The organism is Curtobacterium sp. PhB190 (assembly GCF_004365385.1).
Classification (GTDB): Bacteria; Actinomycetota; Actinomycetes; order Actinomycetales; family Microbacteriaceae; genus Curtobacterium.
The window spans coordinates 1-42,836 of the sequence record NZ_SODN01000016.1 but is presented as its reverse complement, the minus strand read 5'-3'; the positions used below and the strand labels follow the sequence as shown (position 1 = coordinate 42,836).

Annotated in this window: 38 protein-coding genes; 14 read left to right on the top strand and 24 right to left on the bottom strand. The window is 69.1% G+C overall.

The window, feature by feature from the left end; genetic code table 11:
- Positions 1 to 143: 143 nt before the first annotated feature.
- Positions 144 to 1,151: an iron-siderophore ABC transporter substrate-binding protein gene (locus EDF47_RS18790; protein ID WP_123293627.1), complete on the bottom strand. Its 1,008-nt coding sequence runs from the start codon at positions 1,149 to 1,151 to the stop codon at positions 144 to 146.
- 58 nt (positions 1,152 to 1,209) lie between these two features.
- Here EDF47_RS18790 and EDF47_RS18785 point away from each other — a divergent pair, with 58 nt between their 5' ends.
- Positions 1,210 to 2,076, top strand: a complete 867-nt coding sequence (locus EDF47_RS18785) for a shikimate dehydrogenase (protein ID WP_207913273.1) — start codon at positions 1,210 to 1,212, stop codon at positions 2,074 to 2,076.
- 26 nt (positions 2,077 to 2,102) lie between these two features.
- On the opposite strand, the gene EDF47_RS18780 is transcribed toward EDF47_RS18785, so the two are convergent.
- Genes EDF47_RS18780 through EDF47_RS18770 form a run of 3 tightly spaced genes read right to left on the bottom strand, consistent with a single transcriptional unit; the run spans position 2,103 to position 3,912 of the window.
- A complete protein-coding gene (locus EDF47_RS18780) occupies positions 2,103 to 3,056 on the bottom strand; it encodes an SDR family NAD(P)-dependent oxidoreductase (RefSeq protein ID WP_131880702.1) in 954 nt (317 codons plus the stop codon).
- A 34-nt stretch (positions 3,057 to 3,090) separates the two neighbouring features.
- Complete coding sequence (locus tag EDF47_RS18775; protein ID WP_123340113.1) at positions 3,091 to 3,477, bottom strand: YchJ family protein; 387 nt, start codon at positions 3,475 to 3,477, stop codon at positions 3,091 to 3,093.
- Between the two features lie 9 nt (positions 3,478 to 3,486).
- Positions 3,487 to 3,912, bottom strand: coding sequence for an organic hydroperoxide resistance protein (locus EDF47_RS18770; protein WP_123293624.1), 426 nt, complete (start codon positions 3,910 to 3,912; stop codon positions 3,487 to 3,489).
- A gap of 246 nt (positions 3,913 to 4,158) precedes the next feature.
- On the opposite strand from EDF47_RS18770, the gene EDF47_RS18765 reads away from it, so the two are divergent.
- The 3 genes from EDF47_RS18765 (at position 4,159) to EDF47_RS18755 (ending at position 6,364) form a co-directional block, all read left to right on the top strand.
- The gene (locus EDF47_RS18765; protein ID WP_133939122.1) at positions 4,159 to 4,851 is read left to right on the top strand and encodes a hypothetical protein; all 693 of its coding nucleotides are present in this window, start codon (positions 4,159 to 4,161) and stop codon (positions 4,849 to 4,851) included.
- A gap of 3 nt (positions 4,852 to 4,854) precedes the next feature.
- On the top strand, positions 4,855 to 5,481 hold the full coding sequence (locus EDF47_RS18760; protein WP_132100754.1) for a hypothetical protein: 627 nt from the start codon (positions 4,855 to 4,857) through the stop codon (positions 5,479 to 5,481).
- Between the two features lie 133 nt (positions 5,482 to 5,614).
- Complete coding sequence (locus EDF47_RS18755; protein ID WP_131880696.1) at positions 5,615 to 6,364, top strand: SOS response-associated peptidase; 750 nt, start codon at positions 5,615 to 5,617, stop codon at positions 6,362 to 6,364.
- A gap of 16 nt (positions 6,365 to 6,380) precedes the next feature.
- On the opposite strand, the gene EDF47_RS18750 is transcribed toward EDF47_RS18755, so the two are convergent.
- The 4 genes from EDF47_RS18750 to EDF47_RS18735 form a co-directional block, all read right to left on the bottom strand.
- Positions 6,381 to 7,082, bottom strand: a complete 702-nt coding sequence (locus EDF47_RS18750) for an SDR family NAD(P)-dependent oxidoreductase (protein ID WP_133939120.1) — start codon at positions 7,080 to 7,082, stop codon at positions 6,381 to 6,383.
- 142 nt (positions 7,083 to 7,224) lie between these two features.
- Entirely contained in the window at positions 7,225 to 12,750 is a 5,526-nt protein-coding gene (locus EDF47_RS18745) for an Ig-like domain-containing protein (RefSeq protein ID WP_166673273.1), read from the bottom strand.
- Between the two features lie 270 nt (positions 12,751 to 13,020).
- A complete protein-coding gene (locus EDF47_RS18740) occupies positions 13,021 to 13,350 on the bottom strand; it encodes a hypothetical protein (protein WP_207913272.1) in 330 nt (109 codons plus the stop codon).
- Between the two features lie 97 nt (positions 13,351 to 13,447).
- Entirely contained in the window at positions 13,448 to 13,777 is a 330-nt protein-coding gene (locus tag EDF47_RS18735; protein ID WP_111086112.1) for a hypothetical protein, read from the bottom strand.
- A 260-nt stretch (positions 13,778 to 14,037) separates the two neighbouring features.
- On the opposite strand from EDF47_RS18735, the gene EDF47_RS18730 reads away from it, so the two are divergent.
- Positions 14,038 to 14,508 carry a VanZ family protein gene (locus tag EDF47_RS18730; RefSeq protein WP_165932407.1) on the top strand — a complete coding sequence of 157 codons (471 nt, stop codon included), beginning with the start codon at positions 14,038 to 14,040 and terminating at the stop codon, positions 14,506 to 14,508.
- A gap of 64 nt (positions 14,509 to 14,572) precedes the next feature.
- Here the strand turns inward: EDF47_RS18730 and EDF47_RS18725 are convergent, their stop codons facing one another.
- From EDF47_RS18725 to EDF47_RS18705, 5 genes are all read right to left on the bottom strand, one after another.
- Positions 14,573 to 15,133: a sortase gene (locus tag EDF47_RS18725; RefSeq protein ID WP_111086114.1), complete on the bottom strand. Its 561-nt coding sequence runs from the start codon at positions 15,131 to 15,133 to the stop codon at positions 14,573 to 14,575.
- Positions 15,134 to 15,507: 374 nt separating this feature from the next.
- On the bottom strand, positions 15,508 to 17,328 hold the full coding sequence (locus EDF47_RS18720) for a DUF4012 domain-containing protein (RefSeq protein WP_133939116.1): 1,821 nt from the start codon (positions 17,326 to 17,328) through the stop codon (positions 15,508 to 15,510).
- A gap of 35 nt (positions 17,329 to 17,363) precedes the next feature.
- Positions 17,364 to 18,335, bottom strand: coding sequence for a GDP-L-fucose synthase (locus EDF47_RS18715; RefSeq protein ID WP_131880688.1), 972 nt, complete (start codon positions 18,333 to 18,335; stop codon positions 17,364 to 17,366).
- The gene (gmd, locus tag EDF47_RS18710) at positions 18,335 to 19,363 is read right to left on the bottom strand and encodes a GDP-mannose 4,6-dehydratase (protein ID WP_131880686.1); all 1,029 of its coding nucleotides are present in this window, start codon (positions 19,361 to 19,363) and stop codon (positions 18,335 to 18,337) included. Before gmd ends, EDF47_RS18715 begins: the two co-directional genes overlap by 1 nt.
- Positions 19,360 to 20,607: a glycosyltransferase family 4 protein gene (locus EDF47_RS18705; protein ID WP_131880823.1), complete on the bottom strand. Its 1,248-nt coding sequence runs from the start codon at positions 20,605 to 20,607 to the stop codon at positions 19,360 to 19,362. Before EDF47_RS18705 ends, gmd begins: the two co-directional genes overlap by 4 nt.
- A 227-nt stretch (positions 20,608 to 20,834) precedes the next feature.
- Here EDF47_RS18705 and EDF47_RS18700 point away from each other — a divergent pair, with 227 nt between their 5' ends.
- The 3 genes from EDF47_RS18700 to EDF47_RS18690 all read left to right on the top strand — a co-directional run bounded on the left by EDF47_RS18700 (position 20,835) and on the right by EDF47_RS18690 (position 23,549).
- The gene (locus EDF47_RS18700) at positions 20,835 to 21,323 is read left to right on the top strand and encodes an acetyltransferase (RefSeq protein ID WP_347812849.1); all 489 of its coding nucleotides are present in this window, start codon (positions 20,835 to 20,837) and stop codon (positions 21,321 to 21,323) included.
- A gap of 73 nt (positions 21,324 to 21,396) precedes the next feature.
- Positions 21,397 to 22,230 carry an alpha-1,2-fucosyltransferase gene (locus EDF47_RS18695; RefSeq protein WP_243698115.1) on the top strand — a complete coding sequence of 278 codons (834 nt, stop codon included), beginning with the start codon at positions 21,397 to 21,399 and terminating at the stop codon, positions 22,228 to 22,230.
- A gap of 11 nt (positions 22,231 to 22,241) precedes the next feature.
- Positions 22,242 to 23,549: an oligosaccharide flippase family protein gene (locus EDF47_RS18690; RefSeq protein ID WP_166673272.1), complete on the top strand. Its 1,308-nt coding sequence runs from the start codon at positions 22,242 to 22,244 to the stop codon at positions 23,547 to 23,549.
- Here EDF47_RS18690 and EDF47_RS18685 read toward each other — a convergent pair.
- The 8 genes from EDF47_RS18685 to EDF47_RS18650 form a co-directional block, all read right to left on the bottom strand.
- Positions 23,526 to 24,380, bottom strand: a complete 855-nt coding sequence (locus EDF47_RS18685; RefSeq protein ID WP_243698114.1) for a glycosyltransferase — start codon at positions 24,378 to 24,380, stop codon at positions 23,526 to 23,528. The two genes, EDF47_RS18690 and EDF47_RS18685, sit on opposite strands and share 24 nt — an antisense overlap.
- A 13-nt stretch (positions 24,381 to 24,393) precedes the next feature.
- Positions 24,394 to 24,915: a serine acetyltransferase gene (locus EDF47_RS18680; protein WP_131880676.1), complete on the bottom strand. Its 522-nt coding sequence runs from the start codon at positions 24,913 to 24,915 to the stop codon at positions 24,394 to 24,396.
- Positions 24,915 to 25,580 carry a glycosyltransferase gene (locus EDF47_RS18675; RefSeq protein WP_243834099.1) on the bottom strand — a complete coding sequence of 222 codons (666 nt, stop codon included), beginning with the start codon at positions 25,578 to 25,580 and terminating at the stop codon, positions 24,915 to 24,917. The genes EDF47_RS18680 and EDF47_RS18675 overlap by 1 nt, the downstream gene beginning before the upstream one ends.
- On the bottom strand, positions 25,552 to 26,829 hold the full coding sequence (locus EDF47_RS18670; protein WP_133939110.1) for a putative colanic acid polymerase WcaD: 1,278 nt from the start codon (positions 26,827 to 26,829) through the stop codon (positions 25,552 to 25,554). Before EDF47_RS18670 ends, EDF47_RS18675 begins: the two co-directional genes overlap by 29 nt.
- Positions 26,830 to 26,849: 20 nt before the next feature.
- Positions 26,850 to 28,034: a glycosyltransferase gene (locus tag EDF47_RS18665; protein ID WP_243698108.1), complete on the bottom strand. Its 1,185-nt coding sequence runs from the start codon at positions 28,032 to 28,034 to the stop codon at positions 26,850 to 26,852.
- Between the two features lie 94 nt (positions 28,035 to 28,128).
- The gene (locus tag EDF47_RS18660) at positions 28,129 to 29,616 is read right to left on the bottom strand and encodes a sugar transferase (protein WP_131880669.1); all 1,488 of its coding nucleotides are present in this window, start codon (positions 29,614 to 29,616) and stop codon (positions 28,129 to 28,131) included.
- Positions 29,603 to 30,487: a hypothetical protein gene (locus tag EDF47_RS20000; RefSeq protein WP_165932403.1), complete on the bottom strand. Its 885-nt coding sequence runs from the start codon at positions 30,485 to 30,487 to the stop codon at positions 29,603 to 29,605. The genes EDF47_RS18660 and EDF47_RS20000 overlap by 14 nt, the downstream gene beginning before the upstream one ends.
- A 76-nt stretch (positions 30,488 to 30,563) precedes the next feature.
- Positions 30,564 to 32,012 (bottom strand): polysaccharide biosynthesis tyrosine autokinase, encoded by a 1,449-nt coding sequence (locus tag EDF47_RS18650; RefSeq protein WP_131880665.1) that lies wholly within the window; start codon positions 32,010 to 32,012, stop codon positions 30,564 to 30,566.
- Between the two features lie 159 nt (positions 32,013 to 32,171).
- Here EDF47_RS18650 and EDF47_RS18645 point away from each other — a divergent pair, with 159 nt between their 5' ends.
- Both EDF47_RS18645 and EDF47_RS18640 read left to right on the top strand, forming a co-directional pair.
- Positions 32,172 to 32,894 (top strand): type II CAAX endopeptidase family protein, encoded by a 723-nt coding sequence (locus EDF47_RS18645; RefSeq protein ID WP_131847461.1) that lies wholly within the window; start codon positions 32,172 to 32,174, stop codon positions 32,892 to 32,894.
- A 46-nt stretch (positions 32,895 to 32,940) separates the two neighbouring features.
- Complete coding sequence (locus EDF47_RS18640; RefSeq protein ID WP_131880663.1) at positions 32,941 to 34,239, top strand: SpoIIE family protein phosphatase; 1,299 nt, start codon at positions 32,941 to 32,943, stop codon at positions 34,237 to 34,239.
- A gap of 25 nt (positions 34,240 to 34,264) precedes the next feature.
- Here the strand turns inward: EDF47_RS18640 and EDF47_RS18635 are convergent, their stop codons facing one another.
- The 3 genes from EDF47_RS18635 to glgX form a co-directional block, all read right to left on the bottom strand.
- Entirely contained in the window at positions 34,265 to 34,576 is a 312-nt protein-coding gene (locus EDF47_RS18635) for a hypothetical protein (protein WP_133985722.1), read from the bottom strand.
- 203 nt (positions 34,577 to 34,779) lie between these two features.
- Positions 34,780 to 35,229, bottom strand: a complete 450-nt coding sequence (locus EDF47_RS18630) for a hypothetical protein (protein WP_131880659.1) — start codon at positions 35,227 to 35,229, stop codon at positions 34,780 to 34,782.
- 64 nt (positions 35,230 to 35,293) lie between these two features.
- Positions 35,294 to 37,312, bottom strand: coding sequence for a glycogen debranching protein GlgX (gene glgX, locus EDF47_RS18625; RefSeq protein ID WP_131880657.1), 2,019 nt, complete (start codon positions 37,310 to 37,312; stop codon positions 35,294 to 35,296).
- A 651-nt stretch (positions 37,313 to 37,963) separates the two neighbouring features.
- On the opposite strand from glgX, the gene EDF47_RS18620 reads away from it, so the two are divergent.
- From EDF47_RS18620 to EDF47_RS18605, 4 genes are all read left to right on the top strand, one after another.
- Positions 37,964 to 39,133: a hypothetical protein gene (locus EDF47_RS18620; RefSeq protein ID WP_131880655.1), complete on the top strand. Its 1,170-nt coding sequence runs from the start codon at positions 37,964 to 37,966 to the stop codon at positions 39,131 to 39,133.
- Positions 39,130 to 40,854, top strand: coding sequence for a glycosyltransferase (locus tag EDF47_RS18615; protein WP_131880653.1), 1,725 nt, complete (start codon positions 39,130 to 39,132; stop codon positions 40,852 to 40,854). Before EDF47_RS18620 ends, EDF47_RS18615 begins: the two co-directional genes overlap by 4 nt.
- A 106-nt stretch (positions 40,855 to 40,960) precedes the next feature.
- A complete protein-coding gene (locus tag EDF47_RS18610; protein ID WP_131880651.1) occupies positions 40,961 to 42,013 on the top strand; it encodes a BLUF domain-containing protein in 1,053 nt (350 codons plus the stop codon).
- A gap of 79 nt (positions 42,014 to 42,092) precedes the next feature.
- Positions 42,093 to 42,704, top strand: a complete 612-nt coding sequence (locus tag EDF47_RS18605) for a hypothetical protein (protein WP_131880649.1) — start codon at positions 42,093 to 42,095, stop codon at positions 42,702 to 42,704.
- The last annotated feature ends 132 nt before the right edge of the window (positions 42,705 to 42,836 follow it).

Here is a 42,836-nt window from a genome sequence, read left to right as displayed (position 1 = left end):
ACGCCTCGACGCCATGACGCCGAGAGAAGCTCTCGACGAGCTACTCTCGGCGTCACTGACAGGCGGTGTTGCACCGACCACTTGAATCCACCCGCCGAACATCGGCGGCACCCTGTCGCTTTCGCGGGTGAAGACCGGCCAGGTCAGCCGAGCTTGTCCTCGAACTGGGCCGGCAGCTTGTCGAGCGCCCACTCGATCGCAGCGGTGGTGCCCATCGAGAACGCCGACGACACGTCCTTGTCGTCGAAGACGATGTAGTGGCCAGCCTCGACCGACGGCACCTTCTGGAACAGCGGGTCAGCCTCGGCCTTCGACGCGTCGACGTAGATCGGCAGGACCAGCGTCAGGTCGGCGTCGAGCAGGTCGAGGTTCTCGTCGGACAGCGTCACGGAGAACGCCTTGCCGGCTTCCTTGTCGATGGCCGACGGGATCGTGAACCCGAGGTTCTTCATGAACGACGAGCGGCTGTCCGTGGAGGCGTACGCCCCGAAGCCCTCGGAGCTGTACGCACCGACGACGGCGGTCTTGCCCTCGAAGTCCGGGTGGGCCTTGCGCGCCGTGGCGTAGGCGTCGTCGAGGTCGGAGAGCAGCTTCTTGCCCTCGGACTCCTTGCCGAGCGCCTTCGCGATCATCGTGGTCTGCTGCTCGGTCGAGGCGAGGTAGTTCTCGCCGCCCTTCGGGATCGCGACGGTCGGCGCGATCGCGGACAGCTTGTCGTAGCGGTCCTTGTCGCCAGACGACTTCACGTCGAGGATCAGGTCGGGGTTGAGCTTGAGGATGTCCTCGTAGCTCGGCTCGAGCGTCTGGATGATCTTCGGCGACTTCGTGTACGCGTCCTTCAGCCACGGTCCGACGCCGTCGCCACCGAAGGCGAGCCAGTCGCTCGCGCCGACCGGCTGCACGCCGAGCTCGAGCGCGGTCTCGGCGTCACCCCAGCCGAGGGCGACGACGCGCTTGGGCTGCGAGTCGATCGTCGTGGTGCCGAGGCCGGTCGTGATGGACACCGGGAAGGCGCCGTCGGACGAGCCGGACGAAGCCGTGTCGGTGGACGAGCCGGAGCCCGAGGCACAGCCGGCGAGGACGAGGGAGGCTGCGGCGACGGCACCCGCAGCGGCGAGGACACGTCGGAGACGAAGGGATGAGCGGATCACGAAGGGTAGCCTAACCTAACGGGGCGTACAGGAATTCAGCTGGATAGGCTGGGTGATCGTGGCCGTCCCAGATCCAGACCGCACGCGCCTCGCGGTGCTCGGCTCCCCCATCGCGCATTCGCTCTCCCCCACGCTCCACGAAGCGGCCTACGACGCGCTCGGGTTGGGGTGGTCGTACGGGAGGCACGAGGTCGCGTCCGGTGGGCTCGACGAGTTCGTCGCGGGGCTGGGTCCCGGATGGCGCGGGCTGAGTCTCACGATGCCGCTCAAGCGCGAGGTGCTGCCGCTCCTCGACCGCACGACCCCGTTGGTCGATGAGCTCGGGGTCGCCAACACGGTGGCGTTCCGCCACGAGGGCGACAGCATCGTCCGTGCGGGTGCCAACACCGATGTCCAGGGGCTCGTCCGTCCGGTCGAGGCCCTCGGGCACCTTCCCGGCGAGGCCACGATCCTCGGCGGCGGGGCGACCGCGGCGAGCGCCCTGTCCGCAACCGTGCGGCTCGGGGCGTCACTCGTGCGGGTGTTCCTGCGCGACACCGCGAAGGCCGGGTCGCTCGTGGAGCTGGCCGTGCGGCTCGGCGTCTCGCTCGAGGTCCTGCCGCTCACCGACCTGCCCGGCACCCGCCACGGGTTCGTCCTGTCGACGCTTCCCGGCGGTGCGGCCGACCCACTCGAGCTGGTGCCGTCGGGGTCGGACGCCGTGCTGTTCGACGTCGCTTACGAGCCGTGGCCGACCGCCGTCGCGTCGCGTTGGGCCGGTGCGGGCGGCCGGGTGCTGAACGGTCTCGACATGCTCACCGAGCAGGCCATCGGCCAGATCCGCTTCTTCCTGACCGGTGACGAGGACGAGCTGCTGCCCGACGAGGCCGCCGTCCGTCGTGCGATGCGCTCGGCTGTCGGCCTGCCCGCCGTCATCAGCAGCTAGCCGACGACGACACCGGCGACCCGCGGTCAGCCGCGGGACCGCGCCTCGGCGTCGAGCAGGGCGACGGACACGTCCCACAGCCGGTCGGCCTGGTCAGGGTCGAGCGCCCAGGGCAGCACGCCGTGCAGGCCGTCCTCGATCCGCTCGACCACCGCTGCTTCGTGGCAGTCCTCGAAGTAGCGGCCGGTGATCCCGTCGAGTTCCGGTGCGGTGGCGAGCAGGACCGAGGTCGCGGCTCCCTGCTCGGGGGTCTTCACGGCGTCGGCGGCGGCGATCTTCGTGGCGGCGAGGACCTCCGGGTCCCAGTGCTTCTGCAGCCCGGTCCAGATCCCGCCGGGCATCAGGGCGTTCGCGGTGATGCCGTCGGCGGCCCACCGCCGGCCGGCAGCGACGGCGAACAGCACGTTCGCGGTCTTCGACTGGCCGTAGGCGAGTCCGGGTTCGTAGGGGCGCCGGCGGAAGAACAGGTCGTCGAACACGACGGGCGAACCGCCGTGGCCGCTCGACGACACCGAGACGATGCGGGCCGAACCCGAGGCCGCCAGGGCGTCGTGCAGCCCGACCGCGAGGGCGAAGTGCCCGAGGTGGTTCGTGGCGAACTGCGCTTCCCACCCGGCGGGCGTGTACGACTCGGGCGCGTCCATGATGCCGGCGTTGGCGACGAGGACGTCGAGCGGCCCCGACCACGCTGCGGTGAACGCCTCGACGGAGCCCGGGCGGTCCAGGTGCAGTTCGACGACGGCCGGTGCGTCCGTCCCCGTCGACCGGGCGATGTCGTCCGCGACCCGTCGGCCGGCGTCGACGTCCCGCACGGCGAGCGTCACGCGCGCCCCGGCTCCGGCGAGTGCTCGGGCGGTCTCCACCCCGATGCCGGACGCGGCGCCGGTGACGATCGCCGTGCGTCCTGTCAGGTCGAGGCCGTCGACGACCTCGGCGGCCGTGGTCCGGCCGCCGAAGCGGGTGAGGTCGCGTGCGGGCATGTCGACTCCTGTCAGCTGGCGTGGTGCGGAGCCGTCAGGCGACGACACCGTCCACGTAGAACCATCGTCCCTGCTCGCGGACGAACTCGCTCGTCTCCTCGAGCGTCCCGCGGTCGTCGTCGGAACGCCACCACGCGCGGAACGCGACCGTGCCCTGGGAGTCGAACGGGCCTCCCGAGGTCGTCGTCAGGATGTCCAACCGGGTCCAGCGCTGGGACGCGTCCAACTCGAGGGCCGCCGGTCGGGTGCGCGGGTGCCAGGTGAGCAGCAGGTACTCCGGCAGTCCCAGCGCGAACGCGCTGAAGCGTGAGCGCATCAGGCGTTCCGCGGTCGGTGCGGCCGCTCCGCGGTGCAGGGGGCCGCAGCACTCGCCGTAGGGATTGCCGCTCAGGCAGGGGCAGCGCGTCTCGTCGGTGACCACGCCGGAACGCTAGTCGACGATCGACAGCGCGACGGTGATGTTGCCGCGGGTGGCGTTCGAGTACGGGCAGATCTCGTGCGCGCGCTCGGCCAGGCGCTGGCGCTGCTCCTGCGGGGCGGCCGGTGCGTAGACGTCGAGCTCGACCGCCAGGCCGAAGGTGCCGTTGCCGGCGCCGCCGATGCCGACCTCGGCGGAGACCTCGGCGCCGGTGGTGTCGAGGTCGAGTTCCTTGCCCGCGGCGTGCAGTGCACCGAGGAAGCACGCGGCGTACCCGGCGGCGAACAGCTGCTCGGGGTTGGTGCCCTCGCCGCTGCCGCCCATCTCCTTCGGCGGGCGGGTGTCCAGGTCGAGCCGGTCGTCCTCGCTGCGGACGTGCCCGTCGCGGCCGCCTCCGGTGGCGTGGGCGGCTGCGGTGTAGACGATGTCGAGACTCATGGAGCCGAGGCCATCGCGCCCACCTGGACGTGTGCTGCGCGTGCCCGGGGTGCCGGGGCCGGGCGCCAGCGCGTGCCCGCGCCGCCGGGCGTGTCCGCGGGCGTGCCGCGGGGTGCCCGCGGCGCACTTCGTTCGTGAACTTCGTGAGCAGAAATGGTCGGGCCCCACGAGCGCACTCGACCATTTCTGCTCACGAAGTACCGAGCGCCCGGCCCACGACACCCCGCGCCCGGGAAGACATGACACGTGTTCAAGATCGGGTGGCAGGTGTACCGGGAGCGACTGCCCGAGGTCATCGGTGAGCGCATCCGCCGACGCATGGTGCTCGTCGGCGCGATCGTCGCGGCGACCGCGTTCGTCGTGCTGCTGTTCGTCGGCGTGCTCCTGGACCGCTTGGACGACCCCGTTCCCGGTCCCGCCGGTGTCGTCATCGCGGTCGTGGTGGCCGCCGGCTTCGGGTGCTTCGGCGCATCGATGACGCCGGTCGGCCCGAAGGGATGGGCCGTCCCACCGATCCCGGGCATCGGCTGGCGCACGCAAGAGGCCATCGCCCGTTACTACGGCAGGAACCCTCCGGCGGTGGAGCCGCAGCACCGCGATGCCGTGCTCCACGGTCTGCTGGAGAGCCGCGACCAGATCGTCCGCTTCGCCACCCGTTCGTTCCTGCAGTTTGCCAGCTGGGTGGGTCTCGTCCTCGGCACGGTGGTCTTCGTCCTCACGTTCCCCGTCGACGGCGACCGGATGATCGTGCTCCTCGGTGTGTGGTTCATGTGGCTCGTCATCTCGAGCGGCACCGGCGTCATGGGCATCCGCACCCTCGGCCGTCAGGAGCAGCTGCGCGTCGAGGCCGAGGCGCTCCCGCCCGTCCCGCCGGCACCGCCCGCCCGCGGCCGGCCCGGCACCCCGAAGGGCAGCAAGCTCTCGCTGCCCGGAGACTGATCCGTGTTCGCACTCGGTTGGCGGATCTTCTTCCGGCACGTCGACGACGTGCTGGACCCGCGTCGTGTCCGCCGCGCGGCAGCGTGGTCCGGCGCAGCAGCCGTGGTCGCGTTGGTCGGCATGCTCGTCCTGGAGGCCCGGCTCGGCTGGACCGCACAGCCTCCGCTCCGCAGCGTGGCGGCCATCGTGCTGCTGGCGGCCGGCGTGGGCCTGCTCACGTTCGCGTGCTTCTCGACGCGGCGCCCGCCGGACCCCTCGGCGACGATCAACGGGCGGCAGGTGCGGGCCTCGTGGCAGAACTCGGTGCGGTGGTCGGTGCAGCCGTACCTGCTGCGACGGCCACGCCCCGTCCGTCCAGACGACCGCGAGGCGGTCCGCACCGACACGGTCCTGCTCCGCCGCGGCCTGATCGGCACGCTCGCCCGCGTCACCCCGCTGCTGGGGGCAGGGGTCGCCGCCGTCGGTGCTGGCCCGTTGCTCGACGTCGCGCCCTGGTGGCCCGTGGTGTCCGTCGCGCTCTACGTCCTCGTGCTGCCCGAGTACGTCGTCCGCCTCGGCCGCTCCGAACGCGCGCGGGTCGCCGCCGAGGCCGCCGAGCCGTTCGAGGTCCCCGCCGGCCCGACTTCGTGAGCAGAAATGGTCGGGTGGCGTGACGGGACCCGACCATTTCTGTTCACGAAGCGGAACGGGACAAGGGAACAGGCCGACACGACGCAACAGCCCCGCCCGCGCGACTGTCGGGGGCACGGGGCACACTGGGCGCATGTGTGGAAGGTTCGTCGTCTCCGACACCACGGCCGATCTGTTGCCCGAGCTCCTCGGTGAGCTCGCCGGCCGGACCGAGCACGTCGACCAGGACACCGGCGTCGTGGGGACCGGCCTGGTGCCGAGCTGGAACGTCGCCCCGACCGACCCCGTGTCCGCGGTGCGCCAGCGGCACGGCGAACGCGAGCTGCCGCAGATCAGCTGGGGCTTCGTGCCGAGTTGGGCGAAGGACTTCCAGAAGCAGCGCCCGAAGCCGATCAACGCCCGTATCGAGACGGTCGCGACGAGCGGCATGTTCAAGCGGGCCTTCGCGACGAACCGGTGCATCGTGCCGGCGCAGGGCTACTACGAGTGGGTGGTGCGCGAGGACGGCAAGGAGCCGCACTTCGTGCACGAGCCCGGCGGTGCCCTGGCGATGGCCGGGGTCGTGAGTGCCTGGCCGGACCCGACCAAGCCCGATGGCGACCCGGACAAGTGGCGGCTGTCGCTGGCGATCATCACGCGCGACGCCCACGTGGCCCCGGGCGAGGTGCACGACCGGATGCCGGCGTTCCTGACGCCCGACGGCTACGACGACTGGCTCGGCGGCGGCACCGGTGGCGCCGGGGGCCTCGGCACCGACGACCTGCTGGCCCTGCTCGACCACGAGTCACTGACGGTCGCGGCCGGCCTGGAGCAGTACGAGGTCGCCCGCACCGTGAACAGCGTGAAGAACGACGGCCCGCAGCTCATCGAACCGGTGGCGTAGCCAGCGAGACGCCGCCCTACTCGACGCTCGGACGCACCCACAGTTCGGCGATCTGAGAGTCCCGCGGGGCGTCGATCACGAACCGCACGGCCGAGGCGACGGTGGATGGTTCACTCCGCACCACGTCGGGGTCGGCCGGACCGTACCGATCGCCGGTGTGCGCGAGCGGGGTGTCGGTCGGTCCCGGCGCGACGGCGCTCACCCGGATCCCGTCGGCGCTGACCTGCTGGCGGAGTCCGTCGGTGACGGCCTGCAGCGCGTGCTTCGACGCGGAGTACACGGTGCTGTTCGGCACGGCCCGTCGAGCGGCGCCCGAGCTGATCACGACGACCGACCCGGCGGCCCGGCGCAGGTGTGGCAGGAACACCCGGCTGAGCTCGGCCGGCGCGATGACGTTGGTGGCGAAGGCGCGCTGCCAGTCCTCGGCGCGGGCGTCCTCGACACGCAGGCGTTCGACGATCGCTGCGTTGTGCACCAGGACGTCGAGCTCCGGTACCGAGTCGGCGAAGGCCGGGAACCCGGCGGCGTCGGTCAGGTCGAGCTGCACGGCGGTGACGTGGTCGAGCGCCCCGACCTCGTCGAGCCGCACGCGGTCACGCCCGACGGCGATCACTTCGTGGGTCCGGCGGAGCTCCTCGACGACGGCGCGTCCGATGCCGCTGGTCCCACCGGTCACGATCGCGGTGGGTCGGCCGGGTGCGGTGGGTCGGTCGCTCATCCTCCGAGGCTAGCGAGCGGCGGAGCCGCACCACCCCGCGTGACGGCGTGCGTCGGACGCGACCACGGCAGGAAGACGGGAGGCCCGGATCACGTGCGCCTGTCGGCTGACGTGATCCGGGCCTCCCGGTCGACCGCGGTGGTTACGGACGCGCGCCGCGTCGGATCCCCGGGGTGGCTGCGATGCCCGCCGCGATGCGGCGACGCGTCACGAGCAGCACGCCGGCCAGGAGCAGTGCGATCGCCGCGAGGCCGAGGCCGACGAGGCCGGTCGCACCGGTGAAGGCGAGCTCCGCGGTGTGGACCGCTGCCGCGATGCCGGTCGGGTAGGTGACCGTGATGGTCGCCGTCACCGTCTGGCCGTTGCTGTCCGTCACCGCGTACCCGATGAAGGTGGTGCCGGTGTGGCCCTTCGCCGGGGTGAAGACGACCTTGCCGTCGCGGACGGTCCAGGCGCCCTCGTGGCTGACGACGACGCGGTCGGACTGCTTGCCCGTCTCCGGGTCGATCAGGTGCAGGGTGCCCGTCTCGAAGGTGGCACCGCCCGAGGCGGAGTCGTTGTCGAGCGGGTCGATCGTGACCTGGTGCCCGACGGTCCCGGTGGCGGAGTCGTCCTTCGCGACCGCGGCGGCGACGACCGTCATCGTGGCGGTGGCGGTGGTGGTCTGCCCCGAGGCGTCCGTCACCGTGTAGGTGAAGGTGTCCGTGCCGGTGAAGCCGGCGGCCGGGGTGTAGACGTACGCGCCGGTGGGCTGGACCGTCACCGTGCCGTGGGCCGGCTTGCGGTCCAGCGCTGCGGTGAGGCGGGTGCCCTGGTCGTTGGTGAGCAGACCGTGGGCGGCGTCGCGGGAGATCGGGGTGCCGGCGATGGTGTGGCCGGCGTCCTTCGTCGCGTCGATGCCGACGGTGACGGTGACGGTGGCGTCGACCTGCTGACCCGAGCCGTCCTGTGCCCGGTAGGTCACGGTGTCGGTGCCGGAGAAGCCCTTCGCCGGGGTGTAGACGAACGTGCCGTCCGCGGCGATCGAGACCGTGCCGTGCCCCGCCGTGCCGGAGGTCACGACCGTCAGGTCACTGCCGTGGTCGTTGCCGAGCACGCCGGGGCCGGCGACGGTGATCGACTTGCCGGCCTTCGTGGCTGCCTTGTCGTTCGTCGCCGTCGGGGTGACGGTGATCGTCACGAGGCCGGTCGCGGTGTTGCCGTCGTGGTCGACCGCCGTGTAGGTGAAGGTGTCGATGCCGGACCAGTCGTGCTCCGGCGTGTAGACGTACGAGCCGTCCTTCGCCAGCGCCACGGAGCCGTGTGCCGGCTTGCGGTCGAGCTTCGCCCACAGGTCGGTGCCCTCGTCGTCGGCGAGGACGCCCGTGCCGACGGTCGCGGTCACGGTGCCGTTGGTGGCGGTGCGGCCGGTGTCGGGGGTCGCCATGGTGCCGACCAGGACGGTGACGGTCGCCGTCGTGGTCTGGCCGGAGCCGTCCGTGACGGTGTACGTGAACGTGTCCGTGCCGGAGAAGCCCTTCTTCGGCAGGTAGACGAGCGAGCCGGGCTCGGTGCCCTTCGTCACGGTGCCGTGCGCGGCGTCGCCGTGGCCGGTGACCGTGAGCGTCGTGCCGTGGTCGTTGGCGGTCAGCGTCGTGCCGGCGATGGCCAGCGCAGTGCCGGCGCTGGTGCGCACGGTGTCCGCGACGGCGACGGGCTTGACCGTCACCGTGACGGTCGCCTTCGCAGTGCCGCCGGTCGGGTCGGTCACCGTGTAGGTGAACGTGTCCGTGCCGGAGAAGCCGTCGGCTGGCGTGTACGTGACGGTGCCGGTGGTGCCGGTGCCGGTGTTCGCGGCCTCGCCGTGACCGGGCTTGGTGACCGCGGTGACGGCGAGCTTCGTGCCGGAGTCGTTGCCCGTGACCACGACGTCGACCGGGGTCGAGGCGGTGGTGGTCGCGGTGTCGGCGACGGCCTTCGGGGAGACGACGATCGTCACGGTGCCGGTCGTGGTGCCACCGGCGCCGTCGGTGACGGTGTAGTCGAACGAGTCCGGGCCGGAGTAGCCGGGCTTCGGCGTGTAGGTGTACCCGCCGTCCTTGTCGACGACGACGTCACCGTGCGACGGGTCGGTGTTGTCCGTGACGTGCAGGTCGGTGCCGGTGGCGCCGTCGAGCACGCCCTTGTCGGCCGGGACGGTGATGGAACCGTCGGCGTCGGTGGTCGTGGAGCCACCCGCCGTGACGGGTGTGACCCGGACGGAGACGGTACCGGTGTTCGTGAGGCCGTTGCGGTCCGTGACCGTGTACGTGAACTCGTCGGTGCCGGAGAAGCCGGGCTTCGGCGTGTAGGTGACGGTGCCGTCGTCGTTCCGGACCGCGGTGCCGTTCGTGCCGCTCTTGCCGACGGGGATGTCGAGCACGGACAGGCCGGTGCCGTGGTCGTTGCCGGTCAGGTCGGCGGAGGTGACCGTCTTGCTGCCGCCTGCCTTGACCGCGATCTCGTCAGACTCGGTGCCGGGCTTGACCGTGATGGTCACGACACCCGTGGCCGTCCCGCCGGAGGGGTCCTTCGCCGTGTAGGTGAAGGTGTCCGTGCCCGAGAAGCCGTCCTTCGGGGTGTACGTGAACGACCCGTCCTCCGCCAGCTCGAGGTCGCCGTTCGCGGGCTCGAGGTCGACCGTGGCGGTGAGCTTCGTGCCCTCGTCGTTCCCGAGCACGCCCGTGCGGTCGTCGCCGTCCCCGCCCACGGTCAGCGTGGTGCCGGCGGTGGCGGTCGCGGTGTCCGGGGTGACCATCGGGCCGACGACGACGGTGATCGTGCCGGTCGTGATCTGGCCGGAGTCGTCCCGCACCGTGTAGGTGACGGTGTCGGTGCCCGAGAAGCCGGGCTTCGGCGTGTACGTGATCACGCCGGTGGTCGGGTCGATCGCGACGTCGCCGTGCGTCGTGCCGTCGGCGTCCGGGACGGCGGCCGCGTCGGTGACGGTCAGCTTCGTTCCCTTGTCGTTGCCGGTGAGCGTCGTCGGCGCGATCGTCAGCGTCTCGCCGGACTTCGTCGCCACCGTGTCGCCGTTCGCAACCGGCTTGACGGTGACGGTGACCGTCGCCGGGCCGGTGGTGACCTTCGAGCCGTCGGTCACGGTGTAGGTGAACGAGTCGGTGCCGGAGAAGTCACCCGTCGGCGTGTACTCGACGGTGCCGTCCTCGGCGACCACGGCGGTGCCGTTCGCCGGGCCGGTGACGATCGTGGTGACCAGGTCCGTGCCGCGGTCGTTGTGCTGCACGTCGACGTTCACCGGGGTGCCGGCGCTCGTCGTCGTGGTGTCGTTCGCGATCGTCGGGTTGACCGTGATGGTCACCGTGGCGGTCGTCGGCGCACCGGCGGTGTCCGTCGCGGTGTACCGGAAGGAGTCCGTGCCCGAGAAGCCGTCGGCCGGCGTGTAGGTGATCGCACCGGTCGCCTTGTCGAGGGTGAGCTCGCCGTGCGCGGGCTTCGTGTTCGACGAGATCGTCAGGCCGGTGCCGAGGTCGTTGCCCAGGACGCCGGTGGCGCGGGTGTCGGCGGTGTACGTGGTGCCGGCGGCGACGCGGACGGTGTCGTCCCTCGCCAGCGGGGCGACGTTCACGGTCACGGTCACGGTGTCGGTCCCCCCGGTGCCGTCGGTGACGGTGTACGTGAAGGAGTCGGGGCCGGAGTAGCCGGTCGTGGGCGTGTAGGTGTAGCTGCCGTCCTTCGCGACGACGACGTCACCGTGAGCGGGCTTGGTGTTGCCGGTGACCGTCAGGTCCGAGCCGAGGTCGTTGGCGAGCAGGCCGGGGGCGGTGCCGGGGGTGGTGGCCCCCGCCGTCGCGGTGATCGTGTCGGCGACCGCTGTCGGCAGCACCGTGATGGTGACCGTGCCGGAGATCTTCGCGCCGTCGCCGTCCTTCGCCGTGTAGGTGAAGGAGTCCGGGCCGGAGTAACCGGCGGTCGGGGTGTACGAGTACGAGCCGTCCTTCTCGACGGTCAGGTCACCGTGGGCGGGCTTCGTGTTGCCCGTGACCGTCAGGCCGGTGCCGTGGTCGTTCGCGAGCAGACCCGTCTTGGCGTCCGCGGTGGCGGTCTGGCCGGCGTGCACGCTGAACGCGTCGTCGGTACCCGCCGGGGCGACGGTGATCGTCACGGTGCTGGTCGACGTCTGGCCGGACGAGTCCTTCGCCGTGTACTGGAAGGTGTCCGTGCCCGAGAAGCCGTCGGCCGGGGTGTACGTGTACGAGCCGTCGGGGTTCACCGTCGCCGTGCCGTGGGCCGGTGTGGTGTTCGACACGACGGACAGGCCGGTGCCGCTGTCGTTCGCCAGGACGCCCTTCGCGGGCACGGTGAGCTTCGTGCCGTTCGGCGTGTTGCCCGTGTCCGAGGTCGTGGTCACGTGGACGGCCTTGAGCGTGTTGGTGAAGGTGACCATGACGTCGGTGCCGTCGGCGGTCGTGGCGGCGGGGAACGTGAAGGTGCCGGTGTTCCCGGTGCCCTTCGCGATGACCGCGTTGGTCCCCCGGTCGACGGCCTTCCACGTGGTGTCGTAGTTCGCCATGTCCGTGGTGCCATCGGCGGTCTGCGTGACCGTGTAGTCCTTGTTCGGCGTGGTCAGGACCGCGCCCGCCTTCTGCGCCTGGATGCCCGTGGCGCTGCCGCTGCTGGTGCCGGTCGTCCCGGCGTTCGGGGTGATGCCGCCGCCGGTGATCGACACCGTGAACTGGTCACCGCTGTTCCAGCGGGTGTCGACGCTCGACTCACCCGTGACGGTGTCGGCGTAGTTGCAACTGGCGAGGTCGCTCGCGGCGTAATCACCGACGATGCGGAAGTTGCGGACTTCCTTTCCCGACGTCGGGTCCAGCTGGAAGATCGTGGTGGTGGGGGCCCGGTTGGTCGTCACCGTGTTCGAGACGTACAGGAAGCCGTCGGAGGAGAACGCAATGCCGGGGCTGTTGGTGGTGGACGGCAGGGTCGCGATCTCGGTCGTCGTCATCGCCGTGTTGCCCGACGTCGTCGGGACCTCGTTCGTGTTCACGCGGTACACGTGGTTCGCTGCGACGACGAAGAACAGTCCGCGGGAGCTGAACGCGAAGTCGCCGTTCGCGTTCGCGGTGTCGGCGGCGTTCCGCGTGGCAAGGCCGTTGATCTGCCCGACCTGACCCAGGTACTTCGCCGGCGTCGTGTCCGTCGCGGGGCGGTACGCGCCGAGCCAACCAGTGCCGTCACCGTAGTAGTAGATGCCCGTTGCCGGGTTCACGGCACCACGGATCACCGACCGTGTCGTGTCGGTCGCGACCGGGTCGCTGGCGACGCCCGTCTTCGGGTCGTACTGACGAAGCGTCGCGGTCCCACCGTTCGCTGCGGCGAACATCGAAACGCCCTCGCGCGAGATGCCGAGACCGTTGTTCGCGCCCGCACCGAGGTTCGTGACCTCCGCGGTCTGGCCGACCTTGGATTCGTCCGAACTGATGTCGACGGCGACGACCTTGCCGGTGCTGTCGATCGCGTACAGCGTGTTCTGCGGATAACAGACCAGCGCACCGTTCTGGGTCGCATCGACGGCCGACGCCGGCTCGGCGGCGAGGACCGCAGTGGTCGTCGAGAGCCCGACGCCGGCGAGCAGCGCGGCGCCGAACATGGCGACGGTTCGGACGCCGAGACGGCGTCGAGGCACAGCGGTGCCCTGGGAAGCAGGCAGCATGATCACTTTCGGGTCGAGACGATGCGGGCGCCTGATCCACGGCCGTCGGTTCAGGGAGAACGGTCAGTGGCGCCGGGTCGATACTGGCAGGTCTCGATACCGAAGTGGGGACGGGACGGGTCCCCAATAGGGGGGACCACTCGTTGTGGGGGTAGCCGCCCCGCAGGCCCGCGTCACCCGCTCGGAGCACGCGAAAACCCCACCGGATCCGGTGGGGTTTCGGGGTTCGCGGGGCTCAGCGCGTCAGACAGCCTGCCGGATCACGTCGGGCAGCAGCACGTGCAGCCGCTCGGCCAGACGCCCCTTGGCCTCGTCGAGGGAGCGGAAGTCCCCCACGTACTCGCCGAACGTGTCGGCGACGAAGAAGTGGGTGCCCTGCCGGTCGACGGTGCCGCCGTAGTACCCGCCGTAGTTGGCGACCCAGAGCCCGGTGTCGGGCTGCGCCCAGCTGATGCGGACGCGAGCCGGCGCGGTGTCGGCGACGACCTGCGCCTCGATCTCGGCGATGACCTCGATCGTCCGGGTGTCCAGCGTCACTTCGGTCTGCTGGTGGTGATCGGCGGTCATGCTCATGGTCGTGCTCCTTCGGGCTGTGCTGCGTGCTGGTGCTGCGGGCGTCGCGGACGCCGATGGTGCATGGTGGGACGGGCGCCGACGGCGCCGGTGACGCCTACTCGACCGGTCGGATGACAGACGGGAGCATGACGTGGAGCTGGTCCTCGAGCTTGGTCTGCGCTTCTTCCAGCGATGCGAACTCACCGACGACCAGGCCGAAGGTGTCCGAGGCGACGAAGCGGCCGTCGCGCTTGTCGACGCTGCCGCCGAAGTACCCGCCGTAGCCGGCGATCCACTCGCCCTGGTCTTCCTGCACCCAGGTGACCTTCGCGCGGGTCGGACGGGTCGAGGTCGCCGCGTCGGCTTCGAGGATCGCGATGGTGTCGACCGTGTCGGTGTCGAGGGTGACCTCGGCCTGCGTCGCGTTGTTGACGGTGATGCTCATGTCGCTCTCCTTCACGATCCGGGGTACATCTGCTGACACCAGAACGCTACGAGAACCACGGCCCGAACCGCCAGCGATGCCCGTTGATTCACGGGTTCCGTCAATGCGACCCATCGGCGTCCCCCGGGTTTCCGGGGCGGTGTGACGTCTTTCCGGGGTACAGGCTTCAGATCGGGGTACTCGTTTTCCGGACCTCCGAGATGCGTCACGGAATGACGGAGACGCCCATCCGGGAGGCCCGACTCACTACCGTCGGTCGGGTGACCTCCGACAGTCCCCGCGATCCAGGGCGCGCCCCGGCCACCGGCCGCAGCCGTCGGGTCGCGACGTGGCTCGCCGCCGCCTACGGCGTCGCGGTGGTGCTCGTCGGGTTCTGGGGTTCACCCGTCGACGCGGCAGCCGGTCCGACGCTCGACCGGGTGATCGCGATCGCCCATCGGCACGGGGCCCCCGACTGGTTCGGCTACGGCACGATCGAGTCGCTGTCGAACGTGGTCTTCTTCGTCCCGCTGGGTCTGCTCGTGGTCCTGCTCGCGGGCGCTCGGTGGTGGTGGGCCGGTGCGGCTGCGGGCCTGGTCGTCAGCGTCGGCATCGAGACCAGCCAGACGCTCTTCCTGCCCGCTCGCACCGCATCAGTGGCCGACGTGCTGGCGAACGGCCTGGGCGCGGTCCTCGGAGCCGTCCTGGGCATCCTGGCGCTCGCGTGGGCGGCACACCGCCGGCGTCACTGACGCGCGGACACGACGAAGCCCCCGGAGCGATGCGCTCCGGGGGCTTCGTTCAGTAGCTCGAGACTCAGACGGACTCGCGCTGGCGACGGACCGAGCCGCGGACCAGCAGCAGTCCACCACCGAGGACGACTGCGCCACCGGCGACCCAGAGGGCCAGGGCGGACACGGTCGAACCGGTGAAGGCGAGGGTGCCGTCGGTGCCGGAGCCAGCACCCGCAGCGGGGACAGCAGCAGCAGCGTCAGCCGGGGCGACGGTGAAGGCGGCGAAGCCGACGACACCCGAGGTCGCGCCGGTGGCGGTCAGGTTGTAGGTACCCGAAGCGCCCTTCGGGAAGGTGACCTTGACGGCGAGTGAACCGTCGGAGGCAGCGGTGTAGGTCTTCGAGACGGTCGTGGTCGGCAGCGCGCCGAGCGTGACCGCACCGGCACCGGTGACCTGGACGTTGACGGTCTCGTTGTCCTGGAACGCACCCTCGGTGAAGTTCACGGAGGCGGTACCACCGGCAACAGCGGTGCCGGAGACGGAGACGTCGGAGTCAGGCGTGTAACCGGCGGCATTGGCGACGGTCGGCGTGGCGAGCAGTGCGGCCCCAGCCAGCACCACCGCAGCGATGAGCTTCTTCATGTGGTTCCCCTAAAGATCTGAAGATCCAGACCCTGACACCCAGAGCCCGCTGATCCGCCCGTGGTTGTCCCCGGCCAAGAAACTGGCGGTTGTGATGGCGAAGTTGTCTCAATCTACCGGACTTTCACAGCTCGGTACCAGATGGCGTGGATTTCGGTCATTGGTCGTCATGTGTTCATTCCGGACGAGCGCGCGACCGAGTCGCCGTCATGATGCCATCGGGCTGAATCCGACGAGGAAATCCCAGGTCAGGCGAACGTTCAGTCGCACCCCACGAATCCTGACCGCCGCATCACCAGCCTGTGACGTCGGACAGCCGCGATCGATCACCCCCGGAGTGGGGTCACGCGATCCGCGTTAACGGGACGGCGGGCTCACCCGGCGGCGAGAGGCTGGTCACACTCGAACGCGATCGGCTTGGCCTCGGACTGCCGGACACCCGGGGTGGAGCTCGCCTGCACGGGGGCTTTCGCGTACTTGCTCGCGCCGAGGAAGGCAACGCGGTAGGTCAGGCTCTGGCCCGGTGCGAGCAGCGTCTGCAACTGCGCCACGGGGTGTCCGCCATCCGTCGCCGTCTGCACAGCGGTCGTCTTGCCGTCCTTGGTTGCGCCGAGGAAGATCGCGCCCTCGGGCGCGTAGGTCGCGATCAGGGTCTTGATCTTGCCCGGCTCCACACCGAAGTCGCCGCCACCCGTGACGTACTCGGGCAAGCTCGTCGCGGCGTCGGCGGGTGCAGTGTTCTTGATGGTGACCTCGACGACCGACGTGGGACGACCGTCTTTCCGGCACACTGAGCTGCCGACTGACACGGTCTTCTCGAGGTAGTAGTCCATCTTCGAGCCGGTGCCGTCGTTCAGGTACACCGCGAACTCTCGTGACAACGCCGACTCGGTCGGGAGTTCGCCGGCCACAGCGGTACCGCTGATGCGGCGCTGCTCGGCCCGGTCCGCGCTCCACAGGCGCAGTCGGTCCTCGCCGGTGCTCTGGCTCAGGGCGGAGACGAACTGCTGGGGGTCGAAGTCACCACTCGCGACCTTGTCGAACACCGCGCTGGCGGCGGAGGCGAAGAAGGCGTCCTGCACGACCGGGTCCGGGTACCTCGCGTACACGTCGCTCAGTAGGAGCTTGACCGCGTTGTCCGACGTCAAGGTGTCTCCAGTCGGCAGTTTCACCGGGCCGGTGGCCTCGAGGATGTAGCTCAGCGTCACCGGGTCCATCGCCAGCACGCCGTCGACCTGTTCGCCGAACTTCTGCTTCCACATGGCCCGAGCGAGCTTCGCCGAGACGTCGAAACGCGGGGTCAGGGTGACGTCCTGCATGTACTTCCCGGTGATGCTGCCGTACAGACCAGTCGTGTCCGGGGTCAGCGGCAGGATCGGCTGCGCGTACGGACCGAACGAGCCACCGGACGTCTGGTTCTGCAGGTGAATGGCACCGTCATCGGTCTGGAGGAGCGCCACGGCCCCCGGGATCCCGCCACCCGCGCGCAACTCGGCGTTGTTCTGGAACAACAGCAGGTAGTTCCGTTCACCGTCGTTGCCCAGCATCGCCGGCGCGAGCTGCACGACCCGGTTCGCGGTGGTCACCTGCGCAGAGGCGGACGACAACGCGTTCCGCAGCTCGGCAACCGCGGTCGTCACCGGGGACAACGTGTCACTCGTGTCGATCGCGTCCGCATCGCGGTCCGCCCGTGCCAGGGTCGTCGTCGCCGTCGCGACGGCCGGCTGCGCGTCCACGATCGGCTGCAGGTCGACCTTGCCGTTCTTCGGCGCGAACGAGTCGGTTCCGAGACCGCCGATGACGTCGGCGACCGGGGTCACCGCGTTCCGGGCAACATCGTCCACGACGACGGAGACTTGGCGGACTGCGCGCAGGTTGGCCCCGAAGAACGGGACGTTCTGCGAGGCCCCCCAGATCGGATCACCCGTCAACGAACGAGCTGCCCCCGCTTCACGCTCCAGGTGCTTCGCGGTCTTCTGCGCGGCGGCGGTGTCGCCACCGGTGAGTTGGGAGCGCAGTGTGTCGACGTCACCGACCGCTCGTTCGAGGTGTCCCTTCGCGAGCGCACCACGTACTCCCACCCAGGCGACGGTGAGGATGAGCAGCAGGACGAGGGCGAGGACGATCCACAAGACGATCCGGGCCCTGGATCCCCGGTGTGCTGCAGTGCGTCGCGACTCGGGCAGGTCGGACATGACGCGATCCTACGGTTCCCCGTGTCCAGCCCACGTCACTGACGCACGGTGTCCACGTGTTCGCGGTACCAGTCGATGGTGCTCCGCAGACCGTCCTCGAGGCCGATCTGCGCAGTCCAGCCGGCATCCGCGAGCTTGGATACGTCGAGCAGCTTCTGCGGCGTGCCATCCGGCTTGGTGGTGTCCCAGACCGTCTCACCGGTGAAGCCGACGATCCTGCCGATCGTCTCGGCGATCTCCTTGATGGTGACGTCGGACCCGGTCCCGACGTTGACCTGGTCCGGACCGTCGTAGTGCTCCATCAGGTGGAAGACCGCCGCCGCCATGTCGTCGACGTGCAGGAACTCCCGACGGGGCGAGCCCGTCCCCCAGTTCTCCACGCGCGCCGCACCCGTTCGTGCCGCTTCGTCGTACCGGCGGATGAGGGCCGGCAGGACGTGCGAACCGGTGGGCGAGAAGTTGTCGCCCGGGCCGTAGAGGTTCGTCGGCATGGCCGAGATCCACGGGCGCCCGAATTGCCGCCGGACGGCCTGCACCTGCAGGATGCCAGCGATCTTGGCGATCGCGTACGCGTCGTTGGTGGGCTCGAGGTGCCCGGTGAGGAGCGCGTCCTCGTGGATCGGCTGTTCGGCCATCTTCGGGTAGATGCACGACGACCCGAGGAAGACGAGCCGCTCGACGCCGTGCTCCACAGCCGCGTCCATCACGTTGACCTGGATCTGCAGGTTCTCGCTCAGGAAGTCGTGCGGGTAGGTGTTGTTCGCCATGATCCCGCCGACCTTGGCTGCCGCCAGCACGACGTGCTTCGGCTGCTGCTCGGCGAAGAAGGCGAACACGGCGCCGCGGTCCTTCAGGTCCAGCTCGGAGGAGCTCCGCCCGACCATGTCGGTGATGCCCTCCGACTCGAGCTTGCGCCAGACCGCCGAGCCCACCAAACCGCGGTGTCCCGCGACGTAGACGCGGTCCGCCCGGTTGATCGGACCGGGAGTGAAGTCGGTCGTGGTCATCAGGATCCCCAGCTCTCGAGTCGGACGGTGTCGATCCACGGGCTGCCCTCGTGCTCGAGGGCGGCGATGTCCGCGTCCACCATGATCCTCGCCAGTTCGGCGGTGTCGACCGTCGCCTCCCAGCCGAGCTTCTCCTTGGCCTTCGACGCGTCACCGACCAGCGCATCCACCTCGCTCGGTCGCAGGTACCGCTCGTCGAAGCGCACGTGGTCTTCCCAGTTCAGGCCTGCGTGGGAGAACGCGGTCGTCAGGAAGTCCTTGACCGTGAAGTCACCGCCGGTCGCCAGGACGAAGTCGTCCGGCTCGTCGACCTGCAGCATCCGCCACATGCCCTCGACGTACTCGGCGGCGTACCCCCAGTCGCGGACGGAGTCGAGGTTGCCGAGGTACACGTGGTCCTCGAAGCCGGCCTTGATCCGCGCGACTGCTCGGGTGATCTTCCGGGTGACGAACGTCTCACCACGTCGCGGCGACTCGTGGTTGAACAGGATGCCGTTCACCGCGAACATGCCGTACGCCTCGCGGTAGTTCCGGGTCACCCAGTAGCTGTAGACCTTCGCTGCACCGTACGGAGAACGCGGCCAGAACGGCGTCTCCTCGTTCTGCGGCGGCGGGGTCGCCCCGAACATCTCGGAGGAGGACGCCTGGTAGAAGCGCGTGTGGATGCCGGAGACCCGGACCGCTTCGAGCATGCGCATCGTGCCCACACCCGTCACGTCACCGGTGTGTTCCGGCTCGTCGAACGACACCCGCACGTGTGATTGCGCCGCGAGGTTGTAGACCTCGTCCGGCTTCAGTTCGCTGAGGAGGCTGACGAGTCGTGCACCGTCGCCGAGGTCCCCGTAGTGCAGGAACAGCTTCGCGCCCGACTCGTGCGGGTCGACGTAGAGGTGGTCGATCCGCGAGGTGTTGAACGTCGAGGCGCGACGGATCAGGCCATGCACCTCGTACCCCTTGCGGAGCAGCAGCTCAGCCAGGTACGAGCCGTCCTGTCCGGTGATGCCCGTGATGAGCGCGCGCTTCGTCAATTGGTCCCTGTCTTGTCGGCAGAACCGGATTCGAACCGGTCTGGGAGGAGCACATGAAGAATACTTTTGAATCGATCGATCGCAGCAGCCGCAGTGAGGTGAGCCGCTCGGTAATTCCGAGCGTCCCTTCCGTACCGCTCCCGCGCAGTCGGGTCTCGGATGAGCGAGAGCACGCCGTCCACGAGCCGAGTCGGCCTGCCCGCATCGACAACGATCCCTGCGTTCGCAGCGAGCACCTCGGCTCGAGTGACGCTCCCCTCGTCCGACGCGGCGAGCACCGGAACGCCGGTCGCGAAGTAGGTGGTCAGCTTGCTGGGGACAGCCATGCCGGAGATGCCGGGTGCCTCATTGACCAGGAGAACGTCTGCGGAGTTGAGTGCAGCGGCGAATTCGTCGTCAGGGAGCGGCGCAAGGAATTGCAGGCTGTCGATCCCAGCCGCCTGCTGCTGCAAGGACTCTCGTTGGTTTCCGTCACCGAGGAGGACGAAACGGATGGGAAGACCTCTGTCCTGAACGGAGCGAGCTGCTTCGACGACGTTGCCCAGGCCCTGCTTCACACCCATGTTCCCCGCGTGAAGGACGATCGTCTCGTCCGGTGCCCAGCCGAGCGACGCACGAGCCCCGACTCGGTCGACGAACTCGGGCGGCTCGACGTGGGTCCAGTTCCGCATGACGGTCACTCGCGACGCCGGCACACCGAACTCTTCGACGACCGTCTCCATGAACCGGTCGTGGATGACCACGACTGTCGATGACCGTTTGAGGACCCAGCGCTCGATCGCAGCGACGAAGCGCTCAGCCGGCCCGGTACCCGATCCTGTCTCGCGGAGGCCGAGCGAGTAGATGTCCTGGACCCAAGTCACGACGGGGGTTCCTCGCGAGAACAAGCGGGCACGCACTAGTGCGATTGCCGAACTGAACAGAGCGGGAGACACGAGAACGAGGACGTCGTGCCGCGCCCAGCGGCGGGAAACGGCGTGTAACCCGAAGCTCACCTCGGACAGCAGTCTGCTCACACCACCGGGCCGGGCCGGGAGCCGATGGCGGAGTCTGTGCACCGCACAGCCAATTTCGGTCGTCACTGCAGACGACGGTGGACGTGCGTCTCCGAAGCTCCAGGCCGGGTAGTGCGGAAAGGTCGTGATGACGCTGACGTCGACACCGGACGCCGTCAACCCGCTCGCGAGCCCTCCGCTGTAAGGAGCGATCCCGGCGGGCTCAGGGGGGAAGTTCAGGCCCACCATGAGAACTGCCCCGCGCCGCATGGGGCGACCATAACAGTTGCAAGGGATTCCGATCCGGCGTCGGCGCACCTGCGGCGCCGCCGGGCCGCCCGCCAGCCGGTAGCATCGGCGCAACGCGTACTCGGGCGCGCAGAGAGGCGGGGGCCATGATGTCGGACGCGAAAGTGCCCGTCATTCCGCTGAAGTCAGCTCCAGGTGAACGGACGTCGTGGAGCCGGGGCAAGGGGATGGTGTACCTGTGGGCCGTTGCCGAGCTGCTGTTCGTGACCAATCCCTGGCAGATCAGCTCCTCGCTCCGAGCGAAGGTCCTGCGGCTGTTCGGCGCGGAGATCGGGGTCCGCGTCATCATGCGACCGCGGATGCGTGTCCGTTTCCCGTGGAAGCTCCACATCGGCGACGACTGCTGGATCGGCGAAGGTGTGTGGTTCCACAATCAGGACCACATCCGGGTCGAGAACGACGTCGTCATCTCGCAGGAGGCGTTCCTCACGACCGGGAGCCATGCCCACCGCACCGACATGGCGTTGATCACGCGCCCGATCGAGATCGGAGCCGGCACCTGGATCACTTCGCGCTGCATGGTGCTCGGTGGCACGCGACTCGGCGAGTCGTGCCTCGTGAAGCCGATGTCATTGGTCTCCGGGACGAGTCCCGCGAACAGCGTCCTCGAAGGAAACCCCGCGCGGGTGACAGGCGTGCGCTTCGGAGATCGATGACTCCTGTCAACTCTGGCTGGGATGCGGTGCGAACGGAACCAGACCGATGCGATGATGAAGGAATGACCTCTTGGTGACTCGACTGAGGGACGCTTCCGTCCTGTGGGCGCAAGGGGGCCTCGGCAACCAGCTCTTCCAGTTGAACGCCGGCCTGACCCTGTCCGAACATCCCGCAACCCTCCTGGTCTCAGGGAGCAGTTTCGGTCGCGACCGTCTCCGGCAGTTCGAGCTCGGTGCTTTGCTCCCCTCTTCAGCGCTGACAAGCTCGAGAGAGGACTTCCGGCTCGGTCAGCCGTACGACTGGAGGGGCCGTCGCCGATCGAAGACCCGCGATCGATCGCTGACGACGGTATTCAGCGACCCCGAGACGCTACCCTCCGCCTTCCGGCCCGGAACGTTCAACATCGGGTTCTTCCAGGATGCGGCATCACTCGCTCTGCCGACGGACGCAACTACTGCCCTCCTCGCTGCGTACCGGAACGCTGTCTCGGCGGGATCTGCGTCAGCGAACCGACCCGTTCTGCACGTCCGCCGTGGCGACTACACGACTTCTCCTGCCGCGCAGCGCACCTTCGGCACGCTCTCCCGGCGCTACTACGACGACGCGTGCCGTGCGCTCGGGATCCCAATCGACGAGAGCATCATCTTCACCGATGACCCCGCCGCGGTCGAACGCGAGTTCGACGTCCCTCGCAGCAACATCATCGGACCCGAAGACATCGAATCGCCGCTCGACACGCTCGTGGCAATGTCGCGCGCCAGCGCCCTGGTCATACCGAACAGCACCTTCTCGTGGTGGGCCGCTGAGCTCGCCTCCCACGTTCCGGTCGCGGCCCCGAGCACGTGGTTCTTCGATCGCCCGGGAAACCTGCGGCGCACTGGATGGGTCTCCGTGCCGAACGCATGAGACGATTCGGCATGTCCCTGTCGCTCGGGTGGCTCCCGGCGAGCCAGGCGCTTTCCTTGGTCGCCTCGTTGGCGGCCTTCGCCGTGCTCTCGCGCGAGCTCGGGCCCGCGAGCTACGCGCAGTTCGCCGTCTTCGTGTTCGTCTACACGATGGCCGCGCTGGCCACGGACTTCTCAGCCATGGGTTTCCTGCTCGTACACGGGGTCTCCGGCCCGCTCCGACGAGCGGCGTGGTCCAGTTCGGCGGTGAGCGCGACCGCAGGTGGTGTTGCGCTGACCGCAGCGTTGTTCGTCCTTTCGTTCTTGAACCTCCCGACGGGGCCTCCCCGGGTCTTCGACGTGCTGATCTTGGTCGCGGGGCTCGTCACCCAGTCGCTCATTCAGCCGCTTCGCGGCGAACTCATGGTGCATCGCCGCTACCCGACTGTCGCTCTTACCGACGTGGGCGCAACAGTCGCCGGCTTCGCGGCCGCGATCCTCCTCGCGGCACAGATCCACTCCGTGACCGTGCTCTGCGTCCAACTCGCTCTCACCTCCGTGGTCCGTCTCCTGTTGACGCTCGCGCTCTCAGCTCGCGGTCGCCAACGGACCCTCCGAGGACGCGCAAGCAGCTCCTCGTCCGGAATGGCCGCCCCTGCGCCGAACCCGTTCCGGTACGGCCTCAAGGTGCTGCCGCTGAACGTTGCTTCGTACGCGAGCCGAGCGATCGATTCGGGCACGTTGCCGCTCATACTCCCGGTCGGAGCGGCAGCAGCGTATGCACGCTCGTACCAGTTGATCGTCACGCCGGTCACTCAGGTCCAGCTGTCCCTCGGAGGGGCGATCGTCGAGCGCATGGCCCGCCGTGCCGCGCTCCCCGGAGACAACGGCACGTTCGACAAACGAGTCTGGCAAGCACTCCACGTCGTCACCTTCGTCGCAGCCATCGTGTTGTCGGTGGGCGCACCGATCCTGGAGAAGGTCTTCTTCGGCCCTGGCTGGGTGCATGTCGCGCTCATGATCTCCTCGATGGCGCTGCTCCTGCCATCCCTTACCTTGAGTTCCTTCATGTCGTGGAAGCTCCAGATCAAAGCGGAACTCCGGCACTCGCTCCTCAACCTGGCCGTCCTCATGCTCGTGCCACTGCTCGCCATCGTTCTCGGACTGCTCTACAGCACCATTGGCGCGTTGATCGGCTTGGCAGTTGGTGCGCTCGTCCAGGGTCTTGCTCTGGCCACGCTCCATCGTTCGCTCCTGCCGATACCGCTCAGGTACGCCGTTGCACAGATCGTCGTGGAGTGGGCAGTCCTGGCAGCCCTATTGGCGGTCCGATTCCTGTGAGCTCGCTCCTCTGGTGGTCCTGAGCGGGAAACTCCACGGAGAACGCACCAGCCGCCGGAGGTGACGGCGGTCTCGCCTGCTCGTCACGTCGTCGATGCGGCGTTCGAGCCTCGCACGCAGCTGGTCGGTGCTCGTGTCGCTCACGTCGACGCCGAGCACCGACTCCGCAAGCGCGACGTACGACGCGGCGAGGTCTCTGTTGTCACGCACCTGCCCGCCGTAGCCCGGTTGCGAGGTTGCCTGCTCCGGGTGATGGCGGTACGCAACCGTCGGCACGGAGGAGAACGAGATGCGAACGCCGGATGCAGCCAGTCGCATCCAGAGCTCGTAGTCCTCGGCATGGCCAGGCCGGTACGTCGCGGCCCCGTCCAGCGAATCCCGTCGAGCAATCATCGTCGACTGCGGCACCGGGTTCAGGGCGAGGAGCGCCAGTGGCATCGCCGCCGGTGACAACGATGCAGGTCGAGGGAAGTGCACGCGCCACGTCTGACCGAATCGTGCGATCGGGGCGAACACGATGTCAGCGTCCGAGACCTGGCGGCGGTACCCGAGGAACCGGTTGGGCAGGCACACGTCATCAGCATCCATCGCGGCGACGAACTCGCTGTCGGATCGGTCGAGCAGCCGATTGCGAGCCTCTCCCGCACCGACGTTGGTCGTTCCTTCGATCAACGACACACGTCGCGAGCGCTCGGCGAAACGCTCGACGACGCGGCGGGTTCCGTCCGTGCTCGCATCGTCGTACACCAGGACCTCCGCGTCGCTCGGCATCGCGCTGAGCGTCGACCGGAGCGCTGTCGTGATCGTACGCTCCGCATTCCATGCGGGCATGATCACCGACACCCTAGGCATCTCGCATGCCCACAGGCCTCGCGGGGGCGCCGATGACTGTCACTCCAGGCTCCACGTCATCGACAACGACCGCCATCGCAGCGAGCGTCGCACCGGAACCGACCCGGATCGGCCCGAACACCTGGGTGTACGCGCCGAAGGTCACGCTGTCCCCGATGACCGGTACCCCGCCGCCCTCGCGGCGTTCTCCGATCGTGACTCCGTGCCGCAGCACACAGTCAGCCCCGATCCGCGCTTGCGGATGGACGATGATCCCGCCGAAGTGGTGGATCATCAATCGTGGACCGATCTCGACCGTCCGGGGGATGTCGATCCCGGTCACCAGTCGAACCACGCTGTAAAGCACGAAGGACAACGCGTGGAGGAACTTCCCTCGGATGCCCCTGACCTGCAGCGTGTACCTGCCGAACCGGTACACCCGAAGCGCCCAGTAGCCGGGCTGCAGGAGCCACGGGTGTCCGCCGAACAGGGCGGCTTCCTCCTGCTTGGCGGTGACGCTGTCGTAGAACGACATCAGTGTCCTCTCGAGAGCATGGACCGGTACCTGCGTGCCGCGCGATGACGGAGCCCGCTCACGACGGACACGGCGGGGTGCACGGACAATGTCTCGCGCTGGACCCGACGTGCTTCGGCGCCGATCAGTTTGCCGTGCTGCGTGGACGTCCCATCAAGGTGGAAACGAGCGACCACGATGTGCTCGACGACGAATGGGACTCCCGAGGCATACAGCCTCGCCGTGAAGTCGTAGTCGGCGGCTACCCGGAAGCTCTGGTCGTAGCGACCCGTGATCGCCGCTCGCGGGTAGAAGATAGCTTGATGCGAAGTCGGCAAGGCGTGCCACATCGAACGAGCGGGTCGAGACGCGCGGGTCTGGTCCCGAGTGGCCGCTGCTAGGACGAAGTCCCCGAGGATCACCGCAGCCTCGTGCGCGTCGAGGACCGCGGACAGTTGCGACCATCGGACGAGGCTCTCGTCGCCGCCGTTGAGGAACCAGAGGTGGTCGCCGCTTGCCGCGGCCATGCCCTTGTTCATCGCGTCGTAGATGCCGGTGTCGGGCTCAGAGATCAGCCGAACCGATCGTCCGAGATCCGACACGAGCCGAGCTGTACCGGGTGACATCCCGCCGTCGACGATGACGAGCTCACAACTATCACCCGATTCGTGGAGCAGGGTCTCCAACGAAGCGACCGTCCGCCGCAGGCCTTCGTCGTCCTGGAACGTCACGGTGATGATCGACAGCTTCGGGGGCAAGTGCAGAACCGCTCTCTCCTGGGATCACGAATCGGCGTTGGTGCCGGGTGGCGAAGACCAACCAAAGGGTGAATACGTACTCCGGCAACATGATGCCACCTGAGAAGAGAAGACTCCCGACCGCCCAGAACGGGAGCACCGCCTGCGCGACCGATCCGGTTCGCAGTCCAAGCGCCAAGCCGACGAGCGCCCACGACGCCAAGGCGATGGACGCGATGAGACCGAGCCAACCGAAGTAGAAGACGATCACGTAGAAGCCGTTGTCGAGGGAGTCGCCCGCAGCCACGCCGTTGAGGATGCCGTAGTCCGCGACGGTGTTCCGCAGTGAGCCGTACGGATGCCCGAGCGGGAAGTGCACGAGCGTGTCACCGAGGATCTGCAGCGGGCCGATCAATCGGTAGTAGGCACTCGAACCGGTGGTGAAGGTCGAGTCCAACCTCCCCGACAAGTACGGCAGCGCCAGTGACGTCAGCACCGCCAAGACGATCAGTGCAACGACCTTCAGGCGGCTCTTCCCGACGAAGATGACCATCAGGGCCACCACGCCGAAGAGGATCAACCCGGTTGCGGAGCGAACAGCGAGGAGACCTGCTCCGGCGAGCACCCAGACCGGGGCCTTCCGGTACCCCTGCGCCAGCAGCGCGACGGCAAGGGAGCCGATGACGAACGCGGCGTACGACGGCTCGAGGTAGAAGCCGGCGGCGCGCGGGATCGGATTGAACTCGAGGTGTGGGTCGTACTCGTAGAGGTACTGGTGTTCCCCGAATGGATTGAACCACTGGACTGATCCTCGTGCGCCCGTCGCGACCTGGAGCACGCAGAGCGCGACGACGATGACCAGAGCGAAGAATGCCCCGCGCAGCATGGCCGGGACTGCTGCCGGTCGGATGGTGCCCCGTCTGCACTGTCCGATGACGACGGCCGCGAACACGAACAGAGCCAAGGTCTGGAAGAAGGACGACGAACCTTCACGCGTCGAAGGAGCAGCGATCTGCACCAACGCGTTCGGGACCACCGCGATCCCCAGGGCGATGACGACGTTGCTCATCGCCAACGTGGTGCTGACGCTGATGACGAGCACTATCCCGAGGAACAGACCCATCGTGATCGGGTAGTCGCCGACCTTGCCGACCTGGAAGTGCTCGAGGAGCACGAACGCGGTGGTCAGGAGACTCACGAAGGCTCGGTAACCGTTGCTCATGCGGCGAGCACTCTCCGGTAGACGTCGACGTACTCGTCGATCATCCTGTCGGGAGAAAAGCCAGCGAGCTCGGTCGACGACACCGGGTTGCTGGGGACGGCCGACGCGATGGCGTCTGCCCATCGACGACGTTCATCCACAACCGTCACGTTCGACGACCACCCGAACTCGCGAGCGGCTCTGGACTCCGCCGCGATAACCGACATGCCAGCCGTGAGCGCTTCGACGATGGTCAACGGGTAGTAGTCGACGGTCGACGAGAACACGAGGTGAGAGTGGTCACGCATGAGGCGGTACATCTCACTGCGATCGGTGATCGCTCCGACCATGGTGGCGTTCGGGATGGGGGACGGCGCATTGTCGCCGACTACCGTCAGCCTTCCGGGGGCTATCCGCGCGATCTCCTCCAACAGGCTCCAGTCGACCTTCGCTGCGTCACGAAGGTCTCGGCATATGAAGAGGAACCGTGCCGGAGTGGAGCGGTGATCGACCGGACGCTGCGCCCAGGCCATGTTCCAGAACCGCGGATCAACCGAATTCGTGACGGTGGTCACATCTGAGAGACCGCCCGCTTCCATCTCCTCAGCCAGCCATGAGGCGCAGGCGACCATCTGCAAGGGCACGCTCGATCGAACGTCGTCGATCGCCCGGCGACGTGCAACGAACGTGGGTGCCGCTCGATCGATCTTCGCGGGCGGGTACGCGGTCAAGAAGGGACAAGGGTCACACCCGCCCTCCCACCCGGTGCACGTCCCGGGCTGTGCGCACCGCCCAGTCATCGCCCACTGGTCGTGCATGGTCCACACGATGGGCTTCCCTTCCTCAGCGATCATCGAGAGAAGGTCGGTCGGCGGCATCATGTAGCTGTGGATGGCATGGAGGTGGACGACGTCGCTCTGTCGCACCGCCCGTCGCAGGGACGCTCTCCTCGACCGTGATGGGCGGACCACCTCGGTCCCGACGATCTGGTGCGCAGCGAGATTGAGCGCGGCTCGCGGAGCCGATGTGAGTCGGAGAGCGCCGTACTCCGCTTCCAGCGGGGACGGGCTTCCGCCCTTCGCATAGCCGTACGCGATCTTCGCGCCGATCCCACGCGACGGCAGGCCGTCGTGCAGGATGCGCGCGACCCCGGCCGCGCCGCCCTCACTGAGGCGAACGTTGATCTGGAGCACCTCGGTCATCTCAGCGGCCCCTCCTCGGCCGAAGTGACCCCGTTCACTTCACGCCGTTCACTGACGGACGCATTCTGGAAGGGGGGAGCCTCGAGCGCGGCCATCAATATGCTCCTTGCGATCGCCAGACGGCCTTGGCAGTCCGCCAGAGCACCACGAGATCACCCGTGATGGACCAGTTCTCCACGTAGTACAGGTCCAACCGCACCGAATCCTCCCACGACAGGTCGGACCGACCGCTGACCTGCCACAGACCGGTCATGCCCGGCTTCACCAGGAACCGACGGTGGACGTGCGTGTCGTAGCGCGCGACCTCGCGGGCGAGCGGAGGACGTGGACCGACGAGCGACATGCTGCCGGCGAGGACGTTGAACAGCTGCGGCACCTCGTCGAGGCTGTATCGCCGCATGAAACCGCCGATCCGGGTGACACGGGGATCGTTCCGCATCTTGAACAGGACGTCGTTCCCCTCGGCCCGGTCCAGGGCGCTGAGCTCCTGCAGGCGATCTTCGGCATCGACGACCATCGATCGGAACTTGATCATCCGGAAGGTACCGCCGTTCAGGCCGACTCGCTCCTGGCGGAAGAAGACCGGACCCGGTGTGGTGGTCTTCACCAGCACCGTCAGCACGAGCAGCAGCGGCGACAGGACGATGACGAGCAGCGCTGCACCGACCAGGTCGAAGGCACGCTTCGTGTAGAGCTTGCGCCCAGAGTACGTCGGCGTCTCGACGTGGATGAGCGGGAGCCCCTGCACGGGCCGCGTGTGGATGCGCGGTCCTCCGATGTCGGTCAGGCTCGGTGCGACGACCAGGTGCTGCCGGCCGGGCTCGAGCGACCAGCTGAGTTCGCGGACCCGCTCCGGCGGCAGGTCGTCGGAGCTCGTGATCACGACGGTGTCGGCACCGGTCTCGCGCAAGGCGGAGCCGACGTCGTCGAACCCGCCGTGGCTGCGGATCGTCGAGCCCGCCAGCATCCCGCGGTGGTTGGAGGACACGACGGCACCCACCACGCGGTACCCGGCTTCGGGTGAACGAGCCAGTTCGCGGCCGATGTGCAGCACGCTGGCCGGCGAGCCGACCAGCAGCACCGTCGCCGAGTACGCACCCTGCTGACGCTGGGCGACCAACCACTGCCGCCACATCCACCGCGACAGCAGCAACACGAGGATCCCGATGGGGAAGGCGATGAGCACGTACCCGCGCGCGAGATCGACGTGCAGCAGGAACGCCGCGATCGCCAGCAGCCCGAACACCCGGACGCTGGAGTCCGCGACCAGGCGGTACTCCGTGCTCCCGACACCGATGACTCGCGCCCCGCGGGTGTCGTACAGGGCGAGCGCGCTCATCCACACCACGATCACGACGATCGAGATCGCCGAGTAGCTGAGCCGGAGGTCCGCGGTGTTGGTGGCGAGGTTCGACTCGATCCCCAGCCAGGCGATCTGCACGCCGAAGACCACCCAGATCAGCGCCAGCAGATCCGTGATGAGCACCCGGCGCGAGTACGAGCGGCTCCACTCGTCGCGGGCCCCGACCACGCTCGGTGCGCGGAGCGCGTCCGCCGTCACGGTCGCATCACCACGACGCACCGCCGTCACTCGAGACCCTGACCGTCTCGCCGTCCCACAGCCAGACGTCCTGTCCGGCACGGTCGATCGTGACGGTGCCGTCGGAGTCCGCACCGTCGGCGCAGCCCACCGGCGAGACCGCGGTGCTGGGGGTCACGTCCGCCGCGGGCATGGTCACGAGTTGCACGCCGGAGCAGGACGCCACGTCCACGCGGGCCAGGGTGTACTCGCCGCCGTCGACCGCGATCGAGCGCACACCGCCCATCGGCACGTCCACCCATGCATCCGTCCCGGCCCGCCACTCAAGCTGGCCGTCGCAGATCACGACCGAGGTCCGCTCCCCCTGGAACGCCTCGATCGGGTCCGCGCACGGGGCGTGGATCGTCCCGCTCGCGAGCACCACACCGTCGGTGCTGATCCCGGCGCCGGCGGCGCCTGGCGTCCCCGCGCTCCACGTCACGCCCGCATCGGTGCTGGTCCGCGCCGTCGTGGTGCAGTCGTCACCGACGCCCGCCAGGATCGAGAGCTCCGCACTGGAGGCCCGGATCGCCATGAGCGATCCGACATCCGTCCCGAGTCCCACCGGAACCCACGTCGACCCGCCGTCCACGGTGTGTTCCAGCACCGGCCGGGGGCCGCCGCACGACCCGCCGGACGCACGCCATGCCTCCCGGTCGTCCACGGCTGCCAACAGACGCCGCCCCCGCTGAGCGGTGGATGCGGAGTCTGCGTCAGCAGACGCGCTCGCGCGCGGCGTCTCGGTCGTGTCGGGTGTACTCGTGAACGTGGGGATCGGGCCCGCAGGTCCGTTCTGCTCCGGCGCGGTGCGCCCCAGGGCGAGGGAGACGAGCACGACGTCGATCGCGACCAGCACCACCACGACGGCCGCCACCACGATGAGTGTGGTTCGGGGCAGTGCGCGGCCGAGGCTTCGGGTCCCCCGGCGCGTCGTCATGTCGCGGCTCCGCTCAGCGTCCGGCTCGCCGGAGCACGCCGAGCTTCTTGCCGGGTTGCTTCGGCGGGGTCACCGATGCGGTGGCGCCGTCGTCCTGGCCGTAGCCGTACCCGTACCCGTACCCGTACCGGCCGTACCCGTACGCACCGGGACCCTTGACGGGCATCTTGGTGATGACGAAGCCGGAGATCGGGGCGCCGACGTTCTCGAGCGATGCGATGGCTGCCGCCAGTTGCCCCTTGTGGGTGTGGCCCGAGGCGACCGCGATGATCGCGCCCGATGCCTTCTTCGCCAGGATCGCCGCGTCGGTCACCGGGAGCAGCGGCGGCGCGTCGAACAGCACGTAGTCGAACTGCTGCTCGAGGCGCTCGATCAGGTCCTGCATCGCGCGCGAGCCGAGGAGTTCCGACGGGTTCGGCGGGATCGGTCCGGCGGGCAGGACGACGAGCTTGCCGCGCCCCCACGGGTGTGCGACGTCCTCGAGGTCGGCACGACCGATGAGCACGTCGGTGAGGCCGGCGTTGCCCTCGACGTCCATGTACTCGGCGACGCGGGGGCGGCGCAGATCGGCGTCGATCAGGATGACCCGGAAGCCGGCGCTGTCCAGGGCGATCGCGAGGTTCGCCACGGTCGTGCTCTTGCCTTCGGACTGCATCGACGACGTCATGACGAAGGTCCGAGCGCCCGTGCCGATGTCGAGGAACTGGAGGTTCGTGCGGAGCGTCCGGAAGGACTCGGCACGGGGGCTGCGGGGGTCGACCTGCACGATGAGCGGACGCTCGGCGGCCTTGGCGTCGTAGGCGATCCCGCCGATGACCGGCTTGTCGCTGATCTTCTCGACGTCGAGCTCCGTGCGGACACGGTTGTCCAGGGTCTCGCGCAGCACGGCGATCCCGATGCCGAGTGCCAGCCCGACGAGCAGACCGAGTGCGACGTTGACGGGCACGTTCGGACTGACCGGGGTGCTCGGGACGTCCGCCTGCTTGACGCGGGTCAGCTTGACCGTGCTCTTGCCGCTCGCGTCGGTGGCCTCGATGTCCTGCACGACGTTGGTCAGGCTCTGCGAGGTCGCGTTCGCGATGTTCGCGGCCTGCACCGGGTCGGTGCCCTCCACCGAGATGGAGATGAGGGTGGTGCTGGTCGGTGCCGTCGCCGACACCATGGTCGCGAGCTGGTCGGCATTCATGTCGAGCTTGAGCGACGAGATGACCGGCAACAGGACGATGGGCGTCGACACCAGGTTCGAGTACGTCAGCACGCGCTGCTGGGTGAACGTGTTGCCCTGCGCCAGGTCGCTCGCGCTGCCGGACGTCTCCGTGGAGACGAAGACCTGCGCGGATGCTGCGTAGACCGGCTTCTTCACCAGGGAGAAGCCGGCCGCGGCCGCGACCCCGACCAGTGCCAGCACCAGGATGAAGACCCATCCCTTGCGCAAGACCGCTATGTAGTCGCGTAGCTCCACGCGGCACCCTTCCCCGGAAGTCGCCGCGCCCTGCAGAGTCCCTGTCGCAGGTCGACCGGGATCGTCCCAGCGTTCGGCAGGGAAATACTGCCACACCGATGAGACGCGCTCGGGGTCGCGCGACGTCGAGTCTCGTTCTGCGTCCCGTACGGTGGCGACATGCAGCCCGAACCGGACGCGCCGACCGCCGCCCGCCCTTCCTCGGCGGTGCGGGACCTGCAGGTCATCGTGATCGCGCTCCTGGTCGCCGTGCTGCTGTCCCGGGTCGTCGGTGGCGTCGCCCGGACTGGGGGTCTGCCCTCCCCGATCACGCAGGTGCTGGTCGCCGACCTGGCCGTGTGGGTGCCGCTCGTGCTCGGCGTCGGGTGGGTGCTCCGGAGGTCCTCTCCGGCACTGCTGGTGCGCCGGCTCGGGCTCGGGTGGGCCGACGCCGTCGCGGCCATCGGCATCTTCATCGTGTGCCGCGGGCTCGACGCCGTGCTGTCCGTCGCGTTCTTCGGTGTGACCGGGCTGACGCCGCAGCCGACCCTCGGCACGCCGGACGTGCTGCTGCTCGTGGTCTCGGCGATCGGGGTGTGCCTGGTCAGTCCGGTGCTCGAGGAGATCGTGTTCCGTGGTCTCATGCAGCGCCGGCTGTCGGCCGAGCTGACGCCGCGCACGCGGTTCCTGGCCGTGCTGGTGACCGCGTTCGCGTTCGCGCTGATGCACCTGGCGATCAGCACGCCCGCATCGTCGGTCGCGGGGTTCGAGGTCTTCGTGACGACGTTCGTGCTCGGCCTGCTGACGGGGACGCTCGTCGCGATGACCGGACGCATCGGCGGGGCGGTCCTGGCGCACGTCCTGTTCAACACCGTGGCCGTCGTGCTCACCTGGCCGCGCTGACATCGATCGCACCAGCAGACGCACCGACCGGTAACGTCCTCCTCGAATGTCTCGCCCAACCAGCATCCTCGAGAGCCCCCTCGCGCGGCAGGCTCCCCTGAGTGCGCTGTTGGCGCTCAGCGCCGTCCTGAGCATCACGGTGCCGTCGCTCCAGGTGACGGACGGCGGCCTGTTCGTCGCGAGCCTCGCGGTCACCGGTCTCGCGACGGTCGTGGCTGCGGTGGCACTGGCGTTGCCGCACTCCGTCGGGCTCGTGCCGGCGCTGCTGGTGCTCGACTTCGTGGCGATCGCGCTGTTCCGGACGAGCACGGGCGCAGGTGCCTCGGTCTTCACCTCGCTCGCCGTCCTGCCGGTCGTCTGGTGCGGATCGCTCCGTGGCCGCCTGACCGTTGTGTACGCGGCGCTGGGCGTGACGCTCGTGATCATGGCGCCCTACGTCCTGACGCCGACGAACGTGCCCGGAGCGAGCGAGTTGGTCCGCCTTGGCGTCACCGTGATCGTGTTCGGGACGGTCGCGGCAGTCGTGCAGGAGCTCTCACGGCGAGCGCGGCGCAACGTCCGCGCTGCCCGACTGGGCGAGGAACGCGTCCGCGCGGAGATCGACCGTGCCGCCGCCGTTCAGCGCTCGCTGCTCCCCACGCCGACCGACCACCTGGGCGCCGACGTCGCGGTGGCGGGCGCCTGCCTGCCGGCGAAGTCGGTCGGTGGTGACTTCTTCGACTGGTACGAGACGAACAGCGGGATCGCCGTCAGCCTCGGTGACGTGATGGGCAAGGGCGTGGGGGCGGGGCTCATCGCAGCGGCCGTGCGGGCCACGGTCCGCAGTTCCCGTGCCGTCGACGACCCGTCCGAGGCGCTCCTGCGGGCGGCCGACGGGCTCGCCGCCGAGGGCAGCGCGACCGACGTGACGTTCACCACGCTGTTCCACGCGCGCATCTCGACCGACGGCACCTTCCGGTGGGCGGACGCGGGCCACGGGTTGAGCCTGGTGCTCCGGTCAGGCGGCGGCGTGGATCGGCTCCGGTCGAGCGATCTCCCGCTCGGGATGGGGCTCCGCGACGAGTGGGCGACGACCGAGGGGTTCCTCGACACCGGCGACCTGCTCATCTCGTTCAGTGACGGTGTGCTCGACCTGTTCGGCGGGCGCGAGGACACCGTCGACGCCGTGGCCGATCTCGCACGGGCCTGCGGCTCCGAACCCACGGCGTTGGTGGCGGCACTGTCCGCGCGGGCGGACGAGGTCGCGCACGACGACGATGTGACGGTGATCGCGATCCGACGAGCGCCGGTGGCGACCGTGGCCTCCGCGCTGCCCGCGCAACCGGCGCGCCGAGAGCGCACGTGACCTGGCGATCAGCACGACCACATCGTCAGTCGCGGGCTTCGAGCCGATGTTCGTGCTCGGCCTGCTGACGGGGACGCTCGTCACCATGACCGTGCGCATCGGCGGCGCGATCCTGGCGCACGTCCTGTGCAACACCGTGGCCTTCCTGCTCACCCGGCCCCACTGACACCGGTTCGGACACTCGTCGACGTCGACTGCGCAGCGGGACCAGGAACGCGCTGAGCACCAGGACGCCACCGATCACTACGCCGGTCACGCGGTCACCGTTTGCGTCGTCGTCGGGCCAGAGACCGCCGAACAGCAGTCCCATCCCAACGGTCTCGACGGTGTAGAACACCGCAAGGTTCCGTGCCCAGTGCGGACGCCGTTCCTTCCGCGGGGCATCTCGCCCGGTCTCGAACCACATGGCGGTGCCGAACGCACCCCACGCCACGAAGACGAGGCTCTCGACCGGGAACCAGCGCTGGAGGATCGTGAGTGTACAGATCCCCATTGCGAAGCCGAGCAGCAACCACCCGAGCGATGCGAGGCGACGCCGACTCACTGACGGTCCTCCGGCGCCGCTGCCTGTTCGCGCCGGAAGCGCTCGATCTCGGCATCGACCTGCCGCCGCGAGAACCGCTTCGCCACGAGCGCGGCCCAGATCGAGCCGACCGCGGTGATCGCGACGCCGAGGACGGTCCCCTCGACGCGGAGTTCACCGTCGCCCCGGTTCGGCACGATGGCACCGACCAGCAAGCCCACCCCGATGACCGTGATCGTCGACAGCACGAACGTGGCGACGGGGCTGCCCAGGCGCGGACGACCAGTCGGCAGTGACCAGGCCGAGGTCGCGAGCACGAACCAGCCGACGAGGACCCCGGCACTCACCGGGAACCACCGCCCCAGCACGAGCAGCAGCCCGAGCGACAGGACGAACCCGCCGGCGCACCAGAGCCACCACCGGTTCCGCTCCCGCCGCTGCTGTCCGGCCACGTCATCAGTCCCCATGGGTCGAACGTACAGGTCACCGGCGATCGGCCCGGACGAGCCGATCGCCGATGACCTGTCGGTGTCAGGACAGGGCGGAGAAGGACGCGTCGCGGATGAGCACAGTTGCGGCTCCGGCAGCGACCTGCTGCTGCGGGTCGCTGGACAACCCGAGCTGCCAGTCGCCGCCACCCGGCTTCGCGGGCAGCGTGAACTCGACGGTCGTGTCCGAGGCGTTGAGCAGGACCGCGACGGTGTCGTCGCCCTGTTCGAGGACGAGCATCACCGCCCGGTTGCCGCCGTCGGCCCAGTCCGCGTCCTCGAAGCCGGCGTTGTCGGCGCGGAGCACCGAGACGGTCGAGTCGGAGTCACCGGGTGCCGTGCGGTACCACTCCGGACGCAGGGAACGGTGCTGCGCCCGGAACGCGATGGCCGCGGTCGTGAACGCGAGCAGGTCCCGGTCGGCCGCTTCCCAGTCGAACCACGAGATCTCGTCGTCCTGGCAGTAGGCGTTGTTGTTGCCGCCCTGGGACCGAGCGATCTCGTCGCCGCCGAGGATCATCGGCACACCGGCCGACAGCAGCAGGGTGCCGAGGAAGTTCCGGCGCTGTCGATCGCGGTACGCGTTGACGCCGGCGTCGTCCGTAGGCCCCTCGACGCCGCCGTTGAACGAGGCGTTGTCGCTCTCGCCGTCGTTGTTGTCCTCGCCGTTCGCCTCGTTGTGCTTCTCGGCGTACGAGGTCAGGTCCGCCAGGGTGAAGCCGTCGTGTGCCGTGACGAAGTCGACCGAGCACAGCGGCGAGCGGCGGGACCCCTCGTACACGTCCGGGCTGCCGAGGACACGCTGGACGGCGTCACCGAGCGCCCCCTCGTCGCCGCGCCAGAAGGCACGGAGGTCGTCGCGGTACTTGCCGTTCCACTCGGACCAGTCGGCCGGGAACCCGCCGACCTGGTACCCCGCGGTGTCCCACGGCTCGGCGATCATCTTGACCCGACGGAGCACCGGGTCCTGGTGGACGATGTCGAGGAACGCTGAATGCTTCTCGGCCTCGCCGTCCTGTCGCGTCAGCGTCGTCGCCAGGTCGAAGCGGAAGCCGTCGACGTGCATCTCCTCGACCCAGTAGCGCAGCGAGTCCATGATGAGCCCGAGCGCCGCCGGATGGCCGACGTTGAGCGAGTTGCCGGTGCCGGTGGTGTCGAAGTAGTTGGCCTCGTCACCCTCGACGAGGCGGTAGTACGACTCGTTGTCGATGCCCTTGAACGACAACGTCGGGCCCATGTGGTTGCCCTCGGCGGTGTGGTTGTAGACGACGTCCATGATGACCTCGAGCCCCGCGGCGTGCAGGGCCTTGACCATCTCCTTGAACTCGGCGACCTGCTCGCCGGCGGTGCCGCTGGACGAGTACTCGTCGTGCGGTGCGAAGAACCCGATGGAGTTGTAACCCCAGTAGTTGCGGAGCCCCTTGTCGGCAAGGGTCGAGTCCTGGACGAACTGGTGCGTGGGGAGCAGCTCGACGGCCGTGACGCCGAGATCGACCAGGTGCTGGATCGCCGCCGGGTGCGCCATGCCGGCGTAGGTGCCGCGGATCGCCTCGGGGACGTCCGGGTGCTGCTTCGTGAAGCCCTTGACGTGGACCTCGTAGAAGACGGTGTCGGCCAGACTGGTCGAGGGACGGACGTCGTCGCCCCAGTCGAACGAGCGGTCGGCGACGACCGACTTCGGCATCGCGGCGGCGGAGTCGGTGTCGTCGCGGGTCTCGGGGTCGTTCATGTCGTGGCCGAACAGAGCCTGGCCCCACTCGTACGAGCCGTCGACCGCCGTGGCGTACGGGTCGAGCAGGAGCTTGGCGCCGTTGTGGCGCAGGCCCTTGGCCGGGTCCCACGCGCCGTGCACGCGGAAGCCGTAGCGGGTGCCGACGGCGACGCCGGGGACGATGTCGTGGAAGGTGTAGCCGGTGCGGTGCTGCAGCTCGGTGCGGTGTTCGTTCCCGTCGTCGTCGAACGTGCAGAACTCGACGCGCTCCGCGGTGCTGGAGAAGAGTGCGACGTTGGCGCCGCCGTCGACGAGCGTGACGCCGAGCGGGGTGCGGGCAGAAGTGGTCATCGTGTCGTTGTACCGGGCGGCCGCTGTGGTCCCGGCTCGCGCACGTACCCCGCCAGGCATGGATGCGCAGACCGGACAGCTGCGACCGCCTCGTCGGACACCGGACGGTGACCGAGGGCGTCTGCTCCTCGTTCGGGTCGAGGAGCAGGCGCCCTCGCGCTACGACGACGTCGGGTTCGGCGCGGCGGTCCGCGACGATGCCAGCCCGGAACAGGGATCGGGCCCCCGCAGCTGAGCGGCGCGGGGTAGCTCACGAGACGGTACGGACGTGCCGCTCTCCGGGCGCACAGGTACGCGGAAATCCACGGGAGCGGCCCCGCTGCCATCCAGAGAACGCGCGTTCCCCGTTTGGGGGATACCAACGAGGGGCGTCGCCTGATTGGGTCATCGAGTCAGCAACTCCGTTGCGGACGAGATCCGCGCGGAGCTTTGGCACCAAGCGAAGGTGACCTCCCTCGGGTGGGGCGGTCACGGTGGGTGCCGGCGTGTCGATTCGGGTTCGACGCGGCGGCACCCCCATTCACGAGACGCGCAGGGGTCCTCACTTTAGGGGACTCGCCTGTACCCCGTTCTGGGTGTACCGATTCGTCTGTCCTCCGACTGTGATGGGTGCCTGGGCTCCACTGTCCGCATCCACCCGAAGGAGCGCGCATGACCGTCACCGTCCCGCGTCTGAGCGCCGTCCTGTCGTCGGCCGAGCCGCCGCACCGATCGGCGCTCCGGCCGCTCCCCCGCGCGTGGACGCGGTGGCTCCTCCGGCTCGCGTTCGCCGTGCCCTACGTCGTGGTCGCCGTGCTCTCGATCGAGATCCCGACCACACCGATCCTGGAGCTCACCGGCAACCAGGCGACCCTCGACCGGGCGACGGCGGCACTCGACGGCGGCGTCGTGCAGGCCGTCGGTCAGCTCTACCCGCTGCTCTCCGGCGTCCTGCTCCGGTTCCTGCCGTTCGGCGTGCACGGTGCAGCGGTCCTCGGCGGCCTCGCAGCCGGCGTGCTGCTGCAACTCCTGGCGCAGGCCATGCTCCGGCGCGGTCTCCGGATGCGGAAGGTGGTCGTCTTCACGATCGCGCTCGGCGCGAACCCGCTCTACGCCTTCGTCGCCCTCAACGACCTGCAGGCCTTCCTCGGCATCGCGCTGTTCGCGCTCGCGATCGCCGACATGGTGCGGTTCTTCTCGTACGGCGACACCCAGGCGGGGTTCCGTGCCGGCCTGTCGTTGATGGTGTCGACGCTCGTCGACCCGATGGGCCTCGTCTACGTCGTCATCGCAGCTCTGACCGCCCCGCTGCTGGAGCTCGCCCGGCACGGACAGCCGGGCATCCGCCGAGCGAACACGCTCGTCCTCGTGTTCCCGAGCATCGCCGTCATCGGCTCGATGTCCGTGCTCGACCTGCTCGTCCTCCGCGACCCGTTCGCGGCACTGCGGAACACCGTGCACACCGACAGCACCCGGCTGAGCGGCCTCGAGCACCTGGTGGGTTCGTTCGACGGGCTGTTGCTCCTCGCGATGGTCGTCGCGGGGTGCCTCCTGGCCCTGCTCGTGCACCGACCCGGTGCGATCGTCATCGTGGTCGCGCTGTTCGCCGGGATCCTCGCCGGCTACGCGATCGGGCTCATCCCGGTCGCCACCGCCGGCAACACGTTCGTCACGATGCTCGCCGTCGCGATCGCGATCCTCCCGCGTGTCAGCAGCCGGGTCACGAGCGCTCTCGTCATGGTGCTCGCCGCCCTCCAGATCCCGCTCGCGTGGACCGCGGCGTTCGAACGCGAGGTCGTCGCCGAGTGGATGCACGCCCTGGTCTCGGCGGTGGGCGCATGACCGCCGTCGTGTCCGGTGCGTCCGCCGTCTCCAGCGAGACCGACGCCCCGTCGATCGACGAGACGACCGCCCGGCACCGCGGCGGCGAGTCCGACTGGCGCCCACCGCACCGGTGCTCGGTCCGCCGGCACGTCGACGAGGGCTGGGTCGCCTCCGCACGGATCCGCGAGGGTGTCCTCGTCCTGACCAGCGGCCGGTCGGACCCGGATGTGCTCCGGGCCGCCTTGACCGAGGAGTTCGGCGAGCCGGTCGTGCTCCGGACGGTCGATGAGGCCGAGGTCCGCCAGCGCATCATGTGGGAGCTGGACGACGAGGTCGCCGACCTCGCCGCACACGACCTCGCCCGCACGATCCCGGCCATGTCCGCCCGCACGGTGCTGTCCCGCGGTCAACAGGTCGGCGGCGGCATCGCCCTGCTCGCGTTCGCCGGCTGCCTGGTGATCGCTCCGGGTACGACCGCCGCCATCGTCACCGCGGTGCTCTCGCTCGGGTTCCTGGCCGGCATCGTCTTCAAGTTCTGGGTCTCCATGGTCGGCGCGCGCTTCGACCTCGTCGAGCAGGTCTCAGCGGCCGACGTCGCCGCGCTCGATGACACCACGCTGCCGACGTACACCGTCCTGGTCCCGGTGTTCCGCGAGGCGAACATCGTCGGCGACCTCGTCCGCAACCTCGAGGTCCTCGACTGGCCGAAGGACCGCCTCGAGGTCCTGGTCCTCGTCGAGGCCGAGGACCACGAGACACGCCAGGCCGTCCTCGACGCTGAACCACCGGCCTGGATGCGGATCGTCATCGTCCCTCCCGGGGCGCCGCAGACCAAGCCGCGCGCCTGCAACGTCGGCCTCGCGATCGCCCGCGGCGAGTACGTGGTCATCTACGACGCCGAGGACCGCCCCGACCCCGACCAGCTCAAGAAGGTGTTCACCACGTTCGAGCGGGCCGGCACCGACACGGTGTGCGTCCAGGCCGCCCTGAGCTACTTCAACGCCGACGAGAACGCCCTGACGCGCATGTTCACGCTGGAGTACTCGTACTGGTTCGACTACATGCTCGCCGGCCTCGACGCCCGGAACCTGCCGATCCCGCTGGGCGGGACCTCGAACCACTTCCGCACCGAGCTCCTGCGCGAGCTCGGTGGTTGGGACCCCTACAACGTCACCGAAGACGCCGACCTGGGGATCCGTGCGTCCGCGGTCGGGTACCGCGTCTCCGTCGTCAACTCGACCACGATGGAGGAGGCGAACACCTCGATCCCGAACTTCGTCCGGCAGCGGTCGCGGTGGATCAAGGGGTACATGCAGACCGCCCTCGTCCACGCCCGGCGCCCCCGTGCGCTCGTGCGGGAGATCGGGTTGCGCCGGGCTGCTGCGTTCGCGCTGCTCATCGCCGGGACACCGTTGACGTTCCTCGGCATGCTGCCCGGCATCGCGGTGACGATCGCCACCTTCGTGCTGCCCACGGCGTGGACGGCCCCGGTGTTCCCCGCCCCGGTGCTCTGGCTGTGCGTGCTCGACTTCCTGCTCGGCAACGCCACGATGATCTACCTGACCATGATGGGGCCGTACAAACGCGCTCGGTTCGACCTGATGCTCTGGGCGTTGCTGAACCCCGCGTACTGGGTGCTGCACTCGGTCGCCGCCTACAAGGGCCTGTGGCAGCTCATCACCCGACCCCACTACTGGGAGAAGACGGAGCACGGTCTCACCAAGACGTCATCCGTGTGAGTACTGCGGTCGCCGCGGCGTCTCCCGTTCAGGGGGTTGCCGCGGCGGTCGAGGTGGAGCACGCTGTGGTCGGTCCGGTCATGTCAGCACCTGAGGGGAAACCATCATGCGATCGCTCGTCTACACCAGCACGCAGACCCGACCGATCACGGACTCGGAACTCGCGCAGATCCTCGCCGTCGGCCGGGAGAAGAACACCCGCCTCGGTGTCACCGGGATGCTCGCACACCGCGACGACAACTGCATCGGCATCATCGAGGGCAACGACGACGTCGTCGCTGAACGCTTCGATCAGGTCCGAGCCGATCCCCGCCACACCAACGTCCGAGTGCTCCTCAACGAGCCGATCCGACACCGGTCCTTCCCGGACTGGTCGATGGCGTTCCAGCCGCTCGACCCGTTGCTGCACGACGTGCCGGGGTTCAGCGACCTCTTCACCGCCAACCGCCCCAACGACTCCACCTTCGGTGCGTCCCGCGCGCGTGCTCTGCTCGACTGGTTCCGGAAGCACCCGCTCGCTCCCTTGACGAACCAGGACGCGGCCGACGAGGAGATCCCCCGAACCCGGATCCTGAACGCCGCGATCACCGCTGTCCACGCCGGCGGCGCGTCCCGGTTCACCCTCGAGGACGTCGCAGAACGCGCGGGGATGACCGTCCCCGAGGTCCTGGGGCTCTTCCCGTCGCAGCACGCCGTGCTCGCCGCGACCGTGATGCGGTGGACCCGAGCAGTCTCCGCTCCCCTGCTCCCCCTCGCCGCCGAGAAGGGCACGATCGCGTTCCTGCACGCGCTCCTCGCCGCCCATGCCGAGGAACCCGCCCTGATGCGCCTGATCGCGTCCACACTCGCCACGTCGACCGACCCGTCGACCGACGGAGCGGACTACTACCGGTCCGCCTACCTCCAGTTCCGTGAGACCGTGCGCACCGCCCTCGCCGAAGACGTCCGTGCCGGGCGGGAACCCGCCACGATGGATCCGATCCGCGGTGCACAGCAGCTCCTCGCCCTCTACGACGGCATCCGCCTGCAGGCGCTCCTCACACCGGACACCGACGTCGTCGACGCCTTCGACCGCGCCGCGTCGCGCATGCGACGGGGCTGGACCGAACACTACGAACGACCCGCCTACTGGGACCTGCCCACGATCCCCAGCGCCTGACGACGGGGGCCGGCCCCGCCGACTCCACATGGGCCGATGGCCGAGAGGCACAGCATCGCGCGAGTGGTAGGACCTGTCCATGGTGTTCTACGACGCACGTCCGATCCGCACGGCAGGGCAGGTGCTGCTCGATGTCGTCGTGGTGGCCGGGATGGTCGCCGCGGTTCTGCTCGGGCGAGCGGTCTCCGCATCGATCAGCGCCCTCGCCGACATCGGAACTCGTGTCCACGACCAGGGCACCGCGTTCCAGGAGCAGTTGCGCAGCACCGCAACGGCACTCGAGAAGGTGCCGTTCATCGGCAAGTCGGTCAGCGCACCGCTGCAGGACGCGAGCCAGAGCGCGCAGCGGATCGCGGCTGCCGGAGCAGAACAGCAGCAGGAGACGCTGCACGTGGCGCACCTCCTGGGTACCTCGTCGACCGCGGTGCTGATCATCGTCCTGGTGGTGGTCTGGATCCGGTACCGCGGCGGCTTCATCCGGCTCGCCACGCTCACACAGCGCCTCGGTCAGCAGCCGGACGGAGCCGAGTTGCTCGCCGTCCGCGCGCTGACGACCCGGAACGCCGCCGGCCGGCTCGGCGTCGACGTCGTCGACCGATGGCGGCACCGGGATCCGGAGGTCATCCGCGCGCTGGCCGATCTCGAGCGGCGCTCCACCGGGCTCCGCGTGGCGCCTTCGCGGACGTCGTGACCTCCCGCCCACGAGGGCGGGATCGGGTCAGGCACAACTGGTGCGGCCGAGTCCGAGGAAGCGGACGGTGCTGATGCGGACGCTGCTGGCGGAGGTCGTCGTCCACGTCGAGGTGACGTCGGCGCGGACGGT

Coding starts and splice junctions, on each gene's coding strand:
- EDF47_RS18610 (WP_131880651.1), top strand. CDS start 40,961: ATGCGATCGCTCGTCTACACCAGCACGCAGACCCGACCGATCACGGAC.
- glgX (WP_131880657.1), bottom strand. CDS start 37,312: ATGACCACTTCTGCCCGCACCCCGCTCGGCGTCACGCTCGTCGACGGC.
- EDF47_RS18750 (WP_133939120.1), bottom strand. CDS start 7,082: ATGAGCGACCGACCCACCGCACCCGGCCGACCCACCGCGATCGTGACC.
- EDF47_RS18690 (WP_166673272.1), top strand. CDS start 22,242: ATGTCCCTGTCGCTCGGGTGGCTCCCGGCGAGCCAGGCGCTTTCCTTG.
- EDF47_RS18665 (WP_243698108.1), bottom strand. CDS start 28,034: ATGACCGAGGTGCTCCAGATCAACGTTCGCCTCAGTGAGGGCGGCGCG.
- EDF47_RS18735 (WP_111086112.1), bottom strand. CDS start 13,777: ATGAGCATCACCGTCAACAACGCGACGCAGGCCGAGGTCACCCTCGAC.
- EDF47_RS18705 (WP_131880823.1), bottom strand. CDS start 20,607: ATGGTGGGCCTGAACTTCCCCCCTGAGCCCGCCGGGATCGCTCCTTAC.
- EDF47_RS18685 (WP_243698114.1), bottom strand. CDS start 24,380: ATGCCCGCATGGAATGCGGAGCGTACGATCACGACAGCGCTCCGGTCG.
- EDF47_RS18720 (WP_133939116.1), bottom strand. CDS start 17,328: ATGTCCGACCTGCCCGAGTCGCGACGCACTGCAGCACACCGGGGATCC.
- EDF47_RS18605 (WP_131880649.1), top strand. CDS start 42,093: ATGGTGTTCTACGACGCACGTCCGATCCGCACGGCAGGGCAGGTGCTG.
- EDF47_RS18640 (WP_131880663.1), top strand. CDS start 32,941: ATGTCTCGCCCAACCAGCATCCTCGAGAGCCCCCTCGCGCGGCAGGCT.
- EDF47_RS18615 (WP_131880653.1), top strand. CDS start 39,130: ATGACCGCCGTCGTGTCCGGTGCGTCCGCCGTCTCCAGCGAGACCGAC.
- EDF47_RS18700 (WP_347812849.1), top strand. CDS start 20,835: ATGGTGTACCTGTGGGCCGTTGCCGAGCTGCTGTTCGTGACCAATCCC.
- EDF47_RS18645 (WP_131847461.1), top strand. CDS start 32,172: ATGCAGCCCGAACCGGACGCGCCGACCGCCGCCCGCCCTTCCTCGGCG.
- EDF47_RS18740 (WP_207913272.1), bottom strand. CDS start 13,350: ATGAGCATGACCGCCGATCACCACCAGCAGACCGAAGTGACGCTGGAC.
- EDF47_RS18755 (WP_131880696.1), top strand. CDS start 5,615: ATGTGTGGAAGGTTCGTCGTCTCCGACACCACGGCCGATCTGTTGCCC.
- EDF47_RS18630 (WP_131880659.1), bottom strand. CDS start 35,229: ATGGGGACTGATGACGTGGCCGGACAGCAGCGGCGGGAGCGGAACCGG.
- EDF47_RS18725 (WP_111086114.1), bottom strand. CDS start 15,133: ATGAAGAAGCTCATCGCTGCGGTGGTGCTGGCTGGGGCCGCACTGCTC.
- EDF47_RS18715 (WP_131880688.1), bottom strand. CDS start 18,335: ATGACCACGACCGACTTCACTCCCGGTCCGATCAACCGGGCGGACCGC.
- EDF47_RS18780 (WP_131880702.1), bottom strand. CDS start 3,056: ATGCCCGCACGCGACCTCACCCGCTTCGGCGGCCGGACCACGGCCGCC.
- EDF47_RS18680 (WP_131880676.1), bottom strand. CDS start 24,915: ATGTCGTTCTACGACAGCGTCACCGCCAAGCAGGAGGAAGCCGCCCTG.
- EDF47_RS18770 (WP_123293624.1), bottom strand. CDS start 3,912: ATGAGTCTCGACATCGTCTACACCGCAGCCGCCCACGCCACCGGAGGC.
- EDF47_RS18620 (WP_131880655.1), top strand. CDS start 37,964: ATGACCGTCACCGTCCCGCGTCTGAGCGCCGTCCTGTCGTCGGCCGAG.